Here is a 56008-nt window from a genome sequence, read left to right as displayed (position 1 = left end):
ACCACCTGCCCGCCATCCGGGTCGACCAGCATGCCCGCGTGGTGCGCCTCAACGGCCTGTACCGGCACGGTTTCCTGATCGCGCCGGCGGTGACCGAGGCCGCCTGCCAGGTGGTGCGCGCGTTGCTCAGCGGCGATCCCGCCGCCCACGCCGTGCCCGCCGCGCTGCGCTGGCCGGGGATGATCGGCCCGGCGCTCGAGACCGTCGCCGGCGCGCCTGTCCTGCACTGAACAGACAGACTATGGAAATCCTGCTCAACGGCCGCCCGCTGGCCCTTGCCGAGAACGCCACGCTGGCCGACGCGGTGGCCGGCGCCGGCATCGCGCCGCCGTTTGCCGCCGCGCTCAACGGCCAGTTCGTGCCGCGCGCCGCGCATGCCGCCACCGCGCTCGCCGCCGGCGACCGCATCGACCTCGTGCAACCCGTGACGGGAGGCTGAACCAACATGACATTCGATACCACCGATCCCCGCCGCGACCTGCTCGGCGATCCCTTCGTGCTGTACGGCGAATCGTTCACCTCGCGCCTGCTGCTGGGCACCGCGCGCTACCCGTCTCCCGCCACCCTGCAGGCCGCCGTGGAAGCGTCGCGGCCCGCCATGCTGACCGTGGCGCTGCGCCGCCAGGGCGCGGTGGGCGACGGCGAGGGCGGCCAGTCCTTCTGGCAGATGCTCAAGGCGCTCAACGTGCCGGTGCTGCCGAATACCGCCGGCTGCATGGCACCGCAGGAAGTCATCACCACCGCCATGATGGCGCGCGAAGTGTTCGAGACCGACTGGATCAAGCTCGAGCTGGTGGGCGACGACTACACGCTGCAGCCGGACACGCTCAACCTGCCCGCGGTAGCCGAGACGCTGATCAAGGAAGGCTTCAAGGTGCTGCCCTACTGCACCGAGGACCTCGTGCTGTGCCGTCGCCTGCTCGACGTGGGCTGCCAGGCGCTGATGCCCTGGGGCGCGCCGATCGGCACCGGCAAGGGCGTGGTCAACCCGCACGCCATGCGCGTGCTGCGCGAACGCCTGCCCGACACCCCGCTGATCGTCGACGCCGGCCTCGGCCTGCCGTCGCACGCGGCCCAGGTGCTGGAGTGGGGCTACGACGGCGTATTGCTGAACACCGCGGTGGCGCAGGCCGCCTATCCGGTCAATATGGCGCGCGCCTTCGCGCTGGCGGTCGACGCCGGCCGCACCGCCTACCTGGCCGGCCCCATGCCCGAGCGCGAGATCGCCCAGGCCAGCACGCCGGTGGTCGGCATGCCGTTCTGGCACGCCGAAGGCGTGGAGGACCGCGCATGAGTCACGCTGCCGTGAAAGCCGCCGTCGACACGGCGCTGCGCGACACGCTGCTGGCGCGCTACGGCGCCAGCTTCGGCACCAGCGACAAGGGCTGGTCCGCCTGGGCGCGGCCCGGCGCCGGGGCGCTCGGCCACGCCGACGTGGTGCTGTCCGACGGCGAGGCCGATGCCGACGCGCTCRGGCGCATCGCCGCCGCCGGCGCGATCGCCATCGAGAGCGAGCGCGAAGGCGGCCGCTGGATCGACACCGTGCGCTCGCCGATGGGCACCTGGGTCTTTAGCGCCCATGCCGACAGCGACACCGCGCATCCGCCGGCCTTTACCGCCGTGCTGCTGGCCTGCCTGGCGCTGCATTTCCCCGCGCACGACGCGCTCTGCCTGGCCCGCGCCTGGCAGGCGGATTCGCTCGAGTGGCCGGCGGATTTCGCGCGCTTCCCGCAGGTGCGCCATGCCGCGCTGGTGCCGCCCGAGCAGCGCGCCCAGCCCTTCGCGCCGTGCCCGCCGCTGGGCCTGTACGCGGTGGTGCCCAGCGCCGAATGGATCGAGCGCCTGGTGCCGCACGGCGTGCCCACGGTGCAGCTGCGCTTCAAGTCGGACGACGCGCAGGCCGTGCGCGCCGAGATCGCACGCGCGGCGGGTGCCGCGCGCGGCAGCGCCTCGCGGCTGTTCATCAACGACCACTGGCGCGCCGCCATCGACCTGCACGCCAGCTTCGGCAGCGACAGCGCGCGCAGCGGCATCTACGGCATCCACCTCGGCCAGGAAGACCTCGATGAGGCCGACCTCGACGCGCTGCGCGCCTCCGGCCTGCGCCTCGGCGTGTCCACCCACGGCTATGCCGAGATGCTGCGCGTGGCCACCATCGGCCCGAGCTACCTCGCGCTGGGCGCGATCTTCCCCACCACCACCAAGGTCATGCCGACCGCGCCGCAGGGGCTGGGCCGCTTCCACGCCTACGCGAAGCTGATGCAGCCGGTGATCCCGTCGCTGGTGGGCATCGGCGGCGTCGATGCCGCGCGCCTGCCGCAAGTGCTGGCCGTCGGCGTCGGCAGCGCGGCGGTGGTGCGCGCCATCACCGAGGCGGCCGACGTGCCCGCCGCGGTGAAGCACCTGCTGGGCATGTTCCCCGCCGCCTGAAGCACCTGGCGAACCGGCGGTCCGCGCGCTTCTCCCGCATGCGGGAGAGGCGTGCCGGGAGAAGGGAAACGGCGGAAGGGCAGGCGCCCGAGAAAGCCGGGCACGCCTCGCTTTCGCGGCAACGGGCTCTACCTGCTCGACGCACCCGACGCTGCGCTCTCGCCGCAGCGGCAACTGGCGGCGCTGGCGCGCATCCACGATCTCGCGCGCGACGACTCGCAGTTCGTCATCGCCACGCACTCGCCGATCCTGATGGCCTACCCCGACGCGTGGATCTATAGCCTCGGCGCCGACGGCGTGCAGCGCATCGCGTACGAGGACACCGAGCACTTCCGCGTGAAGCCGCCGTCCGCGCCATCCACACCTAAGTTGGCGCTACCATTGCGGCCGGCGACGCCGTCATGATGGCAGGGTCCATGAAAATGAAGATCCCGCTCGAATCCGACTATGCTGGCGTGGTCAAGGCCATCCTGGTGCAGGCCGGCGATGCCGTTGCCGAGGCCGGGTGGTCGTCGAACTCGAATCATTGAACGCGAAAGGAACAACGTTTTGGAAAGTCCCGCACAGATCGTCCCGGTGGCGCCCGGCACCCCGGATAAGCCCTATTTCGGCATCGATGTGCCGCTGATGCGCCACCTTGGACTGCAGCCGGTGCATATCGAGGAGGGCCTGTGCCGCACGCGCCTGCCGGTCGGCCCGGCGCTGGTCAACAGCCGTGGCGATGTGCACGGCGGCACCTTGATGGCCACGCTGGACTTCACGCTCAGCGGCGCGGCGCGCTCGCATGCGCCGCTGGAAACCGGCGTGATCACCATCGACATGTCCACGCACTTCCTCTCGGCCGCGCGCGGCGAACTGTACCTGGAAGCGCGCTGCATGCGGCGCGGCGCGCGCATCGCCTTCTGCGAGGGGGAGGTGAAGAACGCGCAGGGCGAGGTCGTCTGCGTGGCGCGCGCGGCATTCAAGCTGGTGCCGCTGAGCAGCGGCGGCAACTAGGGCCGCGCCCCGGGCTTCAGGCCTGGCCTTGCGCCGGCCGGTAGACCTGGGCGAAGCGCGCCTGCTGCACGATGCCATAGTCTCCCGGCGCATACTGCATCAGCCAGTCCCCGGCCGCGCCATGCAGCACGTCGCCACCGGCACAGCGCGCAATGCTGAACGCATCTGCCATGCGCCTGGCCAGCACCACGCCCGGCTTGTTGCGGTAGTCGCCGTCCTGCCCGTGCGTGCCGGCCTGCAGCGGCTCGTACTTGGCGTCGAAACGGTCGCGGGAAACCACCCAGCGGTCGCCGGTGGAGCCGGTGACGACGGCATCGCCCGGCTGGTAGCGGTTGGGGCCTTCCAGGCTGATGAGTTCCCCGGGCGCGGCGGCGAAGGCCACCTGCACGACTTCGTGCTTCTGGTAAGGCGCGGCGGCGGGATCGGTGCGCAGGTCGATCTGGGTCAGGGCGGACATGGCTGGCAAGAGGAAGTCGGGAAAATGAAAACGGGCGGCGGATGGCCGGACAATGAAGTGTCCGATCATACCGCCGCCCGCTGTTTTTCCCGGTTTCCGTCCGGCGCGGTCCGTCAGAAGTCGAACTGCGCGCTCAGCCCATCACGCGCGGCGCGAAGGCATGGTTGAGCGGGCCRTTGCCGGCGCCCAGTTCCAGGTCGGCGCCGGCGACGATGGCTTCTGCCACGTAGTCGAGCGCCGCATCGACGGCGTCTTCCAGCGCGTCGCCGCGCGCCAGCTGTGCCGCCACCGCGGCCGCCAGCGTGCAGCCGGTGCCATGCAGGTTGCGCGTGTCGACGCGCGGGTGGGAGAACACGCGCACCGTGCCTTCGGCCGTCATCAGCAGGTCGTCCAGGCCGGCGTCGGCCGGGTCCAGGTGGCCGCCCTTGAGCAGCACCGCGCGGCAGCCCAGCGCCAGCAGGTCGCGTGCGGCCTGCTCCATCTCGCCGCGGCGGCTGATCTTGCGGCCCAGCAGCCAGGAGGCCTCGGGCAGGTTGGGCGTGACCAGCACGGCACGCGGGAACAGCAGGCGCACCATGGCCTGGCTGGTGGCGTCGTCGGCCAGCGTGGCGCCGGAGGTGGAGATCATCACCGGGTCCACCACCAGCTGGCGGATGCCGTGGCGGTCCACCGCGGCGGCCACCGCCTCGACGATGGCGGCCGTGCCCAGCATGCCGGTCTTGGCCGCGTCCACGCCGATATCGCTGGCAACCGCGTCGATCTGGGCCGCCACCATGTCGGCGGGGATCGCATGCACGCCGGTGACGCCGAGGGTGTTCTGGGCGGTGATGGCGGTGATGGCGCTCATGCCGAAGCAGCCCAGCGCGGAAAAGGTCTTGAGGTCGGCCTGGATGCCGGCGCCGCCGCCGGAATCGGAGCCGGCGATGGTCAGGGTGCGCGGAGGGCGGTGTGTCGTCTGGGTCATGTACGGTACGGGGCAGGCCGCGGGGAAGCGGCAAAGAAAAAATCGAGCTGGCGGCGGTGCGCAGCGCCGCCGGGCAGGCTACAATACCGCCACTCCGAGGAGCGTTGCAACGAATGTGGTCATTGTGCCCCAATGGGCCGGTAAGCCATTCGCCAGGCTCGGACTGTCTCAACGGCGCTCGCTGATCCGTGGTCCCACGGAGGCGAGTCGACCTATCCGCCCGCTTGGCATTCCTGTTTCGTCCGGAATGCCGGCGCGGCCGCATATCCCCCCGCACTCGTCACCGTCGCGCCACTCTTCACCGGAGTGAAACATGAACGCAGTGACTGACCTGAAGAACGATTACCTGGTCGCAGACATCGGCCTGGCCGGCTGGGGCCGCAAGGAAATCGCCATCGCCGAGACCGAGATGCCGGGCCTGATGGCCATCCGCGACGAGTTCGCCGCCCAGCAGCCGCTCAAGGGCGCGCGCATCGCCGGCTCGCTGCACATGACCATCCAGACCGCCGTGCTGATCGAGACGCTGGTTGCCCTCGGCGCCGACGTGCGCTGGGCTTCGTGCAACATCTTCTCCACCCAGGACCACGCCGCCGCCGCCATCGCCGCGTCGGGCACGCCGGTGTTCGCCTTCAAGGGCGAGTCGCTCAAGGAATACTGGGACTTCACCCACCGCATCTTCGACTGGAAGGACGGCGGCACCCCCAACATGATCCTGGACGACGGCGGCGACGCCACGCTGCTGCTGCACCTGGGCGCGCGCGCCGAGAAGGATGCCTCGCTGATCGCCAAGCCGGGCAGCGAGGAAGAAACCTTCCTGTTCGCCGCCATCAAGGAAAAGCTGGCCAAGGACCCGAGCTGGTACAGCCGCAACCTGGACGCCATCAAGGGCGTGACCGAGGAAACCACCACCGGCGTGCACCGCCTGTACCAGATGGCGCAAAAGGGCGAGCTGCGCTTCCCGGCCATCAACGTCAACGACTCGGTGACCAAGAGCAAGTTCGACAACCTGTACGGCTGCCGCGAATCGCTGGTGGACGGCATCAAGCGCGCCACCGACGTGATGATCGCCGGCAAGGTCGCCGTGGTGGCCGGCTACGGCGACGTGGGCAAGGGCAGCGCGCAGGCGCTGCGCGCGCTGTCGGCGCAGGTGTGGGTGACCGAGATCGACCCGATCTGCGCGCTGCAGGCCGCGATGGAAGGCTACCGCGTGGTGACCATGGACTACGCCGCCGAGCACGGCGACATCTTCGTCACCTGCACCGGCAACTACCATGTCATCACGCATGACCACATGGCCAGGATGAAGGACCAGGCCATCGTCTGCAACATCGGCCACTTCGACAACGAGATCGAGATCGCCTCGCTGGAAAAGTACGAGTGGGACGAGATCAAGCCGCAGGTCGACCACGTGATCTTCCCGGATGGCAAGAAGATCATCATCCTCGCCAAGGGCCGCCTGGTGAACCTGGGCTGCGGCACGGGCCACCCGTCCTACGTGATGAGCAGCTCCTTCGCCAACCAGACCATCGCCCAGATCGAGCTGTGGCAGGAACGCGATAGCGGCAAGTACCCGGTGGGCGTCTACACGCTGCCCAAGCACCTGGACGAGAAGGTCGCGCGCCTGCAGCTCAAGAAGCTCAACGCGCAGCTGTCCGAGCTGACCGAGGAGCAGGCTGCCTATATCGGCGTGAAGAAGCAAGGCCCGTACAAGGCCGACCACTACCGTTATTGATCGCGGTCGCGGCCAGGGCGGCCGGCTGGCAGCCCTGGCCGCGCGCGTCGCGGTATCCCGTGCCTGTCTGTCGTGGATCTGTCTGTCGTTTGTCCGTCTGACCCGAGCGAAGGAGTCGTCATGAGATTGCTGGCCGTCTGGATCATCAACGCCGCCGCGCTGTTCCTGGTGGGCAACCTGATCAGCGGGATTCACCTGGGCGGCTTCGGCTCGGCCATGATCGCCGCGCTGGTGCTGGGGCTGGTCAACACCCTGATCCGGCCGATCCTGGTCATCCTCACGCTGCCGGTGACGCTGCTCACGCTCGGCTTGTTCATCTTCGTGATCAACGCGCTGCTGTTCCTGTTCGTGGGCAAGCTGCTTTCCGGCTTCGTGGTCACGGGCTTCGGCGCGGCCCTGCTCGGCTCCATCCTGTACAGCGTGATTTCCTGGCTGCTGTCGAGCGTGCTGCTGGGCGAGCGCCGCAACGCCTGAGGGGCCGCACCGTACAGCTCCTGGCGTTGTCGCGCGGCCTTGCCTTACCGCCCGACTGTCCGCGGCCGCGCCTGGCCCAGGACCGCTACGCTTCATTTCGAGGCAACCGTCTCGCGCAGACGGGGGATCAAAACCAACTTTCCAGCGCGCCGCGCCACACGCGGCGCGCCACCATCATGCAAGACCGCTACTTCAGCTTCGAGTTTTTCCCGCCCAAGACTGCCGAGGGCGCCGAGAAGCTGCGCAACACGCGTGCGCAGCTGGCTCCCTTGCATCCCAAGTACATCTCGGTGACGTTCGGCGCCGGCGGCACCACCCAGCAGGGCACGCTGGATGCCGTGCTGGAAATCCAGCGCGAAGGCATCGAGGCCGCGCCGCACCTGTCGTGCGTGGGTTCCTCGCGCGAGAGCATCCGCCAGGTCCTGCAGACGTACCGCGACGGCGGCATCCGCCATATCGTGGCGCTGCGCGGCGACATGCCCTCGGGCATGGGCGAGATCGGCGAGTTCCGCTTTGCCAACGAGCTGGTGGAGTTCATCCGCGCCGAAACCGGCGACTGGTTCAATATCGAAGTGGCGGCCTATCCGGAGTACCACCCGCAGGCCAAGTCGCCGCGCGTCGATCTCGAGAACTTCGTGCGCAAGGTCAAGGCCGGCGCCGATTCGGCCATCACCCAGTACTTCTTCAACGCCGACGCCTATTTCCGCTTCGTCGACGACGTGCGCGCCATGGGCGTGGAAGTGCCGATCGTGCCGGGCATCATGCCGATCACCAATTCCTCGCAACTGATGCGCTTCTCGGAGATGTGCGGCGCCGAAGTGCCGCGCTGGATAGCCAGGCGCCTGGAGGGCTTCGGCGACGACCGCGAATCGATCCGCGCCTTCGGCCTGGACGTGGTCACCGCGCTGTGCGAGCGCCTGCTGGCCGCCGGCGTGCCGGGGCTGCATTTCTATACGCTCAACTCGGCCGGCGCGACCAAGGCCATCTGGCAGCGCCTCAAGCTCTGACGCCATGCCGGCGCGCCGCCCGGATCCCTTCATCGACCACCTGCTCGAGCTGATGGGCCCGCTGGCGGCGCGCATCGGCCCGATCGGCGCGCGCCGCATGTTCGGCGGCCACGGCCTGTACTACGACGGCCTGATGTTCGCGCTGGTGTCGGGCGGGCGCTGCTGGCTCAAGACCGACGACCAGACCCGCGCGCGCTTCGAGGCCGAGGGCGGCGAGCCGTTCCGGTACAGCAGTGCCGGGCGCGAAGTCACCATGCGCCATTACCTGAGCCTGCCGCCGGCCTGCCTGGAATCCGCCGAGGAGATGACCGCCTGGGCGCGGCTGTCGGTGGAGTCCACGCTGCGGCTGGCCAACCAGGCGCGCTGAGCGGCCCGGCGATGGCCTAAACTGGCATATGGCCACAACCGCCGCCGAAGCCACCGCCGTCACCGCCACGTTCCGTTTCTACGAGGAACTGAACGACTTCCTGCCGCGCGCGCAGCGCGGCGTGGACCGTGCTTGCGCCTGCGCGCGCGCCGCCACCGTCAAGCACATGATCGAGGCGCTGGGCGTGCCGCATACCGAGGTCGAGCTGATCCTGGTCAACGGCGAATCGAGCGCCTTCGAGCGGACGCTGGAGGACGGCGACCGCGTGGCTGTCTATCCCCGCTTCGAAACCTTCGACGTCACGCCGCTGCTGCGCGTGCGCACCGCGCCCTTGCGCGAGACGCGCTTCGTGGCCGATGCGCATCTCGGCGGGCTGGCGCACCTGCTGCGCCTGACCGGCTTCGATACCCTCTACGACAACCATTTCGCCGACGCCGAGATCGAGGCCATCGCCCTGCGCGAGGGCCGCATCGTGCTCACGCGCGACCGCGAGCTGCTCAAGCGGCGCGGTGTCACCCATGGCTGCTACGTGCGCGCCATCAAGGCGCTGCCGCAATTGCACGAGATCTTCGCGCGGCTCGACCTGGCGCGTAGTGCGCGGCCGTTTTCGCTATGTCTTGACTGCAACGTGCCGTTGCGGCGCATCGACAAGGCCGAGGTGGCGGTGATGGCCGGACGCGTGCCGGCTGGCGTGTTGGCGAGACAGGAGCGGTTTGCTACTTGCGATTGCTGCCAGAGGGTGTTTTGGGAGGGGTCGCATTGGCGGCGGATGCGGGGGGTGGTGGATGATTTGTTGTGGAAGGGGTGATTGGTATGGTTGCTTTTTGGGGCCTAGCGGCCCGGGCTTGATTGGCTGTTCAGACGCATGAGATTGTGTTCGCGGCTGTGGGCCTAGCGGCCTGGGCCTTTTGGGTCATTCAGGCGCATGCAAGTGCGCCTGCTTCTGTGGGCCTAGCGGCGCGGGCTTGGTAGCCCGTTCGCACACATGTAAGTGTCACTTTTCTTTTCTCGAAAAGAAAAGTAACCAAAAGAAAGCGATTCTTGCAGAAGGCTGGGCGCTCAGACTTTATGGGTGGTGGTGGTTTCGTGGTGGGCGCGTTGGCTCCCATGAGACTGCTGGCGCTACCGGCGCTAGCCGCGGCGACATCTCGACTGATGTCCGATTCGTGGTGGCGCTGCATGGTGGCGTTGGCCCAGGTAGTTCAAACTGCTGCCGCGACCGGGGCGGATGGGTGCGGCATAGGAACGGCACTGGATTCGTGGTGGGCGCGGTGGCTCCCGGGCGGGAGCACTCAGCCGCAGCACACCGGCCCACCGGTTTGGGAAGCCGAGGCTTTCGCGTTCGGGTCCACCGCGCCCACCACGAAAACACGAGGGTGCTATATCGTGGCCRCCCGAGCCGGTMRCGGCAGMWGCYYGAATGGCCTGGGCCTMRGCCATCATGGAGCCGTAATGTGAAACGGCCACATCCRGSATGGCASCGCGGCCAGCGCCGGTAGCGTCAGCAGTCGAGCCGAAGCCACAAGACCCACCACGAAACCAGCGAGAGACGAGAAATCTGAGCGCCCAGCCTTCTGCAAGAATCGCTTTCTTTTGGTTACTTTTCTTTTCGAGAAAAGAAAAGTGACACTTACATGTGTGCGAACGGGCTACCAAGCCTGCGCCGCTAGGCCCACAGAGGCAGGCGCACTTGCATGCGCCTGAATGACCCAAAAAGCCCGCGCCGCTAGGCCCACAGAGACAGGCGCACTTGCATGCGCCTGAAGGACCCAAAAGGCCCAGGCCGCCAGGCCCACAGTCTGAACAGCCAATCAAGCTCGGGCCGCCAGGCCCACAGACACAGGCGCACTCCCATGCGTCAAAAAATCCCCCCCTCACTAACCACCCAATCCATCCCCACATCATGCCCCTCCGCCAGGAGCCCGATCCGGCAAGCCTCGAACCCGATGCCAATCGCCACCGGCGGTGTACCGCCAGCGGCAGCCAGCGCCGCCAACGTGCGGTCATAGAAGCCCCCGCCATATCCCAAGCGGAACTTATCGGAGCTGAAACCGACACAAGGAATCAGCAGCGCGTCCGGCACCACGGCCGGCGTGCCGTCGGGGACCGGGATGCCGTAGCGTCCAGTGGCCATCGCGGTGCCGGGTTCCCACAGGTGGAAGTCGAGCGGCGCGCCGGGGCGGCTGACCACCGGCAGGGCCGCCTGGCGGCCGGGCGCGGCGGCCAGCCAGCGCGTTACCGCGGGGCGTGCGTCGAACTCGTGCTGGATCGGCCAGTAGAAACCGAGGCGCCGCACCGCTGCCTGGCGTTCCAGCAGCGTGGCCAGCGCGGCTTCGATGGCGGCGTCGGCGCGGGCGCGCGCGGGCAGGGCGGCGCGCAGCGCCAGCAGGCGCTGCCGCAGGGCGTTGCGTTCCTCGCCGGAGCGGTTGCGATGCTCGTCGCTGGGCATGGCTGCGTGGGATAATGTCTGCTGTTGACCAAATATTGCACGGTCGGAAAAGGCGCGCTCCGAGAAGGCGATGCCGTCCGGCCGTCACAACAAGGAAGCTAAGAATGCCGAAGGGAGTATATCCGCAGCGTGCGGCCAAGGCCGCCCTGACGGCGATCGCGTGCGCGCTGCTTGCCACGCCGGTATTTGCACAAAAGCGCCCGTCGCCGCAGGTCCAGTCCCAGGCGCCCTCGCTGAGCATCCCGAGCAATCCCGACGACGCTTTCGTGGCACTGCGCGAGGCCGCCCGCAAGAACGACGTGGTGCGCACCGATGCCATCTCGGCCACGCTGGTGGACTACCCGATCCCGTCGTACGTCGAGTATTTCCGCATCAAGCCGCAGATGTTCGACGCCAGCGGCCTGGCCCGCATCGACGCGCCGGACGACCAGGTGCGCGCCTTCCTGCAGCGCTACAAGGGCGAGGCCATTGCCGACCGCATGCGCAACGACTGGCTGCTGGTGCTGGGCAAGAAGCGCGACTGGGCCAATTTCGACGCCGAGTACCCGCAGTTCGTGCTCAAGGACGACACCCAGGTGGAGTGCTATGCGCTGCTGTCGCGCGCGCTCAAGGGCCAGAACGTGGCGGCCGATGCGCGCGCCGTGCTCAGCGATCCCAAGTACTTCGGCGAAGGCTGCGTCGACCTGATCGCTTACCTGGCGCAGAGCCGGCAGATCGAGCCCAGCGACGTGGCCTTCCAGGCACGCCAGGCGCTCGAGCAGAATTTTGTGACGCTGGCGGGGCGCATTGCCGCCGCGGTCCCCGACGCGCGCGGCGACAGCAACACACTGGCCACGGTGGTCAAGATGGCGCGCAACGATCCCTCGCAGGCGGCGGCCTACCTGAACGCCAGCGCCGGCGGCCTGTCGCGCGACGAGCAGGGCGCGGGCTGGGGCGTGATCGGCCAGTTCGCCGCCAAGAAGCTGGCGCCCGAGGCGGCCGGCTACTACAGCCGCCAGATGGACCTGGGCGGCAACCAGTGGCTGTCCGACGAGACCCAGGAATGGCGCGTGCGTGCCGCGCTGCGCCAGGGCGACTGGAAGCAGGTGCGCCTGGCGGTGGAGCTGATGCGCCCCGAGCTGCGCGCCAAGGACCCGGCCTGGACCTACTGGTATGGCCGCGCGCTCAAGGCGGACAACCGTGCCGGCGAGGCCCAGCAGCAGTTCCAGTCGATCGCCGGCCAGTTCAATTTCTATGGCCAGCTGGCCAACGAGGAACTGGGCAACCGCACGGTGCTGCCGGTGCGCACCCAGGTCGCCGACGCCGATGTCAACGCCATGCGCGGCCGCCCGGGCTTCGTGCGCGCGCAGAAGCTCTATGACCTCAACCTGCGTTTCGAGGGCAACCGCGAGTGGAACTGGGAGCTGCGCGGCATGACCGACCGCCAACTGCTGGCCGCCGCCGACTACGCGCGCCGCATCGAGCTGCTGGACCGCGCCGTCAACACCGCCGACCGCACCCAGGCCGAGCACGACTTCTCGCTGCGCTTCCTGATGCCCTACCGCGACATCATGCAGCGCGCCACCGACGACGTCGGCCTGGACATGGCCTGGGCCTACGGCCTGGTGCGCCAGGAATCGCGTTTCATCATGAACGCGCGCTCGTCCGCCGGCGCCCATGGCCTGATGCAGGTGATGCCGGCCACCGCCAAGTGGGTCGCGCGCAAGATCGGCATGACGGATTTCTCGCCTTCGATGATGAGCGATCCGAACATCAACATCATGCTCGGCACCAACTACATGAGCATGGTGTTTACCGACCTGGACAGCTCCTGGACGCTGGCTTCGGCCGCGTACAACGCGGGCCCGGGGCGTCCCAAGAGCTGGCGCTCGAGCCTGCCGCGCCAGGTCGAGGGCGCGATCTTCGCCGAGACCATCCCGTTCTCGGAGACGCGTACCTACGTCAAGAATGTGCTCTCCAACGCCACGTACTATGCTGCATTGATGAGCGGCCGGCCGCAGTCGCTCAAGGATCGCCTGGGCTCGGTGTCGCCGTCGCAGATCACCACCACCGCCTTGCCCTGAGGCAGCGCGGGCGGCGCGGTCTGCCGGCCGGTGCGGTCACCGGCGCGTGCTCCATTTCGGGCGCGCGCCAGTCGTCCCTTGCCACGGAGAAATCCATGCAGACCAGCAATGTCCTAGTGATCGGCGGGGCCGGTTTCGTCGGCAGCCACCTGGTGGCGCGCCTGGCGGGTGTCGCCACCGCCTCGGCCACGCCGCTCGAACCGGGCAGTGTGACCGAGCCGCCCCTCGACCCCGAGCGCATCGTCGCCGCCACGCGCGACGCCGAGCACGCCCAGCACCTGCTGCTGCTGCCGCGCGTGGAAGTCACCGAACTGGACGTGCGCAACGAGGCCGACCTGAACGCCGCCATCGGCTCGCTGGGTACCGACGGCATCGTGGTCAACCTGGTCGGCATCCTCCACGGCGAGCGTGCCGAGCCCTATGGCGGCGCCTTCGCCGGCGCGCATGTGGATCTTCCCCGCTGCGTGGTGGAAGCCTGCCGCAGCACCGGCGTGCGCCGGCTGTTGCACATGAGCGCGCTGGGCGCGGACAGCGCGGGGCCGTCGATGTACCTGCGCAGCAAGGGCGACGGCGAGCGCGTGGTGCGCGAAAGCGAGCTGGACTGGACCATCTTCCGCCCCTCCGTGATCTTCGGTCCCGACGATCATTTCCTCAATCTCTTCGCCCACATGCAGCAGATCGCGCCGGTGGTGCCGCTGGCCTGCGCGCAGGCGAGGTTCCAGCCGGTCTACGTGCAGGACGTGGCGCAGGCCTTCGTCAATGCCATGGCCGCGCCCGCCACCATCGGCCGGACCTACGACCTGGCCGGGCCGCAGGTCTACACGCTGGAGGAGCTGGTGCGCTTTGCCGGCCGCGCCAGCGGCCATCCGCGCCCGGTCCTGCACCTGCCCGACGCGCTCGCGCGCCTGCAGGCAGCCGTGCTCGAGCACATGCCGGGCGCGCCGGTGATGACGCGCGACAATCTCGATTCCATGCGGCTGGACAATGTCATGCAGGGCCAGATCGCGCCGGAGCTGGGCCTGCGCCAGCCCGTCAGCCTGGAAGTGGTGATGACCGACGTGCTGGCCGGCCGCGGCCACGAGAGCCAGATGCAGGTGCTGCGGCGAAGCATCTACCGCTGAAGCGGCCCGGGCGGCAGGTCCGCGCGGGGCCTGCCGGTGGCCTGCCCGCGTCCTGCCGCCGGCGGCGCATGTGACCTGGCTTCACATCGCTGCGAGCGCAATTCGCTTGGAGGGGCCCGGCGCCGCTGGCTACAATGACCTGTTTCGCTGGTGTGCTGTCCCGGCCTCTCTTCCCCCATTTCCTGCAAGGATTCCGCGATGAAGCTCGTCATCGGCAACAAGAACTATTCGTCCTGGTCGCTGCGTCCGTGGTTGCTGATGCGCCATGCCGGCATTGCCTTCGAGGAGGTCAAGGTGCGCCTGTTCGCGCCGGGCTTCGAGCAGGAGATCGCGCGCCACTCGCCCACCGGCAAGGTGCCGGTGCTGATCGACGGCGACCTCACCGTGTGGGACACGCTGTCGATCGCGGAATACCTGGCCGAATGCTTCCCCGAGAAGCAGCTGTGGCCGGCCGAGCGCAACGCGCGCGCGCTGGCCCGCTCGGTCTGCGCGGAGATGCATTCCGGCTTCGGCAACCTGCGCAGCCAGCTGCCGCTGAACGTCACCGCGGTGCTGCCCGGCATGGGCTGGAACGTGGCCGTGCAGCGCGACGTGGACCGCATCGCCGCGATCTGGTCCGACCTGCGCGCGCGCTTCGGGGCCGGCGGCCCCTTCCTGTTCGGCGCGTTCACCATCGCCGACGCGTACTTCGCGCCGGTGGTCAGCCGCTTCGCCACCTATGGCATCCACCTGCCCGACGATGCGGCCAAGCCCTACGCCGACTTCATGCTCGCGCTGCCGGCCATGCAGGCCTGGATCGCCGACGCGCGCGAGGAGCGCGATTTCCTCGCATCCGATGAACCCTACCGGCTCGTCCCCGACCGCGACGACGCCATCGTCATCAATCACTGAGATCCGCTTATGCAGGTGTATGCCGTAGGCGGCGCCATTCGCGACGCCCTGCTGGGCAAGCCCAGCCAGGACTGCGACTACGTGGTGGTGGGCGCGACCCCGGCCGGGATGGAAGCCGCGGGCTACAAGCCGGTCGGCAAGGATTTCCCGGTCTTCCTCCATCCGCAGACCAGGGAGGAATACGCGCTGGCCCGCACCGAGCGCAAGACCGCGGCCGGCTACAAGGGCTTCGCCTTCTACTGCGCCCCGGACGTCTCGCTCGAGGACGACCTGGTGCGGCGCGACCTTACCATCAACGCCATGGCGCGCGCGGTCGATGCGGACGGCGCACTCACCGGCCCGGTGATCGACCCCTACGGCGGCCAGCGCGACCTGGCCGCGCGCCAGTTCCGCCATGTCTCCGAAGCCTTCGCCGAAGACCCCGTGCGCATCCTGCGCGTGGCCCGCTTCGCGGCGCGCTTCCACGATTTCACCGTGGCCGCCGACACGCTCGCGCTGATGCGCCGCATGGTCGAAGCGGGCGAGGTCGACGCCCTGGTGGCCGAGCGTGTGTGGCAGGAAATCGCGCGCGGCCTGATGGAAGCGAAGCCCTCGCGCATGTTCGAGGTCCTGCGCGCCTGCGGCGTGCTGGCGCGCCTGCTGCCCGAGTTGGACCGGCTGTGGGGCGTGCCGCAGCGCGCCGACTACCACCCCGAAGTCGATACCGGCGTGCATGTGATGATGGTGGTCGATACCGCTGCCGCCATGGGCGCCTCGCTGGCGGTGCGCTTCGCCGCGCTGATGCACGACCTCGGCAAGGGCACCACGCCGGCAGACATCCTGCCGCGCCATATCGGCCACGAACAGCGCAGCGTGGCGCTGCTCGAGGCCGTCTGCAAGCGCCTGCGCGTGCCCACCGAATGCCGCGACCTCGCGGTCGTGGTCGCGCGCGAGCACGGCAATATCCACCGCTCCGACACCTTCGGCGCCGCGGCGCTCACGCGCTTGCTGGAGCGCTGCGACGCGCTGCGCAAGCCCGCCCGCTTTGCCGAAGTACTGCAGGCCTGCGAGGCCGATGCCCGGGGGCGCCTCGGCTTCGAGGAACGCAGCTATCCGCAGACCGCGCGGCTGATGGCGGCGCTCGACGCCGCGTCGTCGGTGGATGGGGGTGCGGTGGCCAGGGAATGCGCGGGGAATGCGACGCTGATCCGCGACCGCGTGCATGTGGCGCGGGTGGCGGCGGTGGAGACTGCGCTGGGGGCGTGAGCGGACGCTCGCACGGGCCAGGGGAGGGGCCGGCGCATGCCGGCGCGATCCCCGCTCCCGCTCCCGTCCCTAGATCAGCTTGCCCACCAGCAAGGCCACCAGCGACAGCAGGATGGTGGAGGCAAACGGCAGCATGAAATCCCGCCCGAACAGCCGGAACCGCACGTCGCCGGGCAGCCGCCCGAGCCCCAGCTTTTGCAGCCAGGGCAGGGCTGCCGACAGCAAGATGACGGCCAGGAAGATGGTGAGGGTCCAGCGCAGCATGGTGCGTGCCTGAGGGGGTGGATGCCTGACTATAGCGCGTGGCTGCGGTCGCCGCGCGCGAAACCGGCCAGCGGCAAGGTGTCGTCGAGCCCGCGGGTCAGGGCGATGACCTTGAACAGCTCGCCCATTTCCGCCTCGGACAACAGCTTTTGCACCGCATTGGCGGCGGGCAGGAAGCTTTGCGTGTCGTTGGGGTCCAGCGCCATCAGCAATTCGGTGATGCCGGCGTTCATCAGGAAACGCGCCTGCGAGGCGAAACCGGCTACCGTCAGGCCGGCGTCGACGGCGGCGTGGGCGATGCCGCTGAAGTTGACGTGGGCGGTGATGTCCTGCAGGCCGGGGTAGAGGAAGGGGTCCGGGTGCGCATGATGGCGGTAGTGGCACATCAGCGTGCCCTCCATGCGCTGCGGGTGATAGTACTCGGCGGCGGGGAAGCCATAGTCGATCAGGAAGGCGGCGCCGCGCGCCAGCATCGCGCCCAGCGCGCGCGTGAAGCCCTCGGCTTCGGCGTGGGTCTCGGTGACGATGTCGTGGTCGCCGGGGATGGCGTGCAGCGCTTCGGGCAGGGCGTCGGCCGGCAGCGGGCGGTCGGAGAACGCGAAGGCGCCGGCGCCATCGGTAGCCTCCGCGCCATCCTCGCTCTCCCGGCGGATCACGCCGCGTTCGAGCCAGCGGCCGTGGCTGCGGGCGAACAGGCGCACCGGCATGGCGTCGAGTACTTCGTTGCCGACCACGATGCCTTCGAAATGCTCCGGCAGCGTGTCAAGCCATTGCACGCGCGCGGCCAGGCGCGGGGCGCGCCCGGCCAGCGTGGCCTGCTGGCGCGCGCGCAGCTCGCCGGAAAGTTCGACGATGGCGTAGCGTTCGGGCAGCTGGCCTTCCTGTTCCAGGGCCAGCAGCAGGTCGGCGGCGAGGCGGCCGGTGCCGGCGCCGAATTCGAGTACCTCGGACAGGCCTTGCGCCAGCAGCGGCGCGAACTGGCGTGCCAGGGTGCGCGCGAAGAACGGACTCAGTTCGGGGGCGGTGATGAAGTCGCTGCCGTCGCGCGCGTCGCGGCCGAACTTGGCGGCGCCGCCGCTGTAGTAGCCAAGGCCGGGGGCATATAGCGCAAGCGCCATATAGCGGTCGAAACCGAGCCAGCCGCCGGCGTCGACGATGGCCTGGCCGATATGTGCGCTGAGCGCGGCGGACGCGGCCAGCGCGTCGGCGGGGGGAAGGGGTAGACTAGCGCCTTTGTGCATACCGCGATTGTAGCAATGCCAGACTCCGTATCCCCTGACTCCGCCGCGCCCGGCGCGGCACCTGCCGCAGCGACTGCTGCCACCGCCGCCCCGGCGCGCGGCGTCGCGCTCGTCACCGGTGCCGCGCGCCGGCTCGGCCGCGTGATCGCGCTGGAACTGGCCGCGCGCGGCTGGGACGTGGCGGTGCACTGCCACCGTTCGCTGGCCGAGGCCGAGGCGCTGGCCGCGCAGATCCGCGCGGGCGGGCGCCGCGCCGCGGTGCTGCAGGCCGACCTGGCCGACGAAGCCTCCACCGGCAAGCTGGTCGCCGACTGCATCGCGGCGCTGGGCGTGCCGACCTGCCTGGTCAACAATGCCTCGCTGTTCCAGTACGACGTGGCGACCAGCTTTTCCTATGCCTCGCTCGACACCCACATGCGCACCAACGTGGCGGCGCCGCTGCTGCTGTCGCGCGAGCTGCACCGCGCGCTGCCGGACGGGCAGACCGGCGTGGTGATCAACCTGCTCGACCAGAAGCTGGACAACCTCAACCCGGATTTCCTGTCGTACACGCTGTCCAAGTCCGCCCTGCAGACCGCCACCGTGCAGCTGGCCCAGGCGCTGGCGCCCAAGCTGCGCGTGGTGGGCGTGGCGCCCGGCATCACCATGGTCTCGGGCGACCAGTCCAGTCCCGGCTTCCGGCGCGCGCACTGCATGACCCCGCTGGGCCAGTCGTCCACGCCGGAAGATATCGCGCAGGCCGTGGCCTACCTGGCCGACGCGCGCGCCGTGACCGGCACCACGCTTTACGTCGATGGCGGGCAGCACCTGATGCCGCTCGCGCGCGACGTGATGTTCCTGACCGAATAACCCTTTGACGTACCCCGGCGCGCAAGGCCGGCAACCAGCCCGCGCGCCTTTCAGACTTAGCATCCCATCATGACCATGCTCGCCGCCCTTTCACTCCCCAGCCTGCAAGACTGCCGCCGCATGTTCCTGCGCAACTATGAAGTGCAGATCAATATCGGCGTGCACGAATTCGAGAAGAAGGGCGAACAGCGCGTGCTGATCAATATCGACCTGTTCGTGCCGCTGGCGCAGAGCACGCCCCAGGAGGACAAGCTGCAGGAAGTGGTGGACTACGACTTCATGCGCAATACCGTGGCCGAGCGCATGGCCCAAGGCCACGTGCACCTGCAGGAAACCCTGTGCGACGACGTGGCGCGCGCCATGCTCAAGCATCCCAAGGTGCGCGCCGTGCGCGTGTCGACCGAGAAGCCGGACGTCTACCCGGACTGCGATTCGGTCGGTGTCGAGGTCTTCCATATCAAGAGCGAGTAACAGCCGCGCAAGAAGCGCGCGCCGGCGTTCGGCGCGGCCGGGGCGCTCAAGCTAAAATAGCAGGTTGTCCGGCTACGGCCCGGCCGGCAGCAACGCAAGTGACGTGACTGCCGCATCGCACGCCGTTCCGCCCCCGCCTTCCCCGATTCGAGCGCCATGACCGCCACCACGCATTCCAAGAACTTCTTCCGCCTGGAGACCTATCTCCAGTCGCAGACGGGCCGCGCCATCGGCGATTTCAAGATGATCGAGGACGGCGACACGGTGCTGGTCTGCCTGTCCGGCGGCAAGGACTCGTACACCATGCTGTCGGTGCTGATGGCGCTGCAGAAGCGCGCGCCGGTCAAGTTCAAGCTGATCGCGATGAACCTGGACCAGAAGCAGCCGGGCTTCCCCGCGGACATCCTGCCGGCGTACCTGAAGTCGGTGGGCGTGGAATATGTGATCGTCGACGCGGATACGTATTCCATCGTCAAGGAGAAGGTGCCCGAGGGCAAGACCACCTGCTCGCTGTGCTCGCGCCTGCGCCGCGGCGTGATCTACCGCACCGCCAAGGAACTGGGCGCCAACAAGATCGCGCTGGGCCACCACCGCGACGACATTGTCCAGACCTTCTTCCTGAACCTGTTCTTCGGCGGCAAGATGAAGGCCATGCCGCCCAAGCTGGCCACCGACGACGGCCAGCACATCGTGATCCGTCCGCTGGCCTACTGCCCGGAAAAGGACATCGCCGCCTACGCGCGCGCCATGGAGTACCCCATCATCCCGTGCAACCTGTGCGGCTCGCAGGAGAACCTGCAGCGCAAGAAGGTCAAGGAGATGCTGGTGGAGTGGGAGCGCACGAATCCGGGCCGGACCGACAATATCTTTGCCGCGCTGCGCAGCGTGGTGCCCTCGCACCTGGCCGATACCGCGTTGTTCGATTTCAATGGCCTGGCAACCGGGCTGGCCAAGGTGGACGAGGCCGCGCTGTTCGGCGAGACCACCTTCTCCCAGCAGCCGCTGGTCTTTGCCGGCGGGATGGAGGAGAACAAGCTGGAATTCGTGCGCTTCGAGAAGTCCGCGCCGGCCGCCACTGCGCCGGCCGTCGCAGACTGAGCAGCGGACGCGGCTAGTTCTCTGCCCGCGCCGGCTGCGCGCCGGCCGTGGCGGGCGGTTTTTCGCGCATCAGCGCGTTGGCGTCCTCGATCCATTTCTGGAAGCGCTCGACCGCGTGGTTCTTCTGCTCGGGCGTGGTCAGGTTGGCAATGGTGGCCGTCAGCACCAGGCCCGCTTCGTTGTTGGCGTCGTGGCGCGCATCGCGCTCGCGCGTGGGCGGGTTCTGCCAGTGGTCGCCGTAGCGCCTGAGCATCTCCACGACCTGGGCCTTGGGCGGACGCGTGGCCTGCACCTGCCTGGCCAGGGCCAGCCATTCCTGCTGGCGCTTGACCCGCTCGTCGTAGCGCGCCTCCGCACCCTGCACCACGGGCGCCATGGCGCGCCGGATGACGGCCTCCTGCTCGCTGGAGAAGCGCCCGTAGATCAGGCGGGCATAATCCATCACCTTGTCGAAGCGGGCTTCCTCGCGGGCGGCCGGGTCAGGGCGCAGGTACTCCTTGCGGTACTTGGCGTTGGCTTCGCCGAACTTCTTATCCATCCGGGCGATCTGCTCGGGCGTGAGCGTCAGCAGCAGGTCGGCCACGTCGGGCGTGGAGCGGTCGAACGCCACGCGCGCCAGGCGCTGGGCGCCTTCCTGGATCCTGCCCACCTCGGCTGCCGTGACCGGCTGCTGCACTTCGCTCTTGGCCTGGCGCAGCAGGCCGGCGATTTCCGGCAACTGGTCCTTGCGGTGCCAGGCGAAGAAGCGGGCAATGGCGTCGCGCGTCAGCGGTTCCTGGCTGGCCGACACATCCACATAGTTGTCAACCCACCAGAAGGCTAGCCTGTCGCCCTGCTGGTAGCCCAGTTTCATGGCGTTGCAGGCGCCCAGCGCGGTCAGCGCGATCAGCGCGCCGGCCAGCGCGAACTTGCGCAGGCCGGCACCGTGGCGCTCGTTCCACGACATGAGAATTGGTGACAAACGGCGTAAAACCCGCATGATAGAATCCTTTTCCGCGTGATTTGGGCCCTGAACGCGCCCGCCATTCCCGGTTGCGGCAGCCTTTGCCGCCTGTCGCGGGATCCGGATCACGAAGCCGGCCAGCCTTGCCGGCCCCCGGGCTGTCCCGGGGGCGGTTTCAAACGGGTTTTTGGACACACTCACTTAGGACCCTCCTTGTGAATATCGTCATTCTCGCTGCGGGAATGGGCAAGCGCATGAACTCCGCGTTGCCCAAGGTCTTGCATCCGCTTGCCGGCCAGCCGCTGCTCGCGCATGTGATTGCTACGGCCCGCAAATTGTCGCCGACGCGGCTTGTCGTGGTGGTCGGGCATGGCGCCGAGCGCGTGCGCGAGGCCGTGGGCGCCGCCGACGTCGCTTTCGCCCTCCAGGCCGAGCAGCTCGGCACCGGCCACGCCGTGGCGCAGGCGCTGCCTCTGCTCGACGACAGCCAGCCCACGCTGGTGCTGTACGGCGACGTGCCGCTGACCGAGTCCGCCACGCTGCAGCGCCTGGTGGCCGAGGCCGGCACGGAACGCTTCGGCATCCTGACCGTGGAGATGGACGACCCCGCCGGATACGGCCGCATCGTGCGCGAGGCAGGCAGCATCGTACGTATTGTCGAGCAAAAAGATGCCACTGAGGCGCAGCGCGCCATCCGCGAGATCAATACCGGCATCATCATTGCGCCCACCGGCCACCTGCGCCGCTGGTTGTCCACGCTGCGCAACGACAACGCCCAGGGCGAGTACTACCTGACCGATACGGTCGAGCGCGCCGTCGCCGACGGCATGGAAGTGGTCGCGACGCAACCCGTCGCATTGTGGGAAACGCTGGGCGTCAACAGCAAGGTGCAGCTGGCCGAACTGGAGCGCATCCACCAGCGCAACCTCGCGCAGCGCCTGCTCGAAGCCGGCGTGACGCTGCTGGACCCCGCACGCATCGATATCCGCGGCGAACTCACCTGCGGGCGCGACGTGACCATCGACGTCAATTGCGTGTTCGAAGGGCGCGTGCATCTCGAAGACGGCGCCCATATCGGCGCCAGCTGCGTGATCCGCAACAGCACCATCGGCGCGGGCGCGCGCCTGCAGCCGTTCTGCCATTTCGAGGACGCCAGCGTGGGCGCGCAAGGCCGCATCGGCCCGTACGCACGGCTGCGCCCGGGCACCGTGCTCGGCGAGGATGTGCACATCGGCAACTTCGTCGAGGTCAAGAACAGCGAGATCGCGGCGCACAGCAAGGCCAACCACCTGGCCTACGTGGGCGACGCCACGGTCGGCTCGCGCGTCAATATCGGCGCCGGCACCATTACCTGCAACTACGACGGCGCCAACAAGCACCGCACCGTCATCGAGGACGATGTCTTCATCGGCTCCGATACGCAGCTGGTGGCCCCGGTGACCGTGCGCCGCGGCGCCACCATCGGCGCCGGCACCACGTTGACCAAGGAAGCGCCCGCCGACAAGCTGACGCTGTCGCGCAGCAAGCAGATGACACTCGACGCCTGGCACCGCCCGGTCAAGCAAGCGAAGAAATAAGCCCCGCCTCCGACCGGCCTGCGCCATGGCTGGCGGCATTGGCAAACCGCGGGTAACGGCGCTGCCGTTACCGCGCAATCTATCAGGCGCGGCCATGACCGCACCTGTCGGGAGAAAGTTATGTGTGGCATCGTCGGCGCGGTTTCCTCGCGCAATATCGTTCCGGTCCTGATCGAAGGCCTGCGTCGTCTCGAATATCGCGGCTATGACTCCTGTGGCGTGGCCGTGGTGCGCGAGGGCGCGCTCGAGCGCGCCCGCACCGTGTCGCGCGTGGCGGACCTGGACGAGCAGACCCGCGCCTCCGGCCTCGCCGGCGTCACCGGCGTGGCGCATACGCGCTGGGCCACCCACGGCAAGCCCGACACCACCAATGCCCACCCGCACTTCTCGGGCGAGACCATTGCGCTGGTGCACAACGGCATCATCGAGAACTACGAGCCGCTGCGCGAAGAGCTGCGCGCGGCCGGCTATGGCTTCGAGTCGCAGACCGACACCGAGGTCGTCGCCCACCTGATCCACCAGGCCTACAGCTATCCCAGCAGCGCCACGCGCGGCGACCTGTTCGGCTCGGTGCGCGCGGTGACCAAGCGCCTGCACGGCGCCTACGCCATCGCCGTGTTCGCCAAGGACCATCCCGAGCGCGTGGTCGGCGCGCGCGCCGGCTCGCCGCTGGTGGTGGCGCTGGGCGAGAACGAATCGTTCCTGGCCTCGGACGCGCTGGCCGTGGCCGGCACGGCCAACCGCATCGTCTACCTGGAAGAAGGCGATGTGGTGGAGCTGACCCGCGAGGGCGCCACCATCCGCGACGTGCACGACCACCTGGTCGAGCGCGAAGTGCGCGTGGTCGAGACCCACGCTGCGGCCGTGGAACTCGGCCCGTACCGCCACTTCATGCAGAAGGAGATCTTCGAGCAGCCGCGCGCGCTGGGCGATACGCTCGAAGGCGTCGATGCGATCACGCCGGAGCTGTTCGGCGAGAGCGCGCAAGGCGTGTTCGGCGAGATCGACAGCATCCTGATCCTGGCCTGCGGCACCAGCTACTACTCGGGCTGCACCGCCAAGTACTGGCTGGAGTCGGTGGCGAAGATCCCGACCCAGGTCGAGGTCGCCAGCGAATACCGCTACCGCGAGACCGTGCCCAACCCGCGCGCGCTGGTGGTGGTGATCTCGCAGTCCGGCGAGACCGCCGACACCATGGCCGCGCTGCGCCACGCCAAGTCGCTCGGCCACACCCACACGCTGTCGGTGTGCAACGTGGCCACCAGCGCCATGGTGCGCGAGACCGAACTGCGCTTCCTGACCCGCGCCGGCACCGAGATCGGCGTGGCCTCCACCAAGGCCTTCACCACCCAGCTCGCCGCGCTGTACATGCTGACGCTGGCGCTGGCCAAGGTGCGCGGCAAGCTCACTGCCGGGGCCGAGGCCGCCGCGCTGGCCAACCTGCGCCACCTGCCGGCCGCGCTGCACGGCGTGCTGGCGCTGGAGCCGCAGATCATCTCGTGGTCGGAGGACTTCGCCCGCCGCGAGAACGCGCTGTTCCTGGGCCGCGGCCTGCACTACCCGATCGCCCTGGAAGGCGCGCTCAAGCTCAAGGAAATTTCGTACATCCACGCCGAGGCCTATCCCGCCGGCGAGCTCAAGCATGGCCCGCTGGCCCTGGTGACCGAGGCCATGCCGGTGGTGACCGTTGCGCCCAACGACGCCCTGCTGGAGAAGCTCAAGTCCAATATCCAGGAAGTGCGCGCGCGCGGCGGCCGGCTGTACGTGTTCGCTGACAGCGATACGCATATCCAGTCCAGCGATGGCATCCAGGTGATCCGCCTGCCCGAGCACTACGGCGACCTGTCGCCGATCCTGCACGTGGTGCCGCTGCAATTGCTGGCGTACCACACCGCCTGCGCCCGCGGCACCGACGTGGACAAGCCGCGCAACCTGGCCAAGTCGGTCACGGTGGAGTAAGGGCGGCGCGGCCGGGGGCCGCCGGCCGGTATCACGCCGCGCACGGCGTGCCGGCACCCTGGTCGCCAGGTATCTGTATCTACATGTCTTCATCTTCATCATGCGCGAGCGGATGACAGGCTTGAAGGCATCATCCAGCGGGCAGGCCAAGGCTTGCCCGTTGACGTTTGCGGCTCGGCCCCGGCGCGGCGCGCGGCACAGGGCCGCCCGCTTGCCGGCTTGCTGTTCAGCATCGCCCCTGGCGCCGGCCCCTGCTGTCGGTGCATTTCCTACTTTGATATCGGCCAACGCCGCGTGCACCGCGGCGCATGTGTTGTCTTCGCCGCGCCATGCAGACGCGCTACACTGTGCGCCCCGGCGGCGGGTACATGCGGCAGAGCGCGCGAAGCGCACCATGTCCCCGCCCCGCGGGAGCAAGCCTGTCGCTGCGCGGGAACACGCAGATTCACCGCGGCGCGGCCGGCACGAAGACAAGAAGCAGGGAGCAGGGATGAGGCAAGGCGAGCTACTGGGCAGATTGGTCGACGGCGCAGTCCTGCGCCTGTCTCGCGATCCCTGGGGCAATCTGCTGCCGAGCGTTTCGCTGACAGAGCCGGGCCCGCAAGGCAAGGCTCAGTTCGTGCATTGCTGGCAGATCCGCAAGATGATGGATTCGGGTTTGCTGATGTACGACAGGGGCGTGGCGGAGGAATCGGACCGGCTGCTGCCGACGGCGGGGGGACTCGCCGCGGGGCAGGCCTGGAACCGCGCGAAGACGCGCGGCGAAGGGCAGTGCGGCTGAGCGCCGGCCAGGGCCGCTGCCCTCGGGGGCGGCGACAGGAAAATCTGCCGCCGCCGCTCGTGGCAGCGCGGGCAGGACGGCCGTCATGCGGCCACCATGCGGGCGATGTGGTGCCGACATGGTGCCGACATGGGGCCGAGGTGGTGCCGATATGGGGTCGATGCGCGCCCGTTATGCGGCAGGGCCTTGCGGCGCGCGCGTCCAGGCGCCGTCCACCAGCCGGTTGATGCCCAGCGGATTGGCATCTTTCAGCGCATCGGGCAGCAGCGCGTCGGTAAAGTTCTGGTAGCAGACCGGGCGCAGGTAGCGGTCGATGGCCATGCTGCCGACCGAAGTGCCGCGCGCATCCGAGGTGGCCGGGTAGGGGCCGCCATGCACCATTGCTTCGCAGACCTCCACGCCGGTCGGATAGCCGTTCACGAGAATCCGGCCCACCTTCTGCTCGAGCCGCGCCACCAGCGCGGCACAATCCGCGATCTCGTCGTCCTCCGCGATCAGCGTGGCGGTGAGCTGCCCGCGCAGGCTGTCGACCAGCCGGCCTAGTTCTTCCGCGTCCGCGGCCTCGACCACCACCGTGGAGGGGCCGAAGACTTCCTCCTGCAGCAGCGCATCGCCTTCGAGCAGCAGTGCCGCATCTGCCCGGAACACCTGAGCGCATGCCTTGCCGTCGCGCTGCGCCGTGCCTGCCAGCAACGCCACGCGCGGGTGCGTCGCGAGCGCCCGCGAGCCATGCGCGTAGTGGTCCATCCCGCCCGCGCTCAGCATGGTTTGCGCAGGCTGGGCCTCGACCGCCGCGCACAGGTGCCGCACGAACGCGGTGAACGCCTCGCCGCGCACGCCGAGCACCAGGCCCGGGTTGGTGCAGAACTGCCCGGCGCCCAGCGCGACCGACGCCGCCAGTTCCTCCGCCACCTGCCCGCCGCGCCGCGCCAGCGCGAGGGGCATGAGCAGCACCGGGTTGATGCTGCTCATCTCGGCGAATATGGGAATCGGCTGGGGCCGCGCGGCGGACATGTCGCACAGGGCGCGCCCGCCGCGCAGCGAACCGGTGAAGCCGACGGCCTGGATGGCGGGATGCTTGACCAGGCGCTCGCCCACGCGGTCGCCGAAGATCATGTTGAACGTGCCGGCCGGCATGTCGAGCCGGCGGGCCGCGCGCAGGATGGCGTCCGCGACTTCCTGCGCGGTCGCCATATGGCCCATGTGGGCCTTGAACACGACCGGGCAGCCGGCGGCCAGCGCCGATGCGGTGTCGCCGCCCGCGGTCGAGAAGGCCAGCGGAAAATTGCTGGCGCCGAACACGGCCACCGGGCCGATGCCGGTGCGGCATTGGCGCAGGTCCGGCCGCGGCAGGGGCTGGCGCCCGGGCTGGGCGGTATCGATGCGGGCGCCGAGGAAGTCGCCGCGGCGCAGTACCTGCGCGAACAGGCGCATCTGGTTGCTGGTGCGGCTGCGTTCGCCGCGGATACGGGCGGCCGGCAGGGCGGTTTCGCGGCAGACCAGCTCCACGAAGGCCTCGCCGAGCGCATCGATCTCATCGGCGATGGCATCCAGGAATTCGGCGCGGCGCCGCGGCGCCAGCGCGCGGAATGCCGGAAAGGCCTGCGCGGCAGCCTGCGCGGCCGCGTCGATCTCCCCGGGAGTCGCTTCCACGAAGCGCAGCGGCAGGCGTTCGCCGCTCGCCGCATCGACGCTGTAGAGGAAGGCCGAGCCCGCCGCGCGGCGCTCGCCGCCTATGTAGTTGTAGCCCGACATTGCCGGCATGACGATGGTCTCCTGAAGGTGGGGGAACGGATCGGCGAAAGGCGCCGGGCGCGGGTGCGCCGCACCGCGTGCCTCCGGCGGTCGACTGTAGCGGCCGTGCCCGCCCGGGGCCAATGACATCTGGGCGCGGGGCGATAAGCATTCGTTATCGCTTTGCACGCGGGCAGCCGGCCGGCCGATTCTTGCCTGCGGCGCAAGACTGTCTGGATGCGCCGGCAAGAGCGGCGGGGCGCGGCAGCCGATATAGTGGCCACTTCTTTCCCCGATGCCGTCCACATGAGCCACACCGTCCCCTCGCTGCACATCCTCGCCTCCCGCCTGCGGCTCAAGCAGCTGCGGCTGCTGATCGAGCTCGACCGCCACGGGTCGCTGCACAAGGCCGCCGACGAGATCGCCATTTCGCAGCCGGGCGCGACCAAGGTCCTGCGCGAGATCGAGAACCTGCTGGGCATGCCGCTGTTCGAACGCCAGCCCAAGGGACTGGTGGCCAACGACCTGGGCCGCTGCGTGATCCGCTATGCGCGGCTGATCTACAGCGACCTGGAGCACTTGCGCGAAGAAATGACCGCAATTGCGCAGGGTCACGGCGGCCACCTCGCGGTGGGCGTGATCATGGGCGCGGTGCCGCTGCTGACCAGGGTGCTGGCGGCGCTGCGCCGCAAGCATCCGACCCTGTCCGTGGAGGTGGTGGAGGACACCAGCGCGCGCCTGCTCGATCTGGTCGACGAGGGCCGGGTGGACGTGGCGATCTGCCGCAGCGGCGTCAGCCGGCGGCCCGACGCCTACGCCTGCCTGCGCCTGGACGAGGAGCCGCTGTCGGTGGTGGTGGCGTGCGGCCATCCGCTGGCCGGCGCCGCTTGCGTCGCGCTGGAGGCGCTGAGCGGCTCCAGCTGGATCGCCTATCCGGTCAACATGCCCATGCGCGTGGCGCTCGAGCGCGAGCTTGCCAACGCGGGCATCAAGGCGCCGCGCTTCCCGCTGGAGACCGCCTCTACCTTCACCACCTTCACCATGCTGCAGGAAGACCCCACGCTGGTTGCCGTCATGCCGCGCGAAGTGGCGCTGTTCGGCGAGCGCTTCGGCCTGGCGGCGCGCCTGCCGGTCACGCTGCCGCCACTGGAAGAGCCGTTCGGCGTGATCAGCCGCGCCGGCTCGACCCCGTCGCCCGGCGCGCGGCTGCTGATCGACGAGTTGTTCGCCGGGCGGCCGGACGGCGGGCAGCAGCCTACTTGATGACGAGCGGATTGACCGGCGCGCCGGTGCCGCCCACGATTTTCAGCGGCGCCGCGGTGTAGAGGAACTGCCACTGGCCGTCGGCGGCGCAATCCTCGGCCAGTGCGTCGAGCTGGGCGACCTCGGCGAAGGCTACGCCGAGATTGCGCATCAGCGCGGCGTGCAGCGGGATCATGACGCCCGATTGCGGGTCCACCGTCACTTCGTTGCCCATGGTGTCGGTCACCAGGTTGGGGATCTCCATGGCGTGGAACCACTCCACCAGTTCGCGGCTGAAGGTCAGGCCCGGCTCGACGAAATCGCTGTAGAACTCGGCGGCCTCGCGCTCGTAGAACGAGCCGATCCAGCCGGTGCGGATGATGAGGATGTCGCGCGGCTCGATGGTGGTGCCCTGGGCCTGCGCCGCGGCCAGCACGTCGAGATGGGTGAAGGTCTCGCCCTTGTCCAGCACGGCCTTGCCGCGATGGCGCGCCATGTCGACGAGCACCGCGCGGCCGGCCACGCCGCGCTCGGCGATGGGGACGATGCTGGCGCGCGCCATGCTGCCGATGGTGCTCATGGCGTCGTAGCCGTTCCACAGCTTGTCGTCGTACCAGACGTGGCCGAGCGCGTCGTACTGCGTGGAGCCCTGCACATGCATGAAGATCACGTCGTCGGAGAACTCGACGTTGCCGTCGAAGTGCGCCTTGCCGGCCAGGTAGTGCCCTTTGTCCAGCACGTTCATGCGCATCGACGGCCGGCGGCCCGGGAACAGCGGCTCGCCCTTTTCGTGGCCGATCGGGATCTGCAGCGTGAAGGTCTTGCCTTGCCTGACCGCCGCGATGCCGCGCAGCACCTGCGCGGCCTGCAGGTAGTTCAGCGCGCCGACCTCGTCCTCGGGGCCCCACTTGCCCCAGTTGGTCGGCAGGCCTTCCAGCAGTTGCTTGATGTCAGGATTGTTGTTCGAGCCGTGTACGCACATCGTGGTGTCTCCTCGTGGCGGCCGCCGCCCGCCCGCTGCGACGGCGGCCTTGTCTTGTCAGCGGATGGGCGAGAAGGCCGCGGGCCTGAGCAGTTTCGATTCCTGCCTGATCAGCATGGGGAAGGCCTTGGGCACGAAGCGCTCGAGCCAGTCCGGGTCCCGGTACAGCGCGGCACGGCGCTCGATGCGGTCGTCCAGGCTTTCATAGGCCCAGATGTGCACGACCTGGTTCAGTTCGCCGATCTCGGTGTACCACCAGCCCACCAGCGTGGCGTAGCGGGAGATGACCGGCAGGCCTTCCTTCTCGAAGTGCTGCAGGTATTCCTGCATCTTGCCGATCTGGATGGTGTAGGTGCGCATTTCGTAATGCATGGACAGTTTCCTTGTTGTCGGTGGAATGGGGCGCGCGCGCCGTGGCCGAAGCGGCTACAGCACGCCGTGATAGGCGTTGGTGATGATGCGTTCGATGTCCGCGGCGGTGGTCAGCCTGGGATTGACCAGCACGTTGCCGCTGCGCATCGAATCGCTGACCATCTGCGGCAGGAAGGCGAGGTCGACGCCGAGTTCGCGGATGGTGGCCGGGATGCCCAGCGCCTGGTTCAGCCCGACCACTTGCTGCACGACCGCGCGCGCCGCCTCCTCCGCGGACATGGCGCGGGTGTCCACGCCCATGGCGATGGCGATGTCGCGTAGCCGCTCCGGGCAGGCCGGCGCGTTGAAGGCCAGCACGTACGGCAGCAGCGCCGCGTTGGCGATGCCGTGGGCGATGTTGAACACGCCGCCGAAGGTGTGGGAGATGGCGTGCACATTGCCCAGCTTGGACTGCGAGAACGCCACGCCCGCCAGGAAGGAAGCCAGCAGCATGTTCTCCCGCGCGGCCACGTCGGAGCCGACATAGAAGGCCTTGCGCAGGTTCTCGCTGATCATGCGGATCGCGCCGATGGCCAGGGCCTGGCTGACCGGATTGGCCTGCTTCGATACATAGGATTCGATCGCGTGCGTGAGCGCATCCATCCCGGTGGCGGCCGTGATCGACGGCGGCAGCTTGAGCGTGAGGCTGGCGTCGAGGATCGCCAGCCTGGGGAACAGCGCCGGGCTGATGATGACCGTCTTGAACAGGGTTTCCTTGTTGGTAAACACGGTGGACGCGGTGCATTCGCTGCCGGTGCCCGAGGTGGTGGGAATGGCAAACACCGGCAGCGGCGCGTTCTTCAGGCGGTCATAGCCTTCGTAGTCGAGGATGCTGCCCGGGTTGGTGGCCATGGCGGCCACGCCCTTGGCGGTGTCGATGCTGCTGCCGCCGCCCACACCGATCACGGCGTCGCACTCGTGCGTCTTCAGGAAGGCCACGGCCTGGTCCAGCACGGCGGTGCTGGGGTTCGGCTCCACGCCCGGGAAGACTTCGTAGGCGATGTCCTCGGCGCGCAGCGACTGGAAAAAGCCCTCCAGCAGGCCGGAGCCCGCCAGCCCCGCGTCGGTGACGACCAGCAGCCTGCGGCGCAGGTGCGGCTTGAGCAAGGCGCCGGCCTGCGCAGCCAGGCCGATGCCGGACTTCAGCATGGTCGGAAAGTAATAGTTGAATGCGTTCATGGCGATCTCGTACAGGTTTGCCGCGACGCGCCGGCGGCGCCGAAGGGCATGGACATGGGAAGGCAGGCTGCGGCCAGGCGTGCCTGGGGGCGTGGCAGTCTTTCGGATCTGCTTGTGGGCCGGATGCCGGCGCGCCGTACGCGGCGCCGGATGTCATCCACGGCCCATACCTTACAAACCGCGCCACCGCGGCGGTAATGAAAAGACCTGATTGGCGGATAACCAGCGCTTATCGCCGGTCCGTCGCGGTGCCGCGCCGGCGCCGCCGGTTATCGGGCGATGACGAACTCTCATTAGGCAAGCCGCCGGCGCGGCCCTACATTGCCGCCAATCCGCCATGGCCGGCACGGCATGGCGCCACCGCGCGCGCTCCGGCCGCGGCAAAAAACACAATCACAAGGACGAGACAACATGAAATCCGTTGATGCCTTCGACACCGGGGCCTCCGACGTGCCCGACGCCGCGGCCGAGATTCGCTCCGACATGCGCGCCGACATGCGCGCGCAGCCGCGCGCGGCCGCCCGCCCCAGCAACGTGCGCTGGCGGATCTTCCTCATCATGCTGCTGCTGACGGCGATCAACTACATCGACCGCGCTTCGCTGTCGGTGGCCTTGCCCCTGATCGCACCCGAGTTCGACCTCTCGCCCGCGGCCGAAGGCCTGGTGCTCAGCGCCTTCTTCTGGTCCTACGCGCTGATGCAGGTGCCCGTGGGCGCGCTGCTGGACCGCTATCACACGCGCGGCATCATCGCCGCGGCGACGGTGGCCTGGGGCGCCTTCCAGGCGCTGGGCGCGACTGCCCACAATGGTGTCATCCTGCTGCTTACCCGCATGGGGCTGGGCGTGGCCGAATCGCCCATCATGCCCGCCGGCGCCAAGCTGACCGGCGCGTGGCTGACGCCCAACGAGCGCGGGCGCGGCGCGGTCCTGGTCGACGGCGGCGCGCCGCTGGGCAGCGCGCTCGGCGCCATCATCATCGCGGGCCTGATCGCATGGCTGGGCTCGTGGCGCATTGCCTTCGTCATCTCGGGCGTCGGCACCATGCTGGCGGGCTGGCTGGCCTGGTACTACATCCGCAACCATCCGGCGGATCACCCCGGCGTCAACGCGGCCGAGCTCGAACACATCACGCGTGCCAACGGCGAGCGCGAGGGCGGCACGGCAGCCGCGCCGCCGCTGCGCGAACTGCTGCGCGACCGCTCCATCCTCGCCATGTTCGGCGGCTACAGCTGCGTGCTGAGCGTGTTCTACGGCCTGCTGACCTGGATGCCGAGCTATCTGCACAAGACGCACGGCCTCAATATCTCCAGCATGGGCGGCGCCACGTTCGTGATCTTCATGTCGGGCTTCGTCGGGGAACTGGTCGGCGGCTATATCGGCGACAAGTGGAAATCCTCGGGCGCGTCGCCCAACCTCGTGATGCGCAGCATGTTCAGCGGCTCCTCGCTGGTGGCGGCGGCCTGCATCCTGGCGGCGGCCTACACGGCCGATGCCGCCCGGGTCATCGTGCTGCTTTGCACCGCCATGTTCTTCATCCGCTGGTGCGGGATGTACTGGTGCCTGCCGGCCCTCATCGGCGGCACGGAGCGCACCGGCGTGCTGGCCGGCATCATGAACTTCTGCGGCAACATGGCCGGGGTGGTGGTGCCGCTACTGATCGGCGTGATCGTGCAGTGGTCCGGCTCCTACTTCCTGGCGCTGCTGTTCTTCGTGGTGATGGCAGTGCTGCTGGCTGTCTGCTCGAGCCTGATCGACTACCGGCAGCGTCCGCTGGCCTGAGGGCCACGCTGCGTTCGCCGTGGGGGCATGCCCACGGTCCGGCAGGCGTCTGACTTAGAATGGTGCGCCAGACGACAACGGATAACGAACAAGGGAGACCGTGCATGTTGTGGAAATCGACCCCATCGCTGGAAGCGCTCCAGGCTCGCCACGAGGACACCGCCGTGGCGCAGCTCGGCATCGAGTTCACCGAGGTAGGCGAGGCGTCTCTCAGCGCGCGCATGCCGGTGGACCGTCGCACCGTGCAGCCCTATGGCATCCTGCACGGGGGTGCCTCCGTGCTGCTGGCGGAGACGCTCGGCAGTTGCGCGGCCAGCCTGTGCCTGGACAACGAGGCGCAGTACTGCGTGGGGCTCGACATCAACGCCAACCATGTGCGCGCGGTGCGCAGCGGCTTTGTGACGGGCACGGCCACGCCGGTCCATGTGGGCCGTACCACCCACGTGTGGGCCATCGAGATCCGCGACGACGAAGGCCGGATGGTGTGCATCTCCCGCATCACCATGTCGATCCTGTCGCGCTGACCGCCCGCGGCCGCGCCCGCCGAAGGCGTGCCGTGCAGAGTTTCCCGTTTCCGGATACACTGCGCCCGCACTGAACGAGGACGCGCATCGCAGCGTCCTCCAACAGCGGCGGGGTGGCAGAGTGGTTATGCGACGGTCTGCAAAGCCGTACACGGCGGTTCGATTCCGTTCCCCCCGCCTCCAGCACCTGGCGGTAGCGCAGGTCCAGGGCCGGATGCCGCGCCGGTGCATGCCGCGCGCGCCATGTTTGCCACGCGAGCTACGTGTACCGTGCGTGGCCGTTGCATCCCGCCAGCGGCCACCGCGCCCGCACTTTTTCCTTTCCCCCAAGTCCTTCCCGCCACGTCCTTTCGCCTCACGTCCCCCAAACGCGTGATGCATGCCGGTATTCGCACAGCATGGAAGAGCACGCCCCGATTCCTGCCGTATTCCCGGCTGGAACAAGTCCGCCGAATCATGTAGTGTGAAGTCAACGCAGTCCATCCATGACAACCTCCGCCATCGTGCGTGGCGGATAGATAATTGCAATGACAAGAGATCTGCGTGTCCGCGCAGCACAACCGGCCGACTGGCCGGCAATCGCGGAAATCCTGGAATCCTGTGGCCTCGCCAGCGACGACCTCGATCCCTCGCTGGCGCTGTTCCATATTGGCTTGCTCGACGGCAAGATCGTCGGCTGCGCCGGCACCGAGGGGTATGACGAGACCGTGGTGGTGCGCTCGGTGGCCGTGCTGCCTCCCTACCGCGACCGGGGCATCGCATCCCATATGGTTGCCGCCGCGCTGATGCGCGCACGCTCCAACGGCTGTACGCGCGCGGTGCTGCTCAGTGCCAGTTGCCCCAACTATTTTGCCCGCTATGGATTCTCGCTGATCGCGGCCGAGCGCCTGCCGCCCGCGGTGCGCGCCTCGCGCGAGTTCCAGCGCCAGGAAGGCTTGCCGCTTTGCATGTACTGCGAACTGAAGTAGGCGCATGCCCCGGGATATCCGAAGTATGAAGTCCGATGTCATGAAGACGAAACACCGATGACCTTGCCCACGCCGACGGCGCCCGCCGCCCAGCCGGATCCGGCGCCATTCGACTGCCTGGTGTACATCGGCCGTTTCGAGCCTTTCCATGACGGGCACTTCGCCATGCTGCGCCAGGCGCTGTCGCAGGCGCGCGTGGTGATCGTCGTGCTGGGCTCGGCAGGTGGGGCGCGCACGGTAAAGAATCCGTTCACCGGCGACGAGCGCCGCCGCATGATCGAGGCCGCGGTGGCCGCATGGGACGCTGCCCGCGTGCCGGATCTGCGCTTCGTGGCCGTGCGCGACTACTACGAGGGCCCGCGCTGGGCTGCCGCCGTGCGCGCCGCCGTGGGCGCGGTCCTGGGCGAGTTCCTGGGCGAGTTCCCGGGTGCGGAGCCGGGCCTGCGCGCCGAGGCGCGCGTCGGGCTGTTCGGGCATTTCAAGGATGCATCCTCGGGCTATCTCAACGACTTCCYCGGCTGGCCCCTGGTGCCGCAGCCCAGCTTCGGACAACTCAATGCGGCCGATGTGCGCGGGCAGTGGTTCGCACAGGCGGGCGCGCTCGATGGCGTGGAGCGCGTGCTGCCGCCCCCGGTCGCTGCCTTCCTGCGCGAGTTCGCCGCGCGCGAGGCCTTCGCCGTGCTGCTGGCTGAGTACCGCTTCCTCGAGGACCATCGCCACCGTTGGGCGGCCGCGCCGTATCCGCCGGTCTTCGTCACCGTGGACGCGGTGGTGCGCTGCTGCGGCCATGTGCTGCTGATCCGCCGCGGCGGCCAGCCCGGGCGCGGCGCATGGGCGCTGCCGGGCGGCTTTCTGGACCAGCACGAGCGCGTGGCCGACGCGGTCCTGCGCGAGCTCGACGAGGAAACCCGCTTCAATCTGCCAAAGGCCGAGTTGCAGCAGGCATGCCGCGGCCAGGCGCTGTTCGACCACCCCGAGCGCAGCCAGCGCGGGCGCACGCTGACCCACGCCTTCTTCTTCGACCTGCCGCTCGATGCACTGCCCGGGGTGGACGCCGCCGACGACGCGGCGGCGGTGCGCTGGCTGCCGCAGCAGGAGTTGCTGGCGCTGGAAGGGCAGATGTTCGAGGATCACCTGCTGATCCTCGACCACTTTCTCCACCTGTTCGAAGCAGGGCCCGCCCGGCCTCGCTGACCGCCCGGGTCGGCCAGCGCCAGGGCCAGGGGCGCCGTCTGGTCCACCAGCCGGATGCCGATCGGGGCCTCGCGGGCCCGCAACCGCCCGCATCCCGATTCATCCGTGCCGGTGCGCCAGCCTTTCATCCTCCCCATGTCCGCATCGGTGAATTTCCACCGTCACATGCACAAGCTCCTCGTGCACGGATAGTGCCTCCCTGACCTGCGCCGGCGTGAGCGCATTGTCGTGCGTCACCAGGCTGGCAATCACCGCGAACTTCTGCTTGCCCACGCGCCACACATGCAGGTCGGTCACGCGCGTGCCTTCGGGTCCCTGGTCGAAGCTGGCCAGTACCTCGCGCACTTCGTCCACCACCGGGTGGTCCATCTCGCGGTCCAGCAGCACGGTGCCGGTCTGCCTGAGCAGGCCGAGCGCCCAGTGGCCGACTAGCGCCGCGCCGACGAGGCCCATCACGGGGTCCAGCCAGGCCAGCCCGAGCCACCAGCCACCGGCCAGGGCCAGCACCGCCAGTACCGAGGTGGCGGCATCGGCCAGCACATGCAGGTAGGCGGAGCGCAGGTTCAGGTCGTGGTGGTGCGCACCGCCGTGACCGTGGTCGTGATCGTGATCGTGGCCGTGGTGATGGTCATGCCCGTGTTCATGCCCGTGGTGAGCGTCGCCCAGGATCAGCGCGCATGCCAGGTTGACCAGCAGCCCGACGATGGTCACCGCCATCGCTTCGCGATAGTGGATGGCCTGCGGGCTGAACAGCCGCTCCACCGAGCCGTACACCATCAGCGCGGCCACGCCGAGCAGGACGATGGCGCTGGCAAAGCCGGCCAGCACTTCGATCTTCCACGCGCCGAAGGCAAAGCGCTTGTCGCCGGCGTAGCGGCGGGCGGCGGCGTAGGCAAAGGCGGCCAGGCCGATTGCCAGCGCGTGCGAGCTCATATGCCAGCCGTCGGCCAGCAGCGCCATCGAATTGAACCACAAGCCGGCGGCGATCTCGGCCACCATGGTGGCGGCGGTGATGAGCATCACCAGGCGGGTGCCGCGTTCGGCGGCGCGATTGCCTGTGTCGAAGACGTGGCTGTGGGTCCAGCGGGAGAGGTCCTGGGTATGCATGATGGCTTTGCCCTGCGTGGCGAAATGATGTGATTGGCGCAAGCGTAACAGCGCCGGCGCGGCAGGCCGCCTTCGTCCATGCCGGCAGCGTGGTGTTGGCCCGTGCCGCCTCGCGCGGGGTTGCCCCCGGGCTGTCACGCCCATCTGCTATTGTTGGCACGCTGCCTGCCACCGTGCAAGGCCCCGACAGCCCCACACAACCCGATGCACGCCACCACCCTCGCTCCCGCGGCCGCCCCGGCGCCCATTTCCCTGCGCCAGGCTTTCTGGTACTGGCTCAAGCTAGGCTTCATCAGCTTCGGCGGCCCCGCCGGGCAGATCGCCATCATGCACGAGGACCTGGTCGAGCGGCGCCGCTGGATCTCCGAGGCTCGCTTCCTCCATGCGCTCAACTATTGCATGGTGCTGCCCGGGCCCGAGGCGCAGCAACTGGCGACCTATATCGGCTGGCTGATGCACCGTACCTGGGGCGGCGTGATGGCGGGCGGGCTGTTCGTGCTGCCGTCGCTGCTGATCCTGATGCTGCTGTCGTGGGTCTACCTGCGCTTCGGCGAGGTGCCCGCGGTGGCCGGCGTCTTGTACGGCATCAAGCCGGCGGTGACGGCCATCGTGATGTCGGCGGCATGGCGCATCGGCTCGCGCGCCCTGCGCAACGGCTGGCTCTGGGCCATTGCGGCGGCCTCGTTCGTCGCCATCTTCGCGCTGGCATTGCCGTTCCCGCTGATCGTGGTGGCCGCTGCCCTGATCGGCCATGTGGGCGGGCGCCTGGCGCCGGCGCGCTTCGCCGGCGCGGGCGGGCACGGCGCCGCCAGGGCGGGCCACGGCCCCGCGCTGATCGACGACGGCACGCCGACGCCCGAGCATGCCAGTTTCACCTGGCCGCGCTTTGCGCGCGTACTCGGCGTCTTCCTGGCGATCTGGGCGCTGGCGCTGGGCGCGCTGGCATGGCGCTACGGCTGGCAGGGCACGCTCACGCAAATGGGCTGGTTCTTCACCAAGGCGGCGCTGATGACCTTCGGCGGAGCCTATGCGGTGCTGCCCTATGTGAACCAGGGCGCGGTCGAGCATTTCCACTGGCTCACCGCGCCGCAGATGATCGACGGGCTGGCGCTGGGAGAAACCACGCCCGGCCCGCTGATCATGGTGGTGGCCTTCGTGGGCTTCGTCGGCGGCTGGACGCACGCGGTGCTTGGCGCCGGCAGCGAACTGGCCTCGGGCGTGGCGGCGGCCGCACTGGTGACCCTCTTCACCTTCCTGCCGTCCTTTCTGTTCATCCTGCTCGGCGGGCCGTTCGTGGAGAGCACGCACGGCAACCTGAAGTTCACCGCGCCGCTGACCGCCATCACGGCGGCGGTGGTCGGGGTGATCGTCAACCTGGCGGTGTTCTTTGCCTCGCACGTGCTGTGGCCGGCCGGGCTGCAGGGCCGCTTCGACTGGCCTTCGGCCCTGATCGGGCTGGCCGCGGCGGTGGCACTGTTCCGCTTCAAGGCGGGGGTGATCCCGGTGATCCTCTGCTGCGGGCTGGCGGGCATGGCCATCACGCTGCTGCGCTGAGCGCCGCCAGCCGCCACCGACCGCTACCAGCCGCTGTGGGGCACGCCGGGCTCGCGGTGCGCGGCGAAGTGCTGCGCGAGGTAGTCCACGAAGGCGCGCACCTTGGCGGTGAGCTGGTCGCGCGTGAGGAAGACCGCGAACACATCGGCGGGCGGTGTCGACCAGTCGGGCAGCACCTGGCGCAGCCGCCCTGACCTGAGCATCGGCGCCACCTCCCATTCCGAGCGCATCAGGATGCCGTGGCCCTGCAAGGCCCAGCCTAGCGCCACCTCGCCATCGTTGGTGCTGGCGGGCCCGCGCACCTTCACGGTTTCCTGGCGGCTGGCCGAGCGCAGGTGCCAGGTGCCGTAGGTGGCGTCGCTCTCGCGGATCACGATGCAGCGGTGCTGCTGCAGCTCGCGCGGCGAGGCCGGCTCGCCGTGGCTGGCCAGGTAGCGCGGCGCGGCGCACAGCAGGCGGCGGTTATGTGCGATGGGGCGCGCGCTCAGGCGGGCATCGGGCAGGTCGCCCACGCGGATGCCCACGTCGAAGCCGGCCTCGGCCAGGTTGAGCGGCCGGTCGGTCAGTTCCAGCTGCACCTCCACCTCGGGGCAGGCCAGCAGGAAGGCGCCCACCGCGGGCGCCACGTGGCGCCTGCCGAAGCCGAGCGTGGCGTTGACCCGCAGCAGGCCGCGCGGTGCCACGCGGCTGCCGCCCAGGCCTTGCTCCAGCTCCTCGAGCTCGGCCAGGATGCGCGCGCCGCGTTCGAGGTAGGCCTCGCCTTCCTGCGTCACGCTCAGCCGGCGCGTGGTGCGGTTGAGCAGGCGCACGCCCAGGCGGGCCTCCAGCGCGGCCAGCCGCTTGCTGGCCGCGGATGGCGTGATGCCGAACTGCTGCGCCGCGCCGGCCAGGCTGCCGCGCTTGACCAGGGTGACGAAGAAGGCGAGGTCCGAGAAATTGTCCACGTGGCGAGCGGCGGTCGATGGCGGCGGCAAGGCGCCAGGATTGCTGAAAATGAAGACCGAATGAAAGTCTGTGAATGAAATTATAGCGGCGGGTTCAATGCTTACACTGGCATCTACGCGGATCTGCACCTGATCCCGACAGGAGGACGAATCGTGTTCGAAGGCTTCACCCCGCGCCGCGTGCAATGCGGCGACGTCGAGATCCATGCCGTGGTGGGCGGGCAGGGCCCGGCCCTGCTGCTGTTGCATGGCCATCCGCAGACACATGTGATCTGGCACAAGGTGGCCGCCACGCTGGCGCGCCATTTCACCGTGGTCGCCACCGACCTGCGCGGCTACGGCGACAGCGGCAAGCCCGCCGGCCTGCCCGACCATGCCAACTACAGCAAGCGCGCCATGGCGCAGGACCAGGTCACGGTCATGCGCGCGCTCGGCTTCGAGCGCTTCCTGGTGATGGCGCACGACCGCGGCGGCCGCGTGGCCCACCGCATGGCGCTGGACCATCCCGATGCGGTGCGGCGGCTGGTGACGCTGGACATCGCGCCCACGCTGGCCATGTACGAGCAGACCAGCCTGCAGTTCGCCACCGCCTACTGGCACTGGTTCTTCCTGATCCGCCCGGCGCCGTTCCCCGAGACGCTGATCGAGGCCGATCCCGCGCTCTACCTGCGCAGCACCATGGGCAGTCGCAGCGCCGGCCTGGCGCCATTTACCGACGAAGCCATGGCCGAGTACCTGCGCTGCCTCAGGCAGCCCGGCGCCGCGCACGGCCTGTGCGAAGACTACCGGGCCAGCGCCTCGATCGACCTCGAGCACGATCGTGCCGACATCGCCGCCGGGCGCCAGGTCGAGTGCGGGATGCTGGCCTTGTGGGGCGAGCAGGGCGCGGTGGGCCGCTGCTTCGCGCCGCTGGAGGAATGGCGCAAGGTGGCGCGCAACGTACAGGGCAAGAGCCTGCCGTGCGGCCACTATATCGCCGAGGAAATGCCGGAACTGCTGCTGGAAGAAACGCTGCCGTTCCTGCTGGCGGAGCACTGACGCCGCGCGGCCGGGTGCTGCGCGATCGGCCGGGCTGGCATACACTCGCTGGCTTCATCCGCCGGCCAGGCGCCGGCCAACCGCACGCGATTCCGCCCATGCCGCCTCGCAAGACCGCCGCCCGTCCGGCCGAAACCCCCGTCGCCGAGCCCGCCGAAGGCCGCGCCACCAGCGACCAGGCCATCCAGCTGCTGGATGGCGCCGTGCGCCATGTGCTGGAGCGCGGCATCGGCGATCTCTCGCTGCGCAGCGTGGCCGAGGCGCTCGGCACCAGCCACCGCATGCTGATCTACTACTTCGGCTCGGCCGACGGCTTCTGGGAGGCCGTGCTGCGCCGCATCCGCCATGCCGAACTGGAGTCGCGCGCCAGCCTGGCCACCGCCGAGACCGATCCGGCCCGCGCGCTCGAATTGGCCTGGGCCCGCTACTCGGCGGACAACTACCTGCCGGTCATCCAGCTGCTGTTCGAGATCTACGGGCGCGCCATCCGGGATCGCGAGCGCTTCCAGGCCTTTCTGGACGACGTGATCGGCAGCTGGATCGGCGCGCTGAGCGAGCGCTTCCACAAACAGCACGGACTGAGCGCGAGCGAGGCGAAGCTGCGCGCGCGCGTCGAGCTGGCCACGGTGCGCGGCCTGCTGCTCGACCTGGTCACCACCGGTGACCGCAAGGGCACCACCGCGGCCCTCAAGTATTTCGCGCGCATGCTCAATGCGCCGGGGGCCGCGCAGGCGTCTGACGCCTGAGCGCCTGAGCGCCTGAGCGCCTGACGACCTGATGCCACGCGGCGCCTCGATGGCGCCGCGCTGCTTTCTGGCGCGGCCACCCTCTCCGGTTCCTGCCCGGTTCCTCTCCGGTCACTTGCCTGCCGCGCGCACGCAGCCCGCGTCCGGCGGTCTTTTCTTCTTCGTGTACCACGTGGTACAGTAAACCGCATGCCGCCCTGAAGACCATGGCGGCGCGGAGGAAAAAGGAGACCGATGTGAAGAGACGCAAGCTGATGCTGGCTGCCGTGCTGGCAGCCGCGGGATGGACGTGCGGCGCGCCCGCGCACGCGCAGGACTGGCCGCAGCGCCCCGTGCGGCTGGTGGTGCCGCAGGCCGGCGGCAGCGGCAACGACGTGCTGGCGCGCGCGCTGGCCGAAGCGCTCGGCAAGCGCTGGGGCCGCGCCGTGGTGGTGGAGAACCGCCCCGGCGCCAACGGCGTGCTGGCCATCAACTACGTGCTGCAGCAGCCGGCCGACGGCTACACGCTGTTCTTTGCCGGCGTGTCCAACCTGGCCTTCAATCCCTTCCTGTATCCGTCGCTGCCCTATGTGCCGCAGCGCGACCTGGCCGGCGTGGCGATGCTGGCCAGCTCGCCGTTCGTGCTGGTGGTGGCGCCGTCGCTGCACGTGGCCAGCTTTGCCGAATTCGTGCGCCAGGCCAAGGCGCGTCCGGCCGCCATCAGTTTTGCCTCGGGCGGCATCGGCAACTCGACCCACCTGGCGATGGAACTGGTGGCCGAGCGTGCCGGCATCCGCCTGCAGCATGTGCCATTCAACGGCGCGGGCGGCTCGACCAGCCTGATGTCGGGCCAGACGCCCGCAATGATGAACGTGGTCGCCGGCGTGCAGCCGTATATCGCCGGCAAGAAGCTGGTGGCGCTGGCGGTGACCGGCGAGAGGCGCCTGCCGGCGCTGCCGGACGTGCCGACCTTCAGGGAACTCGGCTATGACGTGGCCGTGCCCGGCTGGTATGCCATCGTGGCCAGGGCCGGCACGCCGGCGGCGCTGGTCGGCAGGATCAACGCCGACATCAACGCGGCCCTGGACGAACCCGCCTTCAAGGAGAAGCTGGCCAGCCAGTTCCTCGACCCCATCAAGGGCCCGCCCGCGGAAGTGGAGCGCCATATGCGGCGCGACGCCGAGGCGTGGGGGCCATTCATCCGCAAGCTCGGCATCGCGCTCTGACGCACAAGGCACTAGACGCAGGACACTAGACTCAGGACACAGGAGACAAGACATGCCCCGTATCACCACCGCCGTGCGCGACTACCGCATGGCCATGATGCACCAGCTGATGGACCGCCTGCGCGTGGACGCGCTGGTGTTCGGCACCCCGGACTTCTTCCAGTTCGCCACCAACTTCCAGCTCGACGTATGGCCGTGGGAGCGGCCCGTGTTCGTGTTCGTGCCGCGTAGCGGCGAGCCGTTCGCGGTGATGAACGAGCTGTCCACCAACCATATGCGGCTGAGCACGGAGAACGAATCGGTGTGGCTGCGCGATGTGACCTACTACGCCGAGCATCCGCGCGTCTCGCGGCGCCTGCCGCTGGCGCCGCAGCTGCCCGAGGTGGTGGCGTCGCTGCTGGCCTCGCACGGGCTCGGCGGCGCGCGCATCGCGGTGGACGTGAGCCACCCGGTCCTGGCCGCGGCGCAGCGCCATCTGCCGGAGCTGGTGCTGCGCCCGGCCATGGCCGAGATGCGCGGCATGCGCTGGGTCAAGCATGCCGAGGAGCTGGAGGTGATGCGCGCGCTGGGCGCGCTCACGGACTGGGTGCAGGACCGCTATCGCGAGCATATCCGCCCGGGACGGCTGGTGCAGGAGCTGGACCATGCCATGTCGGCGCTGATGGTGGAAGAGGCGGCGCGCCGCTTTCCCGGCGAGGATTTCGAGATCCTCAAGTGCTGGACGCTGACCGGCGCCGCCTCGGCCTCGCCCCACGGCGACGGCGCGTCGTGCGGGGCGCGCATCGCATCCGGCGATACCATCGTCAACCTGATCCTGCCACGCCTGAACGGCTACTACGTGGAGAACGAGCGCACCTGGTTCTGCGGCAAGCCCGGCGAGCGGCAGGCGCATTGCTACCAGGTGGCCGCCGAAGCCACCGATGCGGCGGTGGCTGCCGCGGTAAGCGGGCGCCGCGTGTGCGACATGGACGCTGCCGCGCAGGCGGTGATCGAGCGCGCCGGCCTGGGCGAATACATCTTCCACCGCACCGGGCACGCGGTCGGGCTGATGCTGCACGAGTATCCGGAGGACATGGCCTTCAACACGCGGCCGTTGCTGGCGGGCGAGGTCTATTCGGCCGAACCCGGCATCTACGTGTATGGCCTCGGCGGCTTCCGCCTCGACGACACCGTGGTGGTGGGCGAGCGGCCCGAGGTCATCGTGAAGACGCCGAAGACGCTCGCCTACGCCACCGTGGCGTAGGCCTCGACCGGTCCCTTGTCGCCCCGCCCGGCCGCGCGGTGATTGCGCGGGGTGATCGCGCAGGCGCGCCCGCCGGGCCTGAGCAGCCCCGCTGATGAAGTGGATGTTGGAGCGCAAAATCGACTTCCGGCCGAGGAAGCCTGCGACGCCGCCCGGGGCAATTTGCTCGGCAGGCCGCTGCCGCCGTCGGCGTCTGCCAGCCTGGTGCGGGCGGATGCGCTCCCTGACGCGGCACGGCAACAGGGACCGGGATGGGCCGAGCAGGATGCAGCCCGGAGGTGCATAATCGCTCACCAGTACGACGAGCCCTAGCCGGAGTGGTCGACCGGCGTCCAACATACATTCATGAATGGATGTATAATTCCGGAATTATTCGCCTGGCGACAGGCGTTTGTTGCGGAATTTGACCATGACTTACCGTTTTATTGCCGGATGTATTGGCACCTGGCTTGCGATCGCCGTGACCGCGGGCTTGGTGGTGGAACGTCTCTGGTCCTGAGTACGGGTGGTCGGCCTTGCCGCGGGAGAGGTGGCAAGGTTTTCGCTAGGACTTGCCACTCTTCGCGGTAAATACCACCCACCATGCTCATGACCAATCAGAAGAAGACCGGCCTTGCCCGCCGGTTCGCATCGCAATTCAAGGCGCTTGCCGCCGTTGCCGCTTTCGGCGCCTGCGCGTCCGCGTACGCCGACCCCGCCGTCCACTTTGCCTTCGGCCGTGATCCGGGCCACAACATCAACAAGTACGAAGTCGGCGTGAACTGGGATTCCGGCTTCAACTGGGGCAACCCGCAGGGCTGGCTGTTCAAGTTGCAGTGGGAGGCCGAACTGGCCGAATGGAACACCCTGAGCGGCACCAACCACCATAACGTGACCGAGTTCGGCTTCTCGCCGATCTGGCGCCTGGAAAAGCGCGGCGGCGCCTGGGTACCGTTCCTCGAAGCGTCGGTCGGCGTGCGCATGATGAGCAGCAAGTACACCTCGGAAGAGCACCGCTCCGGCAGCCTGTTCCAGTTCTCCGACATGCTTGGCCTGGGCGTGGCTTTCGGTCCCAGGACCGCCTATGAAGCCGGCTTCCGCTACCAGCACGTCTCCAACGCCGGCATCAAGCAGCCCAATCCGGGCAGTGGTTTCTACACGGGCTACGTGCGCTATCGCTTCTGATCGCGCTTGCGGCGCCCCGGCGGCCGCGGCGCGACCCGCGGCCGGGCCGGCCTGACACTCAGGCCAGCCGCGCCAGCCCCGCTCGCGCGTTGCGCGCACCGCGCCCGATGCCCTCGGCGCTCCCTGGCGGCGTGGCCGGGCTTTGCACGCCACGCAGCGCATCGAAGAAGCGCCACAGCGCTGGCGCATCGCTCGTTGCCACATTGAAGCGGATCCACGGCGAATCCCCTTCCTCCGGCACGAAATACGAACCCGGCGCCAGCCAGATGCCATGCTCCAGCGCCTGCGTGGCCAGCCGGTTGCCGGACAGCGCGGCCTCGCCGCCGCTTTCGTCGGCGCGCACGCGCGCCCAGGCAAACATCCCGCCTTCCGGGCGCAGCAGCACTTCCAGCCCGTGCGCCTCCATCTTGTCCGTGATGCGGTCCTGCTGGCCGCGCAGCCGCTCGGCCAGCGCCGCCACGTGGCGGCCGTAGTGGCCGCTGGTCAGCACCGAGTACACCAGCCGTTCGGTCACTTCCGACGACGTCAGCCCCACCGCCATCTTGGTACGCGCCAGCGCCTTGGCCAGCTCCGGGCTGGCGGCCAGGTAGCCCACCCGCAGCGACGGCGTGATGGTCTTGGAGAAGCCGTTGACGTAGATCACGTGCGAGAGGCCGTCCATGGCCGCCAGCATCGGTGAGCCGGCCGGCGCCAGCTCGCGGTAGATATCGTCTTCCACCACCAGCAGGCGGTATTGCTCGGCCAGCTGCAGCACGCGGTGCGCGTTCATGCTGGTGAGCGTGCCGCCGGTGGGGTTCTGCAGCACCGTGTTGACGAACAGCGCGCGCGGCGCATGGGTGCGGATGGCGTGGTCRAGGGCGTCGGTGTCGAGCCCCGCGGCGGTGCGGCGCACGCCGATCACCTGCAGGCCCGCCACGCGCAGGATCTGCAGCAGGTTGCAGTAGCAGGGATCCTCCACCAGCACCGTATCGCCGGGACGCAGCAGCGTGCGCACCACCAGGTCCAGCGCCTGCGTGGCGCCCTGCGTCAGCACGACCTGCTGGGCCTGCACCGGCATGCCGTACTGGCTGAGGCCGGCGGCGATATGCTCGCGCAGCGCGGCAAAGCCGTACGGATGGCCATAGCCGGACACCTGCGCGGCGGGCACGCGCGCGGCGGCGCGCATGGCCTGGTGCAGTCCCTCTTCGTTGAGCCAGTCGCCTGGCAGCCAGCCCGCGCCCGCCTTGATCGGCACCGAATGATCGGCGAACACATCGGACAGCAGCCACGCGGCATTCAGCCCGGGCGCCTCCCAGCGCGCGGCAGGGGCCTGGCCGGCGGGGGCATGCCGATGCGCCACCGTGTAGCCCGAGCCCACCCGCGCGCTCAGGTAGCCCAGCGCGGTCAGGCGGCCGTAGGCCTCGGCCACGGTGAAGGTGCTCACGCCATGCTGCCGGGCGAAGCGCCGCACCGACGGCAGCGCCACGCCGGCGCGCAGCACGCGGCGCTCGACCAGGCTGGCGATGCCGGCCACGATCTGTTCGGTCAGGGTGTCGCCGCTACGGCGGCCGCGCACGAGTTCCAGGTTAAGCATGCATCACGCGTGGTGGGTTGAACCTGTACAGTTTAATCGCGCGGCGCGCTGGGCGGGAAGCGGGATCTTTCTCGCGTTCCATGTGGCAATGCAGCGGAATCCCGCTGCGGGCGCGGCTTTCCATGCCGCACCGCGCCATGGCACGCCCGCCGGCGATGCGGCCCGGCAAACCGCCTCACTCCTGATCTGTACGGTTGTTATAGTCGAACCTGTACGGTCAGGCGATGTTTTGTCGACCGTATATTCTTTATGGGAGGGCCTCCCGCTACAGTGGCCACATTCACCGGCAGTGCCCAAGGCAATGCCGGGATGCCCAGCGAAATAAACCGGGCGCGGCGCCGATCGCCGCCGCCCAAGACGAACCCCCTGAGGAGGAACGTATGGATGCCGCCAAGACCGTGATCCCCGATCTCGATGCCCTGTGGATGCCGTTTACCGCCAACCGCCAGTACAAGGCGGCGCCGCGCCTGCTCGCCTCGGCCAGCGGCATGTACTACACCACGCACGACGGCCGCCAGGTCCTCGACGGGTGTGCCGGCCTGTGGTGCGTGGCCGCCGGCCACTGCCGCACGGAGATCACCGAAGCGATCACGCGCCAGGTGCAGACGCTGGACTACGCGCCGCCGTTCCAGATGAGCCATCCGCTGACCTTCGAGGCCGCCACCAAGGTGGCCGCGATCATGCCGTCCGGCCTGGACCGCATCTTCTTCACCAACTCGGGTTCGGAATCGGTCGACACCGCGCTGAAGATCGCGCTGGCCTACCACCGTGCGCGCGGCGAAGGCCAGCGCACCCGCTTCATCGGCCGTGAGCGCGGCTATCACGGCGTGGGCTTCGGCGGCATGGCGGTTGGCGGCATCGGCCCGAACCGCAAGGCCTTCGCGGCCAACCTGATGCCCGGCACCGACCACCTGCCGGCCACGCTCAATATCGCCGAGGCGGCCTATTCCAAGGGCCAGCCGCAATGGGGCGCGCACCTGGCCGAAGACCTGGAGCGCATCCTGGCGCTGCACGATCCGTCCAACGTGGCGGCCGTGATCGTCGAGCCCCTGGCCGGTTCGGCCGGCGTGCTGGTGCCGCCGGCGGGCTATCTGGAAAAGCTGCGCGAGATCACCAGCCGCCACGGCATCCTGCTGATCTTCGACGAAGTCATCACCGCCTTCGGCCGCCTGGGCGCCGCTACCGCGGCCGAGCGCTTCAAGGTCACGCCGGACCTGATCACGATGGCCAAGGCCATCAACAACGCAGCCGTGCCGATGGGCGCGGTGGCGGTCAAGCGCGAAGTGCATGACACCGTGGTCAACTCCGCCGCGCCGGGCGCGATCGAGTTCCTGCACGGCTACACCTACTCGGGCCACCCGCTGGCGGCAGCCGCGGCCATCGCCACGCTGGACCTCTACAAGCGCGAGAACCTGTTCGGCCGCGCCGCCGACCTGGCTCCGGTTTTCGAAACCGCGGTGCACGGCGTGCGTGGCGCGCCGCATGTCAAGGACATCCGCAACCTCGGCCTGGTGGCCGGCATCGAGCTCGAGCCGCGTCCGGGCCAGCCCGGCGCGCGCGGCTACGAAGCCTTCCTCAAGTGCCTGGAGCGCGGCGTGCTGGTGCGCTACACCGGCGACATCCTGGCCTTCTCGCCGCCGCTGATCATCACGGAAGAGCAGATCGGCCACATGTTCGATACCGTGAAGCAGGTCCTGCAGGACGTGCAGTAACGGCAAATCGCCGCGGATGCCTGCAAGGATCCGCGGCGGCAAGACAAGGAATACTGACGTGAACATCGCAGAAAACCGGCAGATCGCCGACATCCAGCATTACATCGGCGGCATCGCGCGCGCCGGTTCGTCGGGCCGCTTCGCCGACGTCTTCAACCCGGCCACCGGCGCCGTGGCCGGCCGCGTGGCGCTCGGCACCGCGCAGGACGTGGCTGCCGCGGTGGCGGCCGCGCACGCTGCCTTCCCGGCCTGGTCCGAGACCGCGCCGCTCAAGCGCGCGCGCATCCTGTTCAAGTTCAAGGAACTGCTGGACCGCCACCATGACGACCTGGCCGCGCTGATCACGCGCGAGCACGGCAAGGTSTTCTCCGACGCCAAGGGCGAAGTSAYGCGCGGCATCGAARTSGTSGAATTCGCCTGCGGCATCCCCAACCTGCTCAAGACCGATTTCACCGACAACATCGGCGGCGGCATCGACAACTGGAACCTGCGCCAGCCGCTSGGCGTGGTSGCCGGCATCACGCCGTTCAACTTCCCSGTSATGGTGCCGATGTGGATGTTCCCGGTGGCGCTGGCCTGCGGCAACACCTTCGTGCTCAAGCCGAGCGAGCGCGACCCCTCGCCCTCGCTGCTGATCGCCGATCTGCTCAAGCAGGCCGGCCTGCCCGACGGCGTGTTCAACGTGGTGCAGGGCGGCAAGGAAGCCGTCGACGCGCTGCTGGCGCACAAGGACGTGCAGGCGCTGTCGTTCGTCGGCTCCACGCCGATCGCCGAGTACATCTATACCGAAGGCACGAAGCACGGCAAGCGCGTGCAGGCCCTGGGCGGCGCCAAGAACCACCTCGTGGTGATGCCCGACGCCGACCTGGACCAGGCCGTGGACGCGCTGATCGGCGCCGCCTACGGCTCGGCCGGCGAACGCTGCATGGCGATCTCGGTCGCCGTGGCGGTGGGCGAGGTGGCTGACCAGCTGGTGCCGCGCCTGGCCGAACGCGCGCAGGCGCTGAAGATCCGCAACGGCATGGAAGCCGATGCCGAGATGGGCCCGCTGGTGACCGCCGCCCACAAGGCCAAGGTGGAAGGCTATATCGCCCGCGGCGTGGAAGAAGGCGCCACGCTGGTGACCGACGGCCGCGGCCACAAGGTCGACGGACATGAGGAAGGCTTCTACGTGGGCGGCACGCTGTTCGACCACGTCACGCCGGACATGACCATCTACAAGGAAGAGATCTTCGGTCCGGTACTGTCGGTGGTGCGCGTGCACGACTTTGCCCAGGCGGTGGACCTGATCAACGCGCACGAGTACGGCAACGGCGTGTCCTGCTACACCAGCGACGGCGGCGTGGCGCGCGCGTTCTCGCGCCAGATCCAGGTGGGCATGGTCGGCATCAACGTGCCGATCCCGGTGCCGATGGCGTGGCACTCGTTCGGCGGCTGGAAGCGCTCGCTGTTCGGCGACCACCATGCCTACGGCGAGGAAGGCATCCGCTTCTACACGCGCTACAAGAGCGTCATGCAGCGCTGGCCGGACAGCATCGCCAAGGGCGCGGAGTTCACCATGCCGGTGGCGAAGTAGTCCCCGGGCTGTTGCCGGGTGACAAGGAAAGCACGGGTTTGCGCCCGTGCTTTTTTGTTTTCCGGCTGGTGGCGGGCAAGCGCGGTGCCGCGGCAGCCCGGATACGGCGGCACCGCGCGAAGTGACGTCCGCGCACGGAGGCCAAGGTAAACTACGCCGCTTTTCAGAGCCGAGAAGCGCCAGGAGTGCCCGCCATGAGTCTGTTCCGCACCAAGAACATCGAGGCCATGCTGGCCGCCGCGCGCGACGACGGCCTGAAGAAAGTGCTGGGCCCCGTCGACCTGATCATGATGGGCATCGGCGCCATCATCGGCACCGGCATCTTCGTGCTGACCGGCACCGGCGCGCTGACCGCCGGGCCCGCCCTGACGGTCTCCTTCGTCATCGCCGCGCTGGCGTGCGGGTTTGCCGCGCTGTGCTACGCCGAGTTCGCGTCCGCGATTCCCGTCTCCGGTTCCATCTACACCTACAGCTACGCCACGCTCGGCGAGATCGTGGCGTGGATGATCGGCTGGGACCTGCTGCTCGAATATGGCCTGGCCACCTCGGCGGTGTCGGTGGGATGGTCGGGGTATTTCCAGTCGCTGATGGGCGGCTTCGGCATCCACCTGCCGGCGGCGCTGAGCGCCGCGCCGGGTGCGGTGCCGGGCGTGGAGACGCTGTTCAACCTGCCGGCCGCGGTGATCATGCTGGCGATCACCTGGGTGGTGTCGTACGGCGTGCGCGAATCGGCGCGGCTCAACAATGTGATGGTGGCCATCAAGATTGCGGTGGTGCTGCTGTTCATCGCGGTGGGCGTGTGGCATGTGAAGCCAGCCAACTGGCATCCGTTCGCGCCGTTCGGCCTCGACGGCATCTTCAACGCGGCGGCGCTGGTGTTCTTCGCCTTTATCGGCTTCGACGCGGTGACCTCCGCCGCCGAGGAAGTGCGCAACCCGCGCCGCGACCTGCCCATCGGCATCATCGGCTCGCTGGCGGTCTGCACCGTGCTGTACGTGACGGTGGCGGCGATCATGACCGGCATCGTGCCGTTCGCCAAGTTTGCCGGCGTCGATCACCCGGTCTCGCTGGCGCTGCAGTACGCCGGGCAGAACTGGGTAGCCGGCTTCGTCGACCTGGGTGCGATCCTGGGCATGACCACGGTGATCCTGGTGATGACCTTCGGCCAGACCCGCATCATCTTCGCCATGTCGCGCGACGGCCTGCTGCCGGAGCGGCTGTCCAGGGTGCATCCGGTGCATGCCACGCCGTTCTTCGCTACCTGGACCGTGGGCATCGTGTTCGCGGCGATCGCCGCCTTCGTGCCGCTCAACGTGCTGGCGGAGCTGATCAATATCGGCACCCTGTCGGCCTTCACGCTGATCTCGGTGGCGGTGCTGGTGCTGCGCAAGACCCGGCCCGAACTGCCGCGCGCCTTCCGCTGCCCGGGCGTGCCGGTGGTGCCGCTGCTGTCGGTGGGTTTCTGCCTGTTCCTGATGGCCCACCTGCAGGCACTGACCTGGATCGCTTTCCTGGCCTGGCTGGTACTGGGCCTGGCCATCTACTTCCTCTACGCGCGCCGCAACGCCGTGTTGCACGGCGGCTGAGGGCCGGCGCCGCAATGCTTCGCAGGCGCGGGCATCGGCGAGTCCGGGCACCCGCGGGCGTGATAAGGTTCGCATGCGAAGCGCTTCGCGCACGCTCATGTGCAACCACGGATTCGGAGACGACAAGTTGAAGGACGATTCGGAACGGCGGCTGGTCTACCTGCTGAACGTCGGCCAGCGGCGGCTGCAGCGCTGGACGCAGGCGCGCACGGCGCTCGGCGGCGTGACCGCCGCGCAGGCGGGATTGCTGTTCTTCCTGGGCAAGAACAACGGCGTGCTGATGAGCGAAGCGGCCGCCGCGCTCGACATGGGCGCGCCCGGGATGAGCGGCCTGGTGGACAGGATGGCCGTGGCGGGCCTGGTGGAGCGTCGGGCCGATGCCGCCGACGGCCGTGCTTCGCGCGTCTGGCTGACACCGGCGGGCCGCGCCGCGCATGGCCGCTCGAAGGCGGGCCTGGTGGAGCTGAACGCCCGGCTGTCCGATGGCTTCAGCGAAGCGGAAATGGCTGTCGTCGCGCGCTGGCTGCAGAGCCTGCAGGATAAATTCCCCGCAGTCGAGGACTGAGCCGCGGCGGTACCCGGGCATTCAGGGCGCAGCCGGCGTGCGCCCTGAATCTGGCCTGAACGTGGCCTAGGTGCGTGTCACCCGCGAGAAATCCGCGGGCCGGCGCTGTGCGAAGGCCGCAAAGGCTTCCTTCGCTTCCGCGCTCATCAGGCGCTCCTCGAAGCAGGCGCTCTCCGCATCCATCTGCGCAACCAGCGCCTGCCCGTTGCGCATCAGCCGCTTCATGGCCTGGAGCGCGCCGGATGGCTTCGCGGCGATACGCCCGGCCATTGCCGCCGCCTCGGCATGCAACTGGCTTGCCGGCACGGTCCGGTTGGCGATGCCCCAGGCCAGCGCCTGCGTGGCCGCGACCGGTTCGCCGAGCGCGAACATCTCGAACGCGCGGGCATGGCCCACCCGCAGCGGCATCAGCAAGCTCGACGCGGCTTCCGGCACGAGCGCCAGGTTGATGAACGGCGTGATCAGCTGGGCATCGTCGGCCAGCAGCACATAGTCGCAATGCAGCAGCATGGTGGTGCCGACGCCGACCGCCTTGCCCTGTACGGCGGCGATCAGCGGCAAGCTGGTGGTGGCAAGGCTGCGCAGGAAGCGGTGCACATGCCGCTCGGCGGGGCCGTCGCCGGCGGCCTGGGCGGCGAATTCACTGACGTCGTTGCCTGCGCTGAATGTGTCGCCGGCGGCACGGATGACAATGACGCGGACCTCCGGGTCACCCGGTGCGCCTTCGATCGCATCGGCGAGTGCGCAGTACATGGCGTTGGACAGCGCATTCTTCTTGTCGGTACGCGAGATGGTCAGCGTGAGCACGCCGCCGGCGAGGTCGGTTTCGAGTTGCGGAATCACTTCGGTCTCCTGAGATAATGTTCGCATGCGAAGTATATATGTTTCGCATGCGAAGTAAACCTCGGGGCCGCCGCCGTCGCCGCCGCTTGATGGCTGGCGGGGCAGGGGCGTTCCGCCCTATTTCTCGAGCGCGCCGGCCTCCTGCAGGAAGGCCAGCGCGCGCGGCTCCTCCACGAACGCCGAGTTGATGCGGATCCAGGGCGAGGTCTCGCCGCCGGGGCGGAAGTAGTTGCCCGGCGCCAGGGTCACGCCATGCCGCTCGGCCAGCGTCACCAGTTCGCGCGAATCTTCCACGCCGCGCGTGCGCGCCCACAGGAAGTTGCCGCCCGCGGGTTCGCAATACACCTCCCAGCCCGCGCCGTGGAGCCGCCGCACCGCGCCCGCGGTGGCCTGGCGCACGCGCAGGCGCAGGCGCTCCATATACTTGCGGTAGGCACCGCGCTCGAGCAGCGCCGCCGTCACGGCTTCGGCGAAGTGCGAGCCGGCCACGCTGGTCAGCACCTTCACATCCACCAGATCCTTGACCAGCGCCTTGTCGGCCACCAGGTAGCCGATGCGCAGCGAGGCGGACACGGTCTTGGAGAAGCCGCCGATATAGATCACGTGCTCGAGCTGGTCGAGCGTGGCGAGGCGGTCGGTGTAGTGGGTCTGGAAGTCCGAGAAGATGTCGTCCTCGACGAAGCGGAAGCCATGCCGCCGCGCCAGCTCCAGCAGGCGGAACGCCACGGGCGGCGCCAGCGTCGAGCCGGTGGGGTTCTGCAGCACGCTGTTGGTGAAGAACAGCTTGGGCTTGTGCTCGCGCAGCAAGGCCTCGGTGGCGTCCGGGTCGGGGCCGTTGGCGGTGTGCGGCACGCCCACCAGGCGCACGCCCTGCAGGCGCAGCAGCCCGAACAGGTTGTAGTAGCCGGGATCCTCCACGAATACCGTGTCGCCCGGCTTGAGCAGGCGGCGCACCACCAGGTCCAGCGCCTGGCTGGCGCCGCTGGTGATCAGCACCTGCGGCAGCTCCGCCGTGATGCCGAGCTGCCGCACGCGCGTGAGCACATGCTGGCGCAGCTCCGGCAGGCCCATCGGCGTGGCGTAGTGGATCACGCTGGCCACCTCCGTGCGTGAAACCTGGCGGATGGCCTGGGTCAGGCCCTCGAGGTCGCGCCAGTGCTCCGGCATGAAGCCGCCGGCCAGCTTGAGCATGGTGCTCGGGTGGTTGAACTGCTCCAGGATATGGTCCGACAGGTCCTCCGCCAGGCTCGGGTCGGACCAGCCGTTGGCCGCGCGCGCCAGCAACGGGCTGTCGGCGACGAAAAAGCCCGRGCCGTGGCGCGAATCGAGCAGGCCTTGCGACACCAGCCGGTCATAGGCCTCGATCACCGGGAAGCGGCTGATGCCATGTTCCGCCGCCATCTGGCGGATCGACGGCAGGCGCGCGCCGGGCCGCGCGTCGCTCGAGCTGATCCAGCTTTTGACCTCGTTGACGATCTGGTCGGTGATGGGCACGCCGGTGGAGGGGACGAGGGTCAGCTTCATGGTGTCGGGGCGCCGGGGCGCGGCCCCAGGCATCGAAGTGTCAGGAAAAACTACTGAACAGTGCATGGAAAACTGTTCACAACTGTTCATGTGATTGTAGTTGCCGCCGTGAATAATGGAAGGCATGCGGAGGAGGTACCCGCGCCGGCCCCATCGGTGGTGCCGGCAGGGCCCGGAGCACACCGCAATGCAGAGACAGGAGCGGCAAAATGCGTGAACTACGGATCTTCGAACTGGATGAACCCGGCCGGCCGGTGGGCTGGCGCGCCCGCGAAGGGCAAACCGTCAAGGCGATCGAAGGGCGCCTGTGGCTGACCGTGGAAGGCCACCATGCGGATATCTGGCTGCTGCCCGGCGCCACCTGCGCGCTGCCGGCCGGCGCCATGGTATGGCTCTCCGGCGAGAGCGAGGGCGCGCGCTTCACGCTGGCCGAGAACCCGGCGCCGCTGTCGTGGCGCTGGCTGGGCGGGATGGCGCGTGCGCTGGGGCATCGGCTGGGACAGCGGCGCGCCTTCACGCAGTGCCCGGAACCCGGGATGTGACCTGACCGTGCGCCGGCGGCGAGTTGATCGCTAGCCAGGCGCGCTGCATACGCAGACCAGCCAGGCTTGCGCCCGGATCGGCCGTCCCGCGCAGGCCGCCATTGCGCCGGCTCCGGCGGCCATCGCCGCCATGCCCGGTGTCTCGCCTCCCCCCCGAACCTCCCCCCGGTCCTCCCCCCGAACCTCCCCCCGACTGTACCGGCACATTCGCCGCCAACTGTGCGACGATAGCCGCCATGGTCGCCTGGGCGGCACGGCAGGCAATGCCTGTGTCGCTTGATTGCCGTTAACGTTAACGTCATATAATCAAGCGGCAGTGCCGGCGCCAGCCAGACTGCCCGCATCGCGAGCCGAGCCGCCACCAGAGCGGCCGCCGCGCCAGACCCTGCGGATGGCCCGAACACCGAACCAGGTGGAGACAATGACCGATCTTTCCGATGTGCAGAAGGGTTCGCAGCCAGGCGCCGCCCGTCCGGCGCAGGGACCGAAGGGTCCCGTCAACAAGGTGCGTTTCGTCACCGCGGCCTCGCTGTTCGACGGCCACGACGCGTCCATCAACATCATGCGGCGCATCCTGCAGTCTTCCGGCTGCGAGGTGATCCATCTCGGGCACAACCGCTCGGTGCAGGAAGTGGTCAGCGCGGCGCTGCAGGAAGATGTGCAGGGCATCGCCATTTCCAGCTACCAGGGCGGCCACCTCGAGTATTTCAAGTACATGATCGACCTGCTGCGCGAGCGCGGCGGCGAACATATCCAGGTGTTCGGCGGCGGCGGCGGTGTGATCGTGCCCGACGAGATCCGCGCGCTGCAGGCCTACGGCGTGGCGCGCATCTTCAGCCCAGAGGACGGCCAGCGCATGGGCCTGGCCGGGATGATCGCCGACATGGTGCAGCGCTGCGATATCGACCTGGCGCGCTACGCTCCCACTACGCTCGACGCGGTGAAAGGCGGCGACCGCCGCGCGCTGGCGCAGCTGATCACGGCGCTGGAGAACGGCAAGGCCGATCCCGCGCTGGCCGAAGCGCTGCGTGCCGAGGCGGCGCACGTGAAGACGCCCGTGCTGGGCATCACCGGCACCGGCGGCGCCGGCAAGTCCTCCCTGACCGACGAGCTGATCCGCCGCATCCGGCTGGACCAGCGCGATGCGCTGTCCATCGCCGTGATCTCGATCGATCCCTCGCGCCGGAAATCGGGCGGCGCGCTGCTGGGCGACCGCATCCGCATGAATGCGATCAACCACCCGCACATCTTCATGCGCTCGCTGGCCACGCGCGAGGCCGGCTCGGAGATCTCGCAGGCGCTGCCCGATGTGCTGGCCGCGTGCAAGGCGGGCGGCTTCGACCTGATCATCGTGGAGACCTCGGGCATCGGCCAGGGCGACGCCGCCATCGTGCCGCATGCGGATCTGTCGCTATACGTGATGACGCCCGAGTTCGGCGCCGCCAGCCAGCTCGAGAAGATCGACATGCTGGACTTCGCCGATTTCGTCGCCATCAACAAGTTCGACCGCAAGGGCGCGCAGGACGCCTGGCGCGACGTGGCCAAGCAGGTGCAGCGCAACCGCGAGCAATGGCACGGCAAGCCCGAGGACATGCCGGTCTACGGCACCCAGGCCTCGCGCTTCAACGACGACGGCGTCACCATGCTCTACCAGGGCCTGCTCGCGGCGCTCGCCACGCGCGGCCTGCGCGCCG

The 56008-nt window shown here is 68.9% G+C and carries 53 protein-coding genes, 1 tRNA gene, 1 pseudogene and 1 riboswitch (2 of these 56 only partly in view); of the genes and pseudogenes, 40 read left to right on the top strand and 15 right to left on the bottom strand.

Annotated elements, in window-relative coordinates; translation table 11 throughout:
* From AC1DK4_RS04415 to AC1DK4_RS04385, 7 genes and pseudogenes are all read left to right on the top strand, one after another.
* A protein-coding gene (locus tag AC1DK4_RS04415; RefSeq protein WP_441617528.1) for an FAD-dependent oxidoreductase crosses the window boundary here: on the top strand, positions 1 to 230 show its 3' portion. The gene continues 949 nt to the left of window position 1, outside the view; 230 of the gene's 1179 nt are visible here — the last part of the coding sequence; its start codon lies beyond the left edge, outside the window; its stop codon occupies positions 228 to 230.
* 11 nt (positions 231 to 241) lie between these two features.
* Entirely contained in the window at positions 242 to 439 is a 198-nt protein-coding gene (gene thiS / locus AC1DK4_RS04410) for a sulfur carrier protein ThiS (protein ID WP_441617530.1), read from the top strand.
* A 6-nt stretch (positions 440 to 445) separates the two neighbouring features.
* Positions 446 to 1294, top strand: a complete 849-nt coding sequence (locus AC1DK4_RS04405) for a thiazole synthase (RefSeq protein ID WP_441650364.1) — start codon at positions 446 to 448, stop codon at positions 1292 to 1294.
* On the top strand, positions 1291 to 2430 hold the full coding sequence (locus AC1DK4_RS04400) for a thiamine phosphate synthase (RefSeq protein WP_477131403.1): 1140 nt from the start codon (positions 1291 to 1293) through the stop codon (positions 2428 to 2430). Before AC1DK4_RS04405 ends, AC1DK4_RS04400 begins: the two co-directional genes overlap by 4 nt.
* A 108-nt stretch (positions 2431 to 2538) precedes the next feature.
* Positions 2539 to 2835: pseudogene (locus AC1DK4_RS04395) on the top strand (hypothetical protein); the annotation flags it as partial.
* A gap of 11 nt (positions 2836 to 2846) precedes the next feature.
* A complete protein-coding gene (locus tag AC1DK4_RS04390) occupies positions 2847 to 2960 on the top strand; it encodes a biotin/lipoyl-containing protein (protein WP_441650365.1) in 114 nt (37 codons plus the stop codon).
* 19 nt (positions 2961 to 2979) lie between these two features.
* The gene (locus AC1DK4_RS04385) at positions 2980 to 3426 is read left to right on the top strand and encodes a PaaI family thioesterase (protein WP_441650366.1); all 447 of its coding nucleotides are present in this window, start codon (positions 2980 to 2982) and stop codon (positions 3424 to 3426) included.
* A gap of 16 nt (positions 3427 to 3442) precedes the next feature.
* Here AC1DK4_RS04385 and AC1DK4_RS04380 read toward each other — a convergent pair whose 3' ends face one another.
* Positions 3443 to 3883, bottom strand: coding sequence for a PGDYG domain-containing protein (locus tag AC1DK4_RS04380; protein ID WP_441650367.1), 441 nt, complete (start codon positions 3881 to 3883; stop codon positions 3443 to 3445).
* 133 nt (positions 3884 to 4016) lie between these two features.
* On the bottom strand, positions 4017 to 4847 hold the full coding sequence (thiD, locus tag AC1DK4_RS04375) for a bifunctional hydroxymethylpyrimidine kinase/phosphomethylpyrimidine kinase (protein ID WP_441617539.1): 831 nt from the start codon (positions 4845 to 4847) through the stop codon (positions 4017 to 4019).
* A 90-nt stretch (positions 4848 to 4937) separates the two neighbouring features.
* A riboswitch (S-adenosyl-L-homocysteine riboswitch) is annotated at positions 4938 to 5034 on the top strand.
* 126 nt (positions 5035 to 5160) lie between these two features.
* On the opposite strand from thiD, the gene ahcY reads away from it, so the two are divergent.
* The 5 genes from ahcY to AC1DK4_RS04350 all read left to right on the top strand — a co-directional run bounded on the left by ahcY (position 5161) and on the right by AC1DK4_RS04350 (position 9235).
* Positions 5161 to 6579 (top strand): adenosylhomocysteinase, encoded by a 1419-nt coding sequence (ahcY, locus tag AC1DK4_RS04370; RefSeq protein WP_441650368.1) that lies wholly within the window; start codon positions 5161 to 5163, stop codon positions 6577 to 6579.
* A gap of 120 nt (positions 6580 to 6699) precedes the next feature.
* Positions 6700 to 7053 (top strand): phage holin family protein, encoded by a 354-nt coding sequence (locus tag AC1DK4_RS04365; protein WP_441617543.1) that lies wholly within the window; start codon positions 6700 to 6702, stop codon positions 7051 to 7053.
* Positions 7054 to 7229: 176 nt separating this feature from the next.
* Positions 7230 to 8060: a methylenetetrahydrofolate reductase [NAD(P)H] gene (gene metF / locus AC1DK4_RS04360; RefSeq protein WP_441650369.1), complete on the top strand. Its 831-nt coding sequence runs from the start codon at positions 7230 to 7232 to the stop codon at positions 8058 to 8060.
* 4 nt (positions 8061 to 8064) lie between these two features.
* On the top strand, positions 8065 to 8427 hold the full coding sequence (locus tag AC1DK4_RS04355) for a TfoX/Sxy family protein (RefSeq protein ID WP_441617547.1): 363 nt from the start codon (positions 8065 to 8067) through the stop codon (positions 8425 to 8427).
* A 28-nt stretch (positions 8428 to 8455) separates the two neighbouring features.
* Positions 8456 to 9235, top strand: a complete 780-nt coding sequence (locus AC1DK4_RS04350) for a Mut7-C RNAse domain-containing protein (RefSeq protein WP_441617549.1) — start codon at positions 8456 to 8458, stop codon at positions 9233 to 9235.
* A 1050-nt stretch (positions 9236 to 10285) separates the two neighbouring features.
* On the opposite strand, the gene AC1DK4_RS04345 is transcribed toward AC1DK4_RS04350, so the two are convergent.
* Complete coding sequence (locus AC1DK4_RS04345) at positions 10286 to 10876, bottom strand: 5-formyltetrahydrofolate cyclo-ligase (protein WP_441617551.1); 591 nt, start codon at positions 10874 to 10876, stop codon at positions 10286 to 10288.
* 104 nt (positions 10877 to 10980) lie between these two features.
* Here AC1DK4_RS04345 and AC1DK4_RS04340 point away from each other — a divergent pair, with 104 nt between their 5' ends.
* From AC1DK4_RS04340 to AC1DK4_RS04325, 4 genes are all read left to right on the top strand, one after another.
* Positions 10981 to 12939 (top strand): lytic transglycosylase domain-containing protein, encoded by a 1959-nt coding sequence (locus AC1DK4_RS04340; protein WP_441650370.1) that lies wholly within the window; start codon positions 10981 to 10983, stop codon positions 12937 to 12939.
* Between the two features lie 95 nt (positions 12940 to 13034).
* A complete protein-coding gene (locus tag AC1DK4_RS04335) occupies positions 13035 to 14060 on the top strand; it encodes a complex I NDUFA9 subunit family protein (protein ID WP_441650371.1) in 1026 nt (341 codons plus the stop codon).
* A 198-nt stretch (positions 14061 to 14258) separates the two neighbouring features.
* Positions 14259 to 14951, top strand: coding sequence for a glutathione S-transferase family protein (locus tag AC1DK4_RS04330; RefSeq protein WP_441617557.1), 693 nt, complete (start codon positions 14259 to 14261; stop codon positions 14949 to 14951).
* A 9-nt stretch (positions 14952 to 14960) separates the two neighbouring features.
* Positions 14961 to 16196, top strand: a complete 1236-nt coding sequence (locus tag AC1DK4_RS04325; RefSeq protein WP_441650372.1) for a multifunctional CCA addition/repair protein — start codon at positions 14961 to 14963, stop codon at positions 16194 to 16196.
* 69 nt (positions 16197 to 16265) lie between these two features.
* Here AC1DK4_RS04325 and AC1DK4_RS04320 read toward each other — a convergent pair whose 3' ends face one another.
* The gene (locus AC1DK4_RS04320; protein ID WP_441617561.1) at positions 16266 to 16460 is read right to left on the bottom strand and encodes a DUF2905 domain-containing protein; all 195 of its coding nucleotides are present in this window, start codon (positions 16458 to 16460) and stop codon (positions 16266 to 16268) included.
* Between the two features lie 29 nt (positions 16461 to 16489).
* On the bottom strand, positions 16490 to 17701 hold the full coding sequence (locus AC1DK4_RS04315) for a class I SAM-dependent methyltransferase (protein WP_441650373.1): 1212 nt from the start codon (positions 17699 to 17701) through the stop codon (positions 16490 to 16492).
* A 15-nt stretch (positions 17702 to 17716) separates the two neighbouring features.
* On the opposite strand from AC1DK4_RS04315, the gene AC1DK4_RS04310 reads away from it, so the two are divergent.
* The 3 genes from AC1DK4_RS04310 (at position 17717) to ttcA (ending at position 20119) form a co-directional block, all read left to right on the top strand.
* Entirely contained in the window at positions 17717 to 18550 is an 834-nt protein-coding gene (locus tag AC1DK4_RS04310) for an SDR family oxidoreductase (RefSeq protein ID WP_441617565.1), read from the top strand.
* Between the two features lie 69 nt (positions 18551 to 18619).
* The gene (locus AC1DK4_RS04305; RefSeq protein WP_441617567.1) at positions 18620 to 19021 is read left to right on the top strand and encodes a dihydroneopterin aldolase; all 402 of its coding nucleotides are present in this window, start codon (positions 18620 to 18622) and stop codon (positions 19019 to 19021) included.
* A 156-nt stretch (positions 19022 to 19177) separates the two neighbouring features.
* The gene (gene ttcA, locus AC1DK4_RS04300; RefSeq protein WP_441617569.1) at positions 19178 to 20119 is read left to right on the top strand and encodes a tRNA 2-thiocytidine(32) synthetase TtcA; all 942 of its coding nucleotides are present in this window, start codon (positions 19178 to 19180) and stop codon (positions 20117 to 20119) included.
* Between the two features lie 13 nt (positions 20120 to 20132).
* Here ttcA and AC1DK4_RS04295 read toward each other — a convergent pair whose 3' ends face one another.
* Complete coding sequence (locus AC1DK4_RS04295; RefSeq protein WP_441650360.1) at positions 20133 to 21065, bottom strand: DUF6279 family lipoprotein; 933 nt, start codon at positions 21063 to 21065, stop codon at positions 20133 to 20135.
* Positions 21066 to 21277: 212 nt separating this feature from the next.
* On the opposite strand from AC1DK4_RS04295, the gene glmU reads away from it, so the two are divergent.
* From glmU to AC1DK4_RS04280, 3 genes are all read left to right on the top strand, one after another.
* Positions 21278 to 22639, top strand: coding sequence for a bifunctional UDP-N-acetylglucosamine diphosphorylase/glucosamine-1-phosphate N-acetyltransferase GlmU (gene glmU, locus AC1DK4_RS04290; protein WP_441650359.1), 1362 nt, complete (start codon positions 21278 to 21280; stop codon positions 22637 to 22639).
* Positions 22640 to 22759: 120 nt separating this feature from the next.
* A complete protein-coding gene (gene glmS, locus AC1DK4_RS04285; RefSeq protein WP_441617575.1) occupies positions 22760 to 24598 on the top strand; it encodes a glutamine--fructose-6-phosphate transaminase (isomerizing) in 1839 nt (612 codons plus the stop codon).
* Between the two features lie 490 nt (positions 24599 to 25088).
* Complete coding sequence (locus AC1DK4_RS04280) at positions 25089 to 25379, top strand: hypothetical protein (RefSeq protein WP_441617577.1); 291 nt, start codon at positions 25089 to 25091, stop codon at positions 25377 to 25379.
* Between the two features lie 171 nt (positions 25380 to 25550).
* Here the strand turns inward: AC1DK4_RS04280 and AC1DK4_RS04275 are convergent, their stop codons facing one another.
* A complete protein-coding gene (locus tag AC1DK4_RS04275; RefSeq protein ID WP_441650358.1) occupies positions 25551 to 27143 on the bottom strand; it encodes an aldehyde dehydrogenase (NADP(+)) in 1593 nt (530 codons plus the stop codon).
* A gap of 276 nt (positions 27144 to 27419) precedes the next feature.
* On the opposite strand from AC1DK4_RS04275, the gene AC1DK4_RS04270 reads away from it, so the two are divergent.
* Positions 27420 to 28376 carry a LysR family transcriptional regulator gene (locus AC1DK4_RS04270; RefSeq protein ID WP_441617581.1) on the top strand — a complete coding sequence of 319 codons (957 nt, stop codon included), beginning with the start codon at positions 27420 to 27422 and terminating at the stop codon, positions 28374 to 28376.
* Here AC1DK4_RS04270 and AC1DK4_RS04265 read toward each other — a convergent pair.
* From AC1DK4_RS04265 to AC1DK4_RS04255, 3 genes are read right to left on the bottom strand one after another with little or no spacing between them, the layout of a single operon-like run.
* Complete coding sequence (locus tag AC1DK4_RS04265) at positions 28369 to 29337, bottom strand: cyclase family protein (protein ID WP_441650357.1); 969 nt, start codon at positions 29335 to 29337, stop codon at positions 28369 to 28371. The genes AC1DK4_RS04270 and AC1DK4_RS04265 overlap by 8 nt on opposite strands.
* Before the next feature lie 57 nt (positions 29338 to 29394).
* Positions 29395 to 29709 carry an NIPSNAP family protein gene (locus AC1DK4_RS04260; protein ID WP_441617585.1) on the bottom strand — a complete coding sequence of 105 codons (315 nt, stop codon included), beginning with the start codon at positions 29707 to 29709 and terminating at the stop codon, positions 29395 to 29397.
* Between the two features lie 54 nt (positions 29710 to 29763).
* The gene (locus AC1DK4_RS04255; RefSeq protein WP_441617587.1) at positions 29764 to 30927 is read right to left on the bottom strand and encodes an iron-containing alcohol dehydrogenase; all 1164 of its coding nucleotides are present in this window, start codon (positions 30925 to 30927) and stop codon (positions 29764 to 29766) included.
* A 483-nt stretch (positions 30928 to 31410) separates the two neighbouring features.
* Between AC1DK4_RS04255 and AC1DK4_RS04250 the strand changes: the two genes are divergently transcribed.
* The 5 genes from AC1DK4_RS04250 (at position 31411) to AC1DK4_RS04230 (ending at position 35392) form a co-directional block, all read left to right on the top strand.
* Positions 31411 to 32706: an MFS transporter gene (locus AC1DK4_RS04250; protein ID WP_441650362.1), complete on the top strand. Its 1296-nt coding sequence runs from the start codon at positions 31411 to 31413 to the stop codon at positions 32704 to 32706.
* Positions 32707 to 32810: 104 nt separating this feature from the next.
* Entirely contained in the window at positions 32811 to 33230 is a 420-nt protein-coding gene (locus AC1DK4_RS04245; protein WP_441650356.1) for a hotdog fold thioesterase, read from the top strand.
* A gap of 107 nt (positions 33231 to 33337) precedes the next feature.
* Positions 33338 to 33413, top strand: a tRNA-Cys gene (locus AC1DK4_RS04240).
* 344 nt (positions 33414 to 33757) lie between these two features.
* On the top strand, positions 33758 to 34198 hold the full coding sequence (locus AC1DK4_RS04235; protein ID WP_441617591.1) for a GNAT family N-acetyltransferase: 441 nt from the start codon (positions 33758 to 33760) through the stop codon (positions 34196 to 34198).
* A 57-nt stretch (positions 34199 to 34255) separates the two neighbouring features.
* Positions 34256 to 35392 (top strand): bifunctional nicotinamide-nucleotide adenylyltransferase/Nudix hydroxylase, encoded by a 1137-nt coding sequence (locus AC1DK4_RS04230; protein WP_477131402.1) that lies wholly within the window; start codon positions 34256 to 34258, stop codon positions 35390 to 35392.
* Between the two features lie 99 nt (positions 35393 to 35491).
* Here AC1DK4_RS04230 and dmeF read toward each other — a convergent pair whose 3' ends face one another.
* Complete coding sequence (gene dmeF / locus AC1DK4_RS04225; RefSeq protein WP_441617595.1) at positions 35492 to 36499, bottom strand: CDF family Co(II)/Ni(II) efflux transporter DmeF; 1008 nt, start codon at positions 36497 to 36499, stop codon at positions 35492 to 35494.
* 204 nt (positions 36500 to 36703) lie between these two features.
* Here dmeF and chrA point away from each other — a divergent pair, with 204 nt between their 5' ends.
* Positions 36704 to 38053 (top strand): chromate efflux transporter, encoded by a 1350-nt coding sequence (gene chrA, locus AC1DK4_RS04220; RefSeq protein WP_477116408.1) that lies wholly within the window; start codon positions 36704 to 36706, stop codon positions 38051 to 38053.
* A 23-nt stretch (positions 38054 to 38076) separates the two neighbouring features.
* Here chrA and AC1DK4_RS04215 read toward each other — a convergent pair whose 3' ends face one another.
* Positions 38077 to 38997 (bottom strand): LysR family transcriptional regulator, encoded by a 921-nt coding sequence (locus AC1DK4_RS04215; RefSeq protein WP_441650147.1) that lies wholly within the window; start codon positions 38995 to 38997, stop codon positions 38077 to 38079.
* A gap of 153 nt (positions 38998 to 39150) precedes the next feature.
* Between AC1DK4_RS04215 and AC1DK4_RS04210 the strand changes: the two genes are divergently transcribed.
* The 5 genes from AC1DK4_RS04210 to AC1DK4_RS04190 all read left to right on the top strand — a co-directional run bounded on the left by AC1DK4_RS04210 (position 39151) and on the right by AC1DK4_RS04190 (position 44393).
* Complete coding sequence (locus tag AC1DK4_RS04210; protein ID WP_441650148.1) at positions 39151 to 40035, top strand: alpha/beta fold hydrolase; 885 nt, start codon at positions 39151 to 39153, stop codon at positions 40033 to 40035.
* A gap of 98 nt (positions 40036 to 40133) precedes the next feature.
* Positions 40134 to 40781: a TetR family transcriptional regulator gene (locus AC1DK4_RS04205; protein ID WP_441650149.1), complete on the top strand. Its 648-nt coding sequence runs from the start codon at positions 40134 to 40136 to the stop codon at positions 40779 to 40781.
* Between the two features lie 236 nt (positions 40782 to 41017).
* Positions 41018 to 41986, top strand: coding sequence for a Bug family tripartite tricarboxylate transporter substrate binding protein (locus AC1DK4_RS04200; RefSeq protein ID WP_441650150.1), 969 nt, complete (start codon positions 41018 to 41020; stop codon positions 41984 to 41986).
* Positions 41987 to 42038: 52 nt separating this feature from the next.
* The gene (locus AC1DK4_RS04195) at positions 42039 to 43229 is read left to right on the top strand and encodes a M24 family metallopeptidase (RefSeq protein ID WP_441617607.1); all 1191 of its coding nucleotides are present in this window, start codon (positions 42039 to 42041) and stop codon (positions 43227 to 43229) included.
* Between the two features lie 588 nt (positions 43230 to 43817).
* On the top strand, positions 43818 to 44393 hold the full coding sequence (locus tag AC1DK4_RS04190) for an acyloxyacyl hydrolase (RefSeq protein ID WP_441617609.1): 576 nt from the start codon (positions 43818 to 43820) through the stop codon (positions 44391 to 44393).
* A 58-nt stretch (positions 44394 to 44451) separates the two neighbouring features.
* On the opposite strand, the gene AC1DK4_RS04185 is transcribed toward AC1DK4_RS04190, so the two are convergent.
* The gene (locus AC1DK4_RS04185; RefSeq protein ID WP_441617611.1) at positions 44452 to 45966 is read right to left on the bottom strand and encodes an aminotransferase-like domain-containing protein; all 1515 of its coding nucleotides are present in this window, start codon (positions 45964 to 45966) and stop codon (positions 44452 to 44454) included.
* Positions 45967 to 46346: 380 nt separating this feature from the next.
* On the opposite strand from AC1DK4_RS04185, the gene aptA reads away from it, so the two are divergent.
* The 4 genes from aptA to AC1DK4_RS04165 all read left to right on the top strand — a co-directional run bounded on the left by aptA (position 46347) and on the right by AC1DK4_RS04165 (position 51405).
* Positions 46347 to 47678: an omega-aminotransferase AptA gene (aptA, locus tag AC1DK4_RS04180; protein WP_441617613.1), complete on the top strand. Its 1332-nt coding sequence runs from the start codon at positions 46347 to 46349 to the stop codon at positions 47676 to 47678.
* Between the two features lie 58 nt (positions 47679 to 47736).
* A complete protein-coding gene (locus AC1DK4_RS04175) occupies positions 47737 to 49254 on the top strand; it encodes a CoA-acylating methylmalonate-semialdehyde dehydrogenase (protein WP_477131401.1) in 1518 nt (505 codons plus the stop codon).
* Between the two features lie 194 nt (positions 49255 to 49448).
* Positions 49449 to 50840 (top strand): amino acid permease, encoded by a 1392-nt coding sequence (locus AC1DK4_RS04170; RefSeq protein WP_441617617.1) that lies wholly within the window; start codon positions 49449 to 49451, stop codon positions 50838 to 50840.
* 127 nt (positions 50841 to 50967) lie between these two features.
* Positions 50968 to 51405 carry a MarR family winged helix-turn-helix transcriptional regulator gene (locus tag AC1DK4_RS04165; protein WP_441643150.1) on the top strand — a complete coding sequence of 146 codons (438 nt, stop codon included), beginning with the start codon at positions 50968 to 50970 and terminating at the stop codon, positions 51403 to 51405.
* 66 nt (positions 51406 to 51471) lie between these two features.
* On the opposite strand, the gene AC1DK4_RS04160 is transcribed toward AC1DK4_RS04165, so the two are convergent.
* Together AC1DK4_RS04160 and AC1DK4_RS04155 are read right to left on the bottom strand one after the other, a co-directional pair.
* The gene (locus tag AC1DK4_RS04160) at positions 51472 to 52248 is read right to left on the bottom strand and encodes an enoyl-CoA hydratase-related protein (protein WP_441650152.1); all 777 of its coding nucleotides are present in this window, start codon (positions 52246 to 52248) and stop codon (positions 51472 to 51474) included.
* 117 nt (positions 52249 to 52365) lie between these two features.
* Positions 52366 to 53772: an aminotransferase-like domain-containing protein gene (locus AC1DK4_RS04155; protein WP_477131400.1), complete on the bottom strand. Its 1407-nt coding sequence runs from the start codon at positions 53770 to 53772 to the stop codon at positions 52366 to 52368.
* A 209-nt stretch (positions 53773 to 53981) separates the two neighbouring features.
* Between AC1DK4_RS04155 and AC1DK4_RS04150 the strand changes: the two genes are divergently transcribed.
* Complete coding sequence (locus AC1DK4_RS04150; protein ID WP_441617622.1) at positions 53982 to 54314, top strand: DUF2917 domain-containing protein; 333 nt, start codon at positions 53982 to 53984, stop codon at positions 54312 to 54314.
* Positions 54315 to 54735: 421 nt separating this feature from the next.
* Positions 54736 to 56008: the start of a fused isobutyryl-CoA mutase/GTPase IcmF gene (icmF, locus tag AC1DK4_RS04145; protein WP_441650153.1), read on the top strand. 2030 nt of this gene lie beyond the right edge of the window; only the first 1273 of its 3303 coding nucleotides appear in the window; its start codon is at positions 54736 to 54738; its stop codon lies beyond the right edge, outside the window.

It is taken from the genome of Cupriavidus sp. 05N38 (assembly GCF_056397345.1).
The sequence above is the reverse complement of the archived record's forward strand: the minus strand, read 5'-3'. Positions and strand labels throughout refer to the sequence as shown.

Coding starts and splice junctions, on each gene's coding strand:
- AC1DK4_RS04320 (WP_441617561.1), bottom strand. CDS start 16,460: ATGCTGCGCTGGACCCTCACCATCTTCCTGGCCGTCATCTTGCTGTCG.
- ahcY (WP_441650368.1), top strand. CDS start 5,161: ATGAACGCAGTGACTGACCTGAAGAACGATTACCTGGTCGCAGACATC.
- AC1DK4_RS04380 (WP_441650367.1), bottom strand. CDS start 3,883: ATGTCCGCCCTGACCCAGATCGACCTGCGCACCGATCCCGCCGCCGCG.
- AC1DK4_RS04205 (WP_441650149.1), top strand. CDS start 40,134: ATGCCGCCTCGCAAGACCGCCGCCCGTCCGGCCGAAACCCCCGTCGCC.
- glmS (WP_441617575.1), top strand. CDS start 22,760: ATGTGTGGCATCGTCGGCGCGGTTTCCTCGCGCAATATCGTTCCGGTC.
- AC1DK4_RS04310 (WP_441617565.1), top strand. CDS start 17,717: ATGCCAGACTCCGTATCCCCTGACTCCGCCGCGCCCGGCGCGGCACCT.
- metF (WP_441650369.1), top strand. CDS start 7,230: ATGCAAGACCGCTACTTCAGCTTCGAGTTTTTCCCGCCCAAGACTGCC.
- AC1DK4_RS04350 (WP_441617549.1), top strand. CDS start 8,456: ATGGCCACAACCGCCGCCGAAGCCACCGCCGTCACCGCCACGTTCCGT.
- AC1DK4_RS04265 (WP_441650357.1), bottom strand. CDS start 29,337: ATGTGCGTACACGGCTCGAACAACAATCCTGACATCAAGCAACTGCTG.
- AC1DK4_RS04315 (WP_441650373.1), bottom strand. CDS start 17,701: ATGCACAAAGGCGCTAGTCTACCCCTTCCCCCCGCCGACGCGCTGGCC.
- AC1DK4_RS04295 (WP_441650360.1), bottom strand. CDS start 21,065: ATGTCGTGGAACGAGCGCCACGGTGCCGGCCTGCGCAAGTTCGCGCTG.
- AC1DK4_RS04190 (WP_441617609.1), top strand. CDS start 43,818: ATGACCAATCAGAAGAAGACCGGCCTTGCCCGCCGGTTCGCATCGCAA.
- AC1DK4_RS04235 (WP_441617591.1), top strand. CDS start 33,758: ATGACAAGAGATCTGCGTGTCCGCGCAGCACAACCGGCCGACTGGCCG.
- AC1DK4_RS04250 (WP_441650362.1), top strand. CDS start 31,411: ATGCGCGCCGACATGCGCGCGCAGCCGCGCGCGGCCGCCCGCCCCAGC.
- thiS (WP_441617530.1), top strand. CDS start 242: ATGGAAATCCTGCTCAACGGCCGCCCGCTGGCCCTTGCCGAGAACGCC.
- AC1DK4_RS04170 (WP_441617617.1), top strand. CDS start 49,449: ATGAGTCTGTTCCGCACCAAGAACATCGAGGCCATGCTGGCCGCCGCG.
- AC1DK4_RS04195 (WP_441617607.1), top strand. CDS start 42,039: ATGCCCCGTATCACCACCGCCGTGCGCGACTACCGCATGGCCATGATG.
- dmeF (WP_441617595.1), bottom strand. CDS start 36,499: ATGCATACCCAGGACCTCTCCCGCTGGACCCACAGCCACGTCTTCGAC.
- AC1DK4_RS04340 (WP_441650370.1), top strand. CDS start 10,981: ATGCCGAAGGGAGTATATCCGCAGCGTGCGGCCAAGGCCGCCCTGACG.
- AC1DK4_RS04245 (WP_441650356.1), top strand. CDS start 32,811: ATGTTGTGGAAATCGACCCCATCGCTGGAAGCGCTCCAGGCTCGCCAC.
- AC1DK4_RS04275 (WP_441650358.1), bottom strand. CDS start 27,143: ATGCCGGCAATGTCGGGCTACAACTACATAGGCGGCGAGCGCCGCGCG.
- ttcA (WP_441617569.1), top strand. CDS start 19,178: ATGACCGCCACCACGCATTCCAAGAACTTCTTCCGCCTGGAGACCTAT.
- AC1DK4_RS04270 (WP_441617581.1), top strand. CDS start 27,420: ATGAGCCACACCGTCCCCTCGCTGCACATCCTCGCCTCCCGCCTGCGG.
- AC1DK4_RS04335 (WP_441650371.1), top strand. CDS start 13,035: ATGCAGACCAGCAATGTCCTAGTGATCGGCGGGGCCGGTTTCGTCGGC.
- AC1DK4_RS04305 (WP_441617567.1), top strand. CDS start 18,620: ATGACCATGCTCGCCGCCCTTTCACTCCCCAGCCTGCAAGACTGCCGC.
- AC1DK4_RS04255 (WP_441617587.1), bottom strand. CDS start 30,927: ATGAACGCATTCAACTATTACTTTCCGACCATGCTGAAGTCCGGCATC.
- AC1DK4_RS04325 (WP_441650372.1), top strand. CDS start 14,961: ATGCAGGTGTATGCCGTAGGCGGCGCCATTCGCGACGCCCTGCTGGGC.
- AC1DK4_RS04330 (WP_441617557.1), top strand. CDS start 14,259: ATGAAGCTCGTCATCGGCAACAAGAACTATTCGTCCTGGTCGCTGCGT.
- AC1DK4_RS04365 (WP_441617543.1), top strand. CDS start 6,700: ATGAGATTGCTGGCCGTCTGGATCATCAACGCCGCCGCGCTGTTCCTG.
- AC1DK4_RS04345 (WP_441617551.1), bottom strand. CDS start 10,876: ATGCCCAGCGACGAGCATCGCAACCGCTCCGGCGAGGAACGCAACGCC.
- AC1DK4_RS04355 (WP_441617547.1), top strand. CDS start 8,065: ATGCCGGCGCGCCGCCCGGATCCCTTCATCGACCACCTGCTCGAGCTG.
- AC1DK4_RS04390 (WP_441650365.1), top strand. CDS start 2,847: ATGAAAATGAAGATCCCGCTCGAATCCGACTATGCTGGCGTGGTCAAG.
- AC1DK4_RS04260 (WP_441617585.1), bottom strand. CDS start 29,709: ATGCATTACGAAATGCGCACCTACACCATCCAGATCGGCAAGATGCAG.
- AC1DK4_RS04405 (WP_441650364.1), top strand. CDS start 446: ATGACATTCGATACCACCGATCCCCGCCGCGACCTGCTCGGCGATCCC.
- chrA (WP_477116408.1), top strand. CDS start 36,704: ATGCACGCCACCACCCTCGCTCCCGCGGCCGCCCCGGCGCCCATTTCC.
- AC1DK4_RS04150 (WP_441617622.1), top strand. CDS start 53,982: ATGCGTGAACTACGGATCTTCGAACTGGATGAACCCGGCCGGCCGGTG.
- AC1DK4_RS04280 (WP_441617577.1), top strand. CDS start 25,089: ATGAGGCAAGGCGAGCTACTGGGCAGATTGGTCGACGGCGCAGTCCTG.
- aptA (WP_441617613.1), top strand. CDS start 46,347: ATGGATGCCGCCAAGACCGTGATCCCCGATCTCGATGCCCTGTGGATG.